The organism is Cardiobacterium sp. (assembly GCF_057314735.1).
On record NZ_DBHKZK010000055.1, the window covers coordinates 1 to 57,671 of the forward strand.

General features: G+C 60.9%; 50 protein-coding genes, 2 tRNA genes and 3 pseudogenes (1 of these 55 running past the window's edge). 31 read left to right on the forward strand and 24 right to left on the reverse strand.

Annotation, left to right across the window (positions count from 1 at the left end; translation table 11 throughout):
• Positions 1-400: 400 nt before the first annotated feature.
• From ACO54Z_RS07285 to ACO54Z_RS07385, 21 genes and pseudogenes are all read left to right on the forward strand, one after another.
• Positions 401-808 (forward strand): VOC family protein, encoded by a 408-nt coding sequence (locus tag ACO54Z_RS07285; RefSeq protein WP_485996425.1) that lies wholly within the window; start codon positions 401-403, stop codon positions 806-808.
• Positions 808-1,098, forward strand: a complete 291-nt coding sequence (locus ACO54Z_RS07290; RefSeq protein WP_485996426.1) for a helix-hairpin-helix domain-containing protein — start codon at positions 808-810, stop codon at positions 1,096-1,098. The genes ACO54Z_RS07285 and ACO54Z_RS07290 overlap by 1 nt, the downstream gene beginning before the upstream one ends.
• A gap of 839 nt (positions 1,099-1,937) precedes the next feature.
• Positions 1,938-2,717 (forward strand): twin-arginine translocase subunit TatC, encoded by a 780-nt coding sequence (gene tatC / locus ACO54Z_RS07295; RefSeq protein WP_485996028.1) that lies wholly within the window; start codon positions 1,938-1,940, stop codon positions 2,715-2,717.
• A gap of 452 nt (positions 2,718-3,169) precedes the next feature.
• Entirely contained in the window at positions 3,170-3,904 is a 735-nt protein-coding gene (locus tag ACO54Z_RS07300) for a glycosyltransferase (protein ID WP_366916290.1), read from the forward strand.
• 1 nt (position 3,905) lies between these two features.
• Positions 3,906-5,507, forward strand: coding sequence for a glycosyltransferase family 2 protein (locus tag ACO54Z_RS07305; protein ID WP_298080206.1), 1,602 nt, complete (start codon positions 3,906-3,908; stop codon positions 5,505-5,507).
• A complete protein-coding gene (locus ACO54Z_RS07310; RefSeq protein WP_485996427.1) occupies positions 5,504-6,724 on the forward strand; it encodes an O-antigen ligase family protein in 1,221 nt (406 codons plus the stop codon). Before ACO54Z_RS07305 ends, ACO54Z_RS07310 begins: the two co-directional genes overlap by 4 nt.
• A complete protein-coding gene (msbA, locus tag ACO54Z_RS07315; RefSeq protein WP_485996428.1) occupies positions 6,717-8,444 on the forward strand; it encodes a lipid A export permease/ATP-binding protein MsbA in 1,728 nt (575 codons plus the stop codon). The genes ACO54Z_RS07310 and msbA overlap by 8 nt, the downstream gene beginning before the upstream one ends.
• 18 nt (positions 8,445-8,462) lie before the next feature.
• Positions 8,463-8,921, forward strand: coding sequence for a low molecular weight protein-tyrosine-phosphatase (locus ACO54Z_RS07320; protein ID WP_485996429.1), 459 nt, complete (start codon positions 8,463-8,465; stop codon positions 8,919-8,921).
• Positions 8,911-10,239, forward strand: a complete 1,329-nt coding sequence (gene dnaA, locus ACO54Z_RS07325; protein ID WP_298079365.1) for a chromosomal replication initiator protein DnaA — start codon at positions 8,911-8,913, stop codon at positions 10,237-10,239. Before ACO54Z_RS07320 ends, dnaA begins: the two co-directional genes overlap by 11 nt.
• 231 nt (positions 10,240-10,470) lie before the next feature.
• Positions 10,471-11,580 carry a DNA polymerase III subunit beta gene (gene dnaN, locus ACO54Z_RS07330; protein WP_485996430.1) on the forward strand — a complete coding sequence of 370 codons (1,110 nt, stop codon included), beginning with the start codon at positions 10,471-10,473 and terminating at the stop codon, positions 11,578-11,580.
• A 175-nt stretch (positions 11,581-11,755) separates the two neighbouring features.
• Entirely contained in the window at positions 11,756-12,922 is a 1,167-nt protein-coding gene (locus tag ACO54Z_RS07335; protein WP_485996431.1) for a cytochrome P450, read from the forward strand.
• An 89-nt stretch (positions 12,923-13,011) separates the two neighbouring features.
• Positions 13,012-15,095, forward strand: a pseudogene (locus ACO54Z_RS07340) (TonB-dependent siderophore receptor).
• Between the two features lie 599 nt (positions 15,096-15,694).
• On the forward strand, positions 15,695-17,161 hold the full coding sequence (gene nhaC, locus ACO54Z_RS07345) for a Na+/H+ antiporter NhaC (protein ID WP_485996432.1): 1,467 nt from the start codon (positions 15,695-15,697) through the stop codon (positions 17,159-17,161).
• 11 nt (positions 17,162-17,172) lie between these two features.
• Positions 17,173-18,429 (forward strand): sarcosine oxidase subunit beta family protein, encoded by a 1,257-nt coding sequence (locus tag ACO54Z_RS07350; RefSeq protein ID WP_485996433.1) that lies wholly within the window; start codon positions 17,173-17,175, stop codon positions 18,427-18,429.
• Between the two features lie 9 nt (positions 18,430-18,438).
• On the forward strand, positions 18,439-18,732 hold the full coding sequence (locus ACO54Z_RS07355; protein WP_298079358.1) for a sarcosine oxidase subunit delta: 294 nt from the start codon (positions 18,439-18,441) through the stop codon (positions 18,730-18,732).
• Positions 18,729-21,728 carry a sarcosine oxidase subunit alpha family protein gene (locus tag ACO54Z_RS07360; protein ID WP_485996434.1) on the forward strand — a complete coding sequence of 1,000 codons (3,000 nt, stop codon included), beginning with the start codon at positions 18,729-18,731 and terminating at the stop codon, positions 21,726-21,728. Before ACO54Z_RS07355 ends, ACO54Z_RS07360 begins: the two co-directional genes overlap by 4 nt.
• Positions 21,721-22,308 carry a sarcosine oxidase subunit gamma gene (locus ACO54Z_RS07365; RefSeq protein WP_485996435.1) on the forward strand — a complete coding sequence of 196 codons (588 nt, stop codon included), beginning with the start codon at positions 21,721-21,723 and terminating at the stop codon, positions 22,306-22,308. The genes ACO54Z_RS07360 and ACO54Z_RS07365 overlap by 8 nt, the downstream gene beginning before the upstream one ends.
• A gap of 266 nt (positions 22,309-22,574) precedes the next feature.
• Positions 22,575-23,591, forward strand: a complete 1,017-nt coding sequence (locus tag ACO54Z_RS07370; RefSeq protein WP_170166209.1) for an Ldh family oxidoreductase — start codon at positions 22,575-22,577, stop codon at positions 23,589-23,591.
• Positions 23,592-23,623: 32 nt separating this feature from the next.
• Entirely contained in the window at positions 23,624-24,856 is a 1,233-nt protein-coding gene (locus tag ACO54Z_RS07375) for an NAD(P)/FAD-dependent oxidoreductase (protein ID WP_485996436.1), read from the forward strand.
• 42 nt (positions 24,857-24,898) lie between these two features.
• Positions 24,899-25,615 (forward strand): helix-turn-helix transcriptional regulator, encoded by a 717-nt coding sequence (locus ACO54Z_RS07380; RefSeq protein WP_485996437.1) that lies wholly within the window; start codon positions 24,899-24,901, stop codon positions 25,613-25,615.
• Positions 25,616-25,838: 223 nt separating this feature from the next.
• Positions 25,839-26,324, forward strand: a complete 486-nt coding sequence (locus ACO54Z_RS07385; protein ID WP_485996438.1) for a hypothetical protein — start codon at positions 25,839-25,841, stop codon at positions 26,322-26,324.
• A 59-nt stretch (positions 26,325-26,383) separates the two neighbouring features.
• Here ACO54Z_RS07385 and serS read toward each other — a convergent pair whose 3' ends face one another.
• From serS to greA, 3 genes are all read right to left on the reverse strand, one after another.
• On the reverse strand, positions 26,384-27,664 hold the full coding sequence (gene serS / locus ACO54Z_RS07390; RefSeq protein WP_485996439.1) for a serine--tRNA ligase: 1,281 nt from the start codon (positions 27,662-27,664) through the stop codon (positions 26,384-26,386).
• 12 nt (positions 27,665-27,676) lie between these two features.
• Positions 27,677-28,006 (reverse strand): outer membrane protein assembly factor BamE, encoded by a 330-nt coding sequence (locus ACO54Z_RS07395; RefSeq protein WP_485996440.1) that lies wholly within the window; start codon positions 28,004-28,006, stop codon positions 27,677-27,679.
• Positions 28,007-28,162: 156 nt separating this feature from the next.
• Complete coding sequence (greA, locus tag ACO54Z_RS07400; protein ID WP_485996441.1) at positions 28,163-28,645, reverse strand: transcription elongation factor GreA; 483 nt, start codon at positions 28,643-28,645, stop codon at positions 28,163-28,165.
• Between the two features lie 158 nt (positions 28,646-28,803).
• Here greA and ACO54Z_RS07405 point away from each other — a divergent pair, with 158 nt between their 5' ends.
• The gene (locus ACO54Z_RS07405; protein ID WP_485996442.1) at positions 28,804-29,682 is read left to right on the forward strand and encodes an NAD(+)/NADH kinase; all 879 of its coding nucleotides are present in this window, start codon (positions 28,804-28,806) and stop codon (positions 29,680-29,682) included.
• A gap of 3 nt (positions 29,683-29,685) precedes the next feature.
• Complete coding sequence (gene recN, locus ACO54Z_RS07410; RefSeq protein WP_485996443.1) at positions 29,686-31,386, forward strand: DNA repair protein RecN; 1,701 nt, start codon at positions 29,686-29,688, stop codon at positions 31,384-31,386.
• A 110-nt stretch (positions 31,387-31,496) separates the two neighbouring features.
• Here the strand turns inward: recN and ACO54Z_RS07415 are convergent, their stop codons facing one another.
• From ACO54Z_RS07415 to ACO54Z_RS07470, 12 genes are all read right to left on the reverse strand, one after another.
• Complete coding sequence (locus tag ACO54Z_RS07415; RefSeq protein ID WP_298079346.1) at positions 31,497-31,814, reverse strand: DUF1820 family protein; 318 nt, start codon at positions 31,812-31,814, stop codon at positions 31,497-31,499.
• Complete coding sequence (locus tag ACO54Z_RS07420) at positions 31,811-32,635, reverse strand: 3'-5' exonuclease (RefSeq protein ID WP_485996444.1); 825 nt, start codon at positions 32,633-32,635, stop codon at positions 31,811-31,813. Before ACO54Z_RS07420 ends, ACO54Z_RS07415 begins: the two co-directional genes overlap by 4 nt.
• A 270-nt stretch (positions 32,636-32,905) precedes the next feature.
• Entirely contained in the window at positions 32,906-33,529 is a 624-nt protein-coding gene (locus tag ACO54Z_RS07425; protein WP_485996445.1) for an FMN-dependent NADH-azoreductase, read from the reverse strand.
• 91 nt (positions 33,530-33,620) lie between these two features.
• Positions 33,621-34,247, reverse strand: a complete 627-nt coding sequence (locus ACO54Z_RS07430; protein ID WP_298081613.1) for a YdbL family probable chaperone protein — start codon at positions 34,245-34,247, stop codon at positions 33,621-33,623.
• 18 nt (positions 34,248-34,265) lie between these two features.
• Positions 34,266-34,835: an elongation factor P gene (gene efp, locus ACO54Z_RS07435; RefSeq protein ID WP_298081614.1), complete on the reverse strand. Its 570-nt coding sequence runs from the start codon at positions 34,833-34,835 to the stop codon at positions 34,266-34,268.
• Between the two features lie 39 nt (positions 34,836-34,874).
• Entirely contained in the window at positions 34,875-35,969 is a 1,095-nt protein-coding gene (gene ychF, locus ACO54Z_RS07440; protein WP_485996446.1) for a redox-regulated ATPase YchF, read from the reverse strand.
• A 38-nt stretch (positions 35,970-36,007) separates the two neighbouring features.
• Positions 36,008-36,580, reverse strand: a complete 573-nt coding sequence (gene pth / locus ACO54Z_RS07445; protein ID WP_485996447.1) for an aminoacyl-tRNA hydrolase — start codon at positions 36,578-36,580, stop codon at positions 36,008-36,010.
• A 6-nt stretch (positions 36,581-36,586) separates the two neighbouring features.
• Positions 36,587-37,225: a 50S ribosomal protein L25/general stress protein Ctc gene (locus ACO54Z_RS07450; RefSeq protein WP_485996448.1), complete on the reverse strand. Its 639-nt coding sequence runs from the start codon at positions 37,223-37,225 to the stop codon at positions 36,587-36,589.
• 68 nt (positions 37,226-37,293) lie between these two features.
• Positions 37,294-38,232 carry a ribose-phosphate pyrophosphokinase gene (locus ACO54Z_RS07455; protein WP_298081372.1) on the reverse strand — a complete coding sequence of 313 codons (939 nt, stop codon included), beginning with the start codon at positions 38,230-38,232 and terminating at the stop codon, positions 37,294-37,296.
• Positions 38,233-38,277: 45 nt separating this feature from the next.
• Positions 38,278-38,353 (reverse strand) — tRNA-Gln (locus ACO54Z_RS07460).
• A 113-nt stretch (positions 38,354-38,466) separates the two neighbouring features.
• Positions 38,467-39,009: a lipoprotein insertase outer membrane protein LolB gene (locus tag ACO54Z_RS07465; protein WP_485996449.1), complete on the reverse strand. Its 543-nt coding sequence runs from the start codon at positions 39,007-39,009 to the stop codon at positions 38,467-38,469.
• Positions 38,993-40,633 carry a tetratricopeptide repeat protein gene (locus ACO54Z_RS07470; RefSeq protein ID WP_485996450.1) on the reverse strand — a complete coding sequence of 547 codons (1,641 nt, stop codon included), beginning with the start codon at positions 40,631-40,633 and terminating at the stop codon, positions 38,993-38,995. Before ACO54Z_RS07470 ends, ACO54Z_RS07465 begins: the two co-directional genes overlap by 17 nt.
• Positions 40,634-40,775: 142 nt before the next feature.
• On the opposite strand from ACO54Z_RS07470, the gene hemA reads away from it, so the two are divergent.
• From hemA to ACO54Z_RS07490, 4 genes are all read left to right on the forward strand, one after another.
• A complete protein-coding gene (hemA, locus tag ACO54Z_RS07475; RefSeq protein WP_485996451.1) occupies positions 40,776-42,050 on the forward strand; it encodes a glutamyl-tRNA reductase in 1,275 nt (424 codons plus the stop codon).
• Positions 42,051-43,133, forward strand: coding sequence for a peptide chain release factor 1 (gene prfA / locus ACO54Z_RS07480; protein ID WP_485996452.1), 1,083 nt, complete (start codon positions 42,051-42,053; stop codon positions 43,131-43,133). It abuts the gene before it with no gap.
• Between the two features lie 89 nt (positions 43,134-43,222).
• Positions 43,223-44,647 carry an efflux transporter outer membrane subunit gene (locus ACO54Z_RS07485; RefSeq protein WP_485996453.1) on the forward strand — a complete coding sequence of 475 codons (1,425 nt, stop codon included), beginning with the start codon at positions 43,223-43,225 and terminating at the stop codon, positions 44,645-44,647.
• 72 nt (positions 44,648-44,719) lie between these two features.
• On the forward strand, positions 44,720-46,402 hold the full coding sequence (locus ACO54Z_RS07490; RefSeq protein ID WP_485996454.1) for a toxin-antitoxin system YwqK family antitoxin: 1,683 nt from the start codon (positions 44,720-44,722) through the stop codon (positions 46,400-46,402).
• 670 nt (positions 46,403-47,072) lie between these two features.
• Here ACO54Z_RS07490 and ACO54Z_RS07495 read toward each other — a convergent pair.
• Together ACO54Z_RS07495 and ACO54Z_RS07500 are read right to left on the reverse strand one after the other, a co-directional pair.
• Positions 47,073-47,345: a hypothetical protein gene (locus tag ACO54Z_RS07495; protein ID WP_485996455.1), complete on the reverse strand. Its 273-nt coding sequence runs from the start codon at positions 47,343-47,345 to the stop codon at positions 47,073-47,075.
• Positions 47,346-47,436: 91 nt separating this feature from the next.
• A complete protein-coding gene (locus tag ACO54Z_RS07500; RefSeq protein WP_485996456.1) occupies positions 47,437-48,072 on the reverse strand; it encodes a hypothetical protein in 636 nt (211 codons plus the stop codon).
• Positions 48,073-48,309: 237 nt separating this feature from the next.
• Here ACO54Z_RS07500 and ACO54Z_RS07505 point away from each other — a divergent pair, with 237 nt between their 5' ends.
• Positions 48,310-48,981, forward strand: coding sequence for a response regulator transcription factor (locus ACO54Z_RS07505; RefSeq protein ID WP_298080679.1), 672 nt, complete (start codon positions 48,310-48,312; stop codon positions 48,979-48,981).
• A 279-nt stretch (positions 48,982-49,260) separates the two neighbouring features.
• A pseudogene (locus ACO54Z_RS07510) lies at positions 49,261-49,734 on the forward strand (IS1 family transposase); the annotation flags it as partial.
• Between the two features lie 278 nt (positions 49,735-50,012).
• Here the strand turns inward: ACO54Z_RS07510 and ACO54Z_RS07515 are convergent.
• The 5 genes from ACO54Z_RS07515 to ACO54Z_RS07535 all read right to left on the reverse strand — a co-directional run bounded on the left by ACO54Z_RS07515 (position 50,013) and on the right by ACO54Z_RS07535 (position 54,763).
• Positions 50,013-50,468, reverse strand: a complete 456-nt coding sequence (locus tag ACO54Z_RS07515; RefSeq protein ID WP_298080681.1) for a DIP1984 family protein — start codon at positions 50,466-50,468, stop codon at positions 50,013-50,015.
• A gap of 19 nt (positions 50,469-50,487) precedes the next feature.
• Positions 50,488-51,147, reverse strand: coding sequence for a phosphoesterase (locus tag ACO54Z_RS07520; protein ID WP_485996457.1), 660 nt, complete (start codon positions 51,145-51,147; stop codon positions 50,488-50,490).
• 4 nt (positions 51,148-51,151) lie between these two features.
• On the reverse strand, positions 51,152-52,636 hold the full coding sequence (locus ACO54Z_RS07525; RefSeq protein WP_485996458.1) for an RNA ligase: 1,485 nt from the start codon (positions 52,634-52,636) through the stop codon (positions 51,152-51,154).
• Between the two features lie 112 nt (positions 52,637-52,748).
• Complete coding sequence (locus ACO54Z_RS07530; protein WP_485996459.1) at positions 52,749-54,299, reverse strand: vWA domain-containing protein; 1,551 nt, start codon at positions 54,297-54,299, stop codon at positions 52,749-52,751.
• Positions 54,300-54,641: 342 nt separating this feature from the next.
• Positions 54,642-54,763: transfer RNA gene (locus ACO54Z_RS07535), tRNA-OTHER, on the reverse strand.
• 653 nt (positions 54,764-55,416) lie between these two features.
• Between ACO54Z_RS07535 and ACO54Z_RS07540 the strand changes: the two genes are divergently transcribed.
• Complete coding sequence (locus ACO54Z_RS07540; protein ID WP_485996460.1) at positions 55,417-56,070, forward strand: DNA alkylation repair protein; 654 nt, start codon at positions 55,417-55,419, stop codon at positions 56,068-56,070.
• A 71-nt stretch (positions 56,071-56,141) separates the two neighbouring features.
• Here the strand turns inward: ACO54Z_RS07540 and ACO54Z_RS07545 are convergent.
• Together ACO54Z_RS07545 and ACO54Z_RS07550 are read right to left on the reverse strand one after the other, a co-directional pair.
• Positions 56,142-56,402 (reverse strand): annotated as a pseudogene (locus tag ACO54Z_RS07545) (type II toxin-antitoxin system YafQ family toxin).
• A complete protein-coding gene (locus ACO54Z_RS07550) occupies positions 56,399-56,668 on the reverse strand; it encodes a type II toxin-antitoxin system RelB/DinJ family antitoxin (protein WP_485996461.1) in 270 nt (89 codons plus the stop codon). The pseudogene ACO54Z_RS07545 and the gene ACO54Z_RS07550 overlap by 4 nt, the downstream one beginning before the upstream one ends.
• A gap of 73 nt (positions 56,669-56,741) precedes the next feature.
• Between ACO54Z_RS07550 and rtcR the strand changes: the two genes are divergently transcribed.
• A protein-coding gene (gene rtcR, locus ACO54Z_RS07555; RefSeq protein WP_485996462.1) for an RNA repair transcriptional activator RtcR crosses the window boundary here: on the forward strand, positions 56,742-57,671 show its 5' portion. The gene runs 684 nt beyond the window's last position; only the first 930 of its 1,614 coding nucleotides appear in the window; the start codon lies at positions 56,742-56,744; its stop codon lies off the right edge, out of view.

A 57,671-nucleotide genomic window follows, 5' to 3' on the forward strand; every position in this document is an offset into this window, starting at 1 on the left:
GCCTGCCACAGTCCTTGCACAGGTATTTTTGCTTGTTATTGCCGGATTTGCCGTTAGGACACCACCAAAAACTTACCCCTGCTTCAAAGGGATTGCGACTACGGGAGGGAATTATCTTGATTTCGTTCAAAATTAAAAACTTGTCCCTGCTGCAAAGGGATTTCCATTAAAAACGCCGACGGTTGTCGGCGTTTTTTCTGTAATAATTGCTATCGCGGAATCTGCAAACATGGAAACGGCAATCGCGGGGCGGGCTACCCGATATGGCAATACTCGCAAAACCCTGTACGGGATTGCCAAACCTGGCAAGACGGCCCGCATTGCCTGCGTGTCTCGCTGCACAAGCTATTCTCGTTGCGCCTTGCATCCCGCGCCGCCCGCCTCAACCTGGAATTTTGCAATGAACCAGCACCTCAACTACATCACCCTCGGCGTTGCCGACCTCGCCGCCTCGCGCCGCTTTTACCGTGAAATATTCGGCTGGCAGGAGCGCGGCGACAGCAACGATCACATCGCCTTCTTTCAGGCGGGTAGCGCGCTGATACTGGCGCTGTTTCCACGTGAAGCGCTGGCGGCCGATGCGAATGTCGCCGCCGACGGCAGCGGCTTCCCGCGCTTTACCCTCGCGCACAACGTCGCCTCACGGGAAGCGGTGGATGCGCTCTTTGCCGCCTTCGCCGCGCAAGGTATCGCTATCGTCAAACCGCCGCAGGCGGTGTTTTGGGGCGGCTACAGCGGTTACATCAGCGACCCGGATGGCTTCCTTTGGGAAATCGCCCACAATCCTTACCTGGAAAAACTGCGCTGATGCACCCGGCAAAAGTGCGACGTGAAGCGGTGCGCGAACTCACCGATCTGCCCAACGTCGGCAAGGCGACCGCCGCCGATTTGCACCGCCTCGGCATCCATCAGCCGCAGGATTTGGCGGGCTGCGACGCCTATGCGCTTTACCACGAACTCTGCCGTCTTGATGGCGTGCGCCACGACCCCTGCGTGCTGGACGTGCTGTTGTCGCTCGTGGATTTTATCCAGGGCGGCGCGGCGCAGCCGTGGTGGGCGTTTACTGCCGAACGCAAGGCGCGCTGGCCGGGGTTGTGAGCAGGCAAAATAACGCATACCCTGTTCGCCCCCGTTTTACCATTTATAGATAGCGATACTCACAAAGTTCCGTACAAGGCGCGCCGCCGAAGACAGTACGCTTTGTACGGCGAGGCGGCGCAACGCCATACAGGGCTTTGTGAGGATTGCCATACATACACCGCTCCCGCTATCGTGTATGTATAGCCATCCACCGAAAGCCTCATGTGGATGGCTCTAGGGGTTGTTTGCAATTCAAACCCGCCCCGTTGCGGGCTTCGCTCTGCGGTCGTCCACCAAACTACCCCCTCCCCCGTGGGGGAGGGTCGGGGGTGGGGGCAGCAAACAAGCCGCGTTAGCGACGGTATACAAAACGAATGGCAAACAGCCCCTAGGCGCTGTTTGCCATTCGGCGGATAAACCCCTCTCCCTCTGGGACTGGGACAGCTCGCACAGCGACAAGCATTGCTTGCGAAGCAAGAGAGAGGGCTGGGGTGAGGGCAGCAAAATCATTGAAGAACAGTAATTTCAGTTCATGAGCCATATCGCTCACCCCCACCCTGACCCTCCCCCCGGGCCCCACGCAAAATGCGGACGCATTTTGCGTGGGTACCCGCCCGCTGCGGGCTTCGCCCTGCAGGGGAGGGGAATTTCGCTTTTACCCGCAGACTCCAAACAGGCTCTAAAAACGCAGAGCGGGGCTTAACCCACCCAGACGGTTTGAACGGTGGGGCAAGCCCCACCCTACGACCGTTAAAATAACGGGATGCGCCCCGCGTAGCGCACAAATCATTTACATACACCTTACCCGCTATCGTGTATGTAAATGCCCCCTGAAACCCATCCATCCTGCAATCACCATGACCGACACCCCCAACATCCCGGAAAACGACGACCCGGAAATGCCCATCGTTGAGCACCTCATCGAGCTGCGCACCCGTCTGTTGCGCATCATCTACGCCCTCGGCGGCGTTTTCCTGCTGCTGCTGCCGTTCCGCAACCGCGTCTATGAGACTTTCGCCCTGCCGGTTTTGAACAATATGCTGCCCGGCCAGACCATGCTCGCCTACGACGGCATCGACATTTTCCTCACCCCAATCAAAGTCTGCCTCTTCCTCGCCTGCCTCTTCACCATCCCGTGGATTCTCTACCAGGTGTGGGCGTTCGTCGCGCCGGGGATGTACCGCCACGAAAAGCGGCTGGTGCGCCCCATCCTCATCTCCTCCACCGTCCTCTTTTATACCGGCGTGCTGTTCGCCTATTTCATCATCCTGCCGATATTGTTCAGCTTTTTGGCGGGCATTGAGCTCAAGGGGGTGGAATACAAGCCGGACATCACCCAGTACATGAACCTCAGCCTGACGATGTTTATCGCTTTTGGCGCGGCGTTTGAAGTGCCGGTGGCGACGGTCATCTTCATCATGCTCGGTCTCGTCCGCCCGGAAACGCTTGCGCAAAAGCGCCCGTACATCATCCTCGCCGCCTTCACCATCGGGATGCTGCTGACCCCGCCGGATGCGATTTCGCAAACGCTGCTGGCGGTGCCGATGCTCATCCTCTTTGAAGCGGGGCTGTACATCGGCAAACGCCTGCTCGCCAAACGCGAGGCGGAAGCGGGCAATGGCGACGCGGCGCCGTAGGGGCTGTTTACATTTCGTTTTGGATGCGGTCGCTACGCGATTTTTCACACCCCCACCCCGCCCCTCCCCCGCTTCGCAGGGGAGGGGGATTCAAATTGCAAACAGCGCCGTAGTGCTTCGCCCCGCAATTTTTTGATTTTTCTTGGTCGGCCATTGGCCGACGTTTTTTATGCGGATACACGCCCGCCGGTAGCAGGCGCAGTTCGTATAGCCATCCACCGAAAGCCTCATACTGTGTTGCGTCGCCTCGCCGTACAAAAGCGTACTGTCTTCGGCGACGCGCCTTGTCTGAAACTTTCGGTGGATGGCTATAACCGGCGCAGCTTCAGGACGGTGCGCCGAGACGCACCCTATGGCTACTGCAGACTGATGCGCTGCGGCGGGTTGTGCCTTTCCGCTATACTACCGCCTGCGCCCGCTTTTTCATCAATCTGTTTTTTCTCGTTATTTTTATGTCCGCCCGTTATGTTCTCTGCATGAAGTGGGGTACGAAGTATCCCGCCGAGTTTGTTAACCGTCTGTTTCGCATGGTGTCGCGGCAGTTATCGTTGCCGTTTACCATGATTTGTCTCACCGACGACCCCGCCGGGATTGACCCCGCCGTGGTGTGTCATCCGATTCCGCCGCTGGATTTGCCGGACGGTCTGCCGGAGCGCGGTTGGCGCAAATTGACGACGTTTGCGCCCGATCTCTACGGTCTCAGGGGCACGGCGCTGTTTTTGGATTTGGACGTGGTCATTCTGCGCAATATCGACCATTTCTTTACCCACGAGGCGGACGACCGCAACAGCGTCTTCATCATCCGCGACTGGAAGCGCCCGTGGCGCGGTGTCGGCAACAGTTCGGTCTATCGTTTTGAGCTGGGCGCGTTGCCGACGCTGCTCGATGTCTTCCGCGCCAATTTCCTCTCCATCCGCGCCCATTTCCGCAATGAGCAGGCGTGGTTGTCGGCGTTTTTGCGTGAGCGCGAGGCGCTGCGTTTTTGGCCGGATAGTTGGTGCAAGAGTTTCAAGTATCACGCGCTCTATCCGCTGCCGTTGTCGTTTTTCCTCGCACCGCGCCGCCCGGACTGCGATATTTTGGTTTTCCACGGTGAAATCAACCCGGACACCGCCATTGCCGGCGGTGGCGGCAAGTGGTATCGCCATGTGCGCCCGGCGCCGTGGCTGGCGGATTTTTGGGGGTGATATGGCGACGCTGAGTGTGGTGTTGATGGTGCGGAACGAGGCGGCGAATTTGCGCCGCTGTTTGCCACGGGTGGCGCGCGTCGCCGACGAGATTGTGATTCTGGATTCGGGCAGTACCGATGACAGCGAGGCGGTCGCCAACTGGTTCGGCGCGCGCTGGTTTGTGAACACCGACTGGCAGGGCTATGGCATCCAGCGGCAGCGGGCGCAGGCGCTCGCCACCGGCGACTGGATTTTTGCGCTGGACGCGGACGAGGTGCCGGACGACACGCTGCTCGCCGCCCTCGCCCGCATCAAGGACGAGACGCCGGGCAATACGGTGTATGGCGTGCGGCGGCTGGATTTGGTGTTTGGCCGCTTCATTGATCATCCGCGCTGGCGCGGCAAGCCGTATTGGCGCGTTTATCCGCGCCGTTTTCAGTTCAACAGCAATGCGGTGCATGAGTCGCTGCTGCTCGATGGTGCGCGGACGCGGGTGTTGCCCGGTTTTCTGGAGCATCATACGGCCGATACGCCGCTGTTCTGGCTGGAAAAGCGCTTTTCTTACGCTGACACCTGGGCGCGCGAGGCGCACGCGCGCGGCAAGCGCGTTTCGCCGTTTGGCGTGTGGCTGCGCAGTCTGTGGGCGTTTTGCAAGCAGTATCTCGCCGATGGCCGTTTTCTCCGGGGCAGTAGCGGCTGGGTGTATGCCTGGCTCTTTGCGCAATATACGTTCAACAAGTACGCGCTGCTCTGCGACCGCAATGCGCGGCCGCAGAGTTATGCCGATGATTTTCAGCCGCACGCGGTCAATGCGCGCGCGCTGCCGCTGGCGGTGCCGCCGCCGGGGCGGAATCCGCATCCGCTCAGTGTGGTGATGATTGTCAAGAATGAGGCGCGGCATTTGCCCGCCTGTCTCGCCGCGGTGCGCGATTTGGCGGACGAGATTGTGATTCTGGATTCGGGCAGTAGCGACAACAGCGCGACGATTGCCGCCCGCTTCGGCGTGCGCTGGTACGAGAACCGCGACTGGCGCGGTTTTGGCGTGCAGCGGCAGCGGGCGCAAGCGTTGGCGCAGGGTGATTTTGTGCTGATGCTGGATGCGGACGAGCAGCCGGATGCGACGCTGAAGGCGGCCATCCGTGCGGTGCTGCAATCGCCGCCGTCGCCGGATACGGTGTATGCCGTCTCGCGCAGCAATATTTTCTGCGGCACGGCGGTGAACGCGCGTTATCGCGATCATATTCCCCGCCTCTATGGCCGCGCCTTTTTTCAGTATCACCCGTATGAGGTGCATGAGTCGCTGGCGCGCGGCGCGGCGGCGGTGGTGCGTCTGCCCGGCGATTTGCTGCATTTCACCAGCGACAATCTCGCCCATTTCATCCGCAAGAATTTGCGCTACAGCCACGACTGGGCGCAGGAGAAGGCGGCAGGCGGGCGGAAACCGCCGTCGCTGTGGGCGTTGCCGCTGCGCGCTGCCGTCGCTTTCTGCCGCGAGTATTTTGTCCACCGCACGCTCTTTGCCGGGCGCTACGGCTTTTTTCTCGCCGCCAGCTCGGCTTTTTATAATTTCAACAAGTATTTGATGCTCGCCTGCCTCGCGCGGCGTGAGAGGAAGTCATGAAGGTTTGGCTGAAGCTATTGGTTAATGGCGCGACGTTTTTGTTTTTTGCCTTGAGCCTCGCCCTGAAAAGCGGCTACAGCTACGGCGCGGCGCTGCTGCTCGTGGCGGCGCTGACGACGCTGCCCGTGTGGTGGCGCGCCCGCCCGCGCGATGCGGGCTTGCGCTGGCTCGCCGGGGGGTTTGTCGCCGCCGGGCTGCTGGCGCTGTTTGATGTCATCCGCTCCGGCAGCGGTCTGCGCGGGCTAGATTTGCCGCTGAAGTTTTTGGCTACGCCGCTCGTGCTTTATTTTGTCGCCACCGTGCCGCCGAAGGGGCGCGCCATTTGGGCGGGGGCGGCCTGCGGCGCGTTGCTCGGTCTGGCGGTGGCGTGGGGGTATGCGACCTTTGCCCCGGAAGCGTTGCCCTATGGTCGCGCCGCCCGCTTTCTCCATCCGATTCAGCTCGGCAATCTGGCGATGCTGCTCGCCCTCATCACCGCGTGCAGTCTGCGCGCCCGCCCGCGCGGCTGGCAACTGCTGCTGACGCTCGCCGGTGCCGCCGCCGGGGTTTATACGGCCTTTCTGTCGCAGACGCGCGGCAGTTTTTTCGCCCTCGCCTGGGCGCTCGTCTTCCTCGGCCTGCTGTCGCTACGCCGCCGTCATTTCCGCGCGCGCAGCGTCGCCCTGTCGGCGGTAATTGTCGCCATCGCCGCGCCGCTGTTCTGGCTCGCCAATATTGAGGTGATTGAAGAGCGGCTGGCCGAGGCGCAACACGACATCGCCCTTTACCAGGAAGGCAAGGCGGATACGTCCATCGGCGCGCGTTTTGAGATGTGGCGTTTCGCCTGGCAGGAGGGCAGCCGCTATCCGCTCTTCGGCGCGGGTACGGCGCAGTTACAGGCGGACAAGGACAGCTGGCACGCCGCCGCCGACCTCGCCGCCTTCGGCCATCTGCACAACGAGTTTCTCGATGCCTTCGCCCGGCGCGGTCTGGTGGGGCTTGCGGTATTGCTGTTTTTGTTCGTCTGGCCGCTCGTGCTTTACCGCCGTGGTGAGGAGCGCGATTCGCCCGATGCCGCCGCGCTGCGTCTCGCCGGGCGGGCGCAGGTGCTGCTTTACAGCGGCTTCAGCCTGACCCAGGCGGCGCTGTTCAGCCACAACAGCGGCCTGCTCTTTTTTGTGTTGCCGCTTTGCCTGATTGTTGCCGCGCTGCGCGGCGAAGGACGCCCCGATGTTTAACCGCGACGACCGCGCCCGCTATCTGCGCCTGCTCGCCTACATCCGTCCGCATTGGAAGGTGGTGCTGCTCGCCGCCGGCGGCACGATTCTCTACGGCCTGACCGAGCCGCTGGTACCGTTCGTGCTGCAACCGCTGGTCGATGGCGGCTTTGCCGAGGGCGATATGCGCACCGTTTATGGCTTAACCGCCTTGCTGTTTTTCGGCTTCATGCTCAGGGGAGCTGCGAGCTATACCGCGACGTGCAGCATGAACTGGCTGGCGCAACAGGTGGTTTACACGCTGCGCGGGCGGATGTTCGCGCAGTTGCTGCGCCTGCCGATGCGCTATTTTGACGAGAACAGCGCCGGCAGCATCGTCTCGCGTTTCACCTATGACGCGCTGCAACTGATGGCGGCCAGCACCGACGCTGTCGCCATTCTCCTGCGCGAAACCGTCACCATCGCCGCCCTCACCGTCTTCCTCTTTTATCTGGACTGGAAGATGACACTGCTGCTGTTTGTTGTTGCGCCAGTGCTGGCCTATATCATCGTCCACGTCTCAAGGAAACTGCGGACGATGGCACGGGCGATGCAGGAAGACATGAGCGGCATGAACCATGTCGTCGATGAAAGCCTGCGCGGCCGGGCGATTGTCCGCATTTACAACGGCCAGGACTACGAATACGCGCGCTTTGCGCAGCAGGCGGAGGCGGTGCGCTTTCACGCGGTGAAATCGACCAAAATCGCCGCCAGCGCCTCGCCGGTGGTGGAGATGACCATCATCGCCGCGCTCTGCACCGTCATCATCCTGTTCGCGTGGAAGGCGCGCAGCGCCCCGGCGCAGATGACCACCGGCGTCTTCGTCTCCTTCCTCGGCACGATGGCGCTGCTCTTCCCGCCGATCAAGCGCATGGGCAAACTGAACGAGCCCATCCAGCGCGGGCTGGCGGCGGCGCAAAGCATCTTCGATTTTCTTGATGCGCCAACCGAGCCGCAACCCGCCCTGCCGCCGGTATCGCTTACCCGTGGCGAAATCGAATTCCGCGACGTCAGCTTCGCCTACCCGGAGCAGCCGGTGCTGGAACATTTCAGCCTGCACATCCGCGCCGGGGAAACCGTCGCCCTCATCGGCGAGTCCGGCAGCGGCAAATCAACCATCGCCGCGCTGCTCGCCGGCTTTTACCCGCCGACGGCGGGGGCGATTTACATTGACGGCCACGACCTCGCCGACGTCAGCCTTGCCGACCGCCGCCGCGCCATCGCCTTCGTCTCGCAGGACACGGTGCTGTTCTCGACCAGCATCGCCGCCAACATCGCCTATGCCGACCCGGCGCCGGACGCCGCCAAAGTGCGGCTCGCGGCAGAATCCGCCAACGCCGCCGATTTCATCGCCAAACTGCCGCACGGTTACGACGAAAACACCGGGCAACAGGGCGGGCGGCTCTCCGGCGGGCAGAAGCAGCGCATCGCCATCGCCCGCGCCCTCTACAAGGACGCGCCCATCCTGATACTGGACGAAGCGACCTCGGCGCTGGACAACCACAGCGAGGCGAAAGTGCAGGAAGCGATTGAGCGGCTGCGTGCCAACCGCACCGCCATCATCATCGCCCACCGCCTCTCCACCATCCGCAACGCCGACCGCATCGTTGTGCTGGAAAAAGGCAAAATCGTCGAAAGCGGCAGCCACGACGAACTGCTCGCCCGTGGCGGCAGCTATGCTAAACTGCTGCACCGCATCTAACCCAACACCTTGAAAAACATGAAAATACTGATGGTCTGCACCGGCAACATCTGCCGCTCGCCGATGGCGGAAGGCATCGCCCGTGCGCTACTCCGCGCGGCAAAACGCGACGACATCACCGTCGATTCCGCCGCCACCCACGACTACCACCCCGACAGTCCTCCCGACGCGCGCGCCCGCCGCGTCATGCGCGCGCACAACATGGCGATTGACGACCTGCGCGCGCGGGTCTTCCTCCCCGAAGACTTCTACCTCTTTGACGAAATCCTCGTCGCCGACCGCAGCCATTACCGCTACCTCAGCGCCATCGCCCCCGATGACGACGCCTGCGCCAAAATCGGCTTCATGCTCGATACCCTGCCGGACAACCCCGGCGCGGAGCTGCCCGACCCCTACTACGGCGAACTGGCCGATTTTGAACGCACCTTCACCCTGCTGGACGCCGCGCTGCGGGCAAGGTTTGCCCATGGCCGCTGAATCGCAATACTACGGCCAGGCGCTGCTGCTCTGGCAAAGCGTGCTCGACATGATGGCGCCGCTATGCTCCAAGGAAGACAACCTCGTCCTCGGCTCGCTCACCCTCAAGACCAAAAGCGAGAAAGAATGGATACTGCTGGCGCCAAACAAATTCGCCTGCGAGCAAATCCGCGCCTCGCTCTTTGACGCGCTGCAAATGTTCCTCGGCAACAAGGGCATCAAAAAAGTCAAAGTGGAAGTGGCAAGCACGCCCGACCTCTTCGTCAGCGACGCCTCCACCCCGGCGCCGTTTGAAAGCAACCTCATCAGCGACTACCAGTTTCACAACTTCGTCGAAGCTCCCTCCAACCACGAAGCCTTCGCCGCCGCCGAGCGCGTCTCCAGCGGTGCCTTCCTCGCCGACAGCAACCCGCTGCTCATCTACGGCGGCACCGGCCTCGGCAAATCGCACCTGATGCACGCCGCCGGCAACGCGCTGCGCCGCAATGGCCGCGCCGCAGTGATGTACATGAACGCCGAACAGTTTGTGAACGAGTTCGTCGCCGCCATTTCCGGCAAATCGCAGCGCGCCTTCTCCAAGCGGCTGCGCAGCGTCGATGCGCTCTTGATTGACGACGTGCAGTTTTTGGGCGGCAAGGAGCAGTCGCAGGCAGAATTTTTCCACACCTTCAACGAGCTGATTGACAAGAAGCGGCAGATTGTCATGACCTGCGACCGTTACCCGAAAGAAATCGAAGGCTTGCAGGCGCGGCTGAAATCGCGCTTCGGCGCGGGGCTGTCGGTATCCATCCGCACCCCCGAACCGGAAACACGCTTCGCCATCCTGAAAAGCAAGGCGAAAGAACAAAACTTCACCCTGCCGGACGAAGTCGCCTACTTCATCGCCGAGCACGTCGAATCCAACGTGCGCGACCTCGAAGGCGCGCTGAAAAAACTCATCTTCCAGTGCCGCGTCCTCAAAAACGACGCCCCGGCGACCCTCGCCGTCGCGCAAAGCGCGCTGGCCGACCTGTTGCAGGCGCAGAAAAAACAGACCAGCGTCGAAAACATCCTGCGGGTGGTGGCGCAGTACTACGCCATCAGCGCGGACGAGCTGCTCTCGCGCAGCCGCAAAAAAACCTTCGCCGAGCCGCGAATGCTGGCAATGGCGCTGACGCGCGAACTGACCGACCTCTCGCTCAAGGCCATCGCCCAGGCATACCAGCGCAAAGACCACAGCACGGTGATGCACGCCGTGGAAAACATGGAAAAACGGCGGCAAAGCGAGCCGCGTTTCCGCGAAGAGTATGACAACATCCGCACCATCATCACGGCGTAGCCGCTCACCCCAACGGGACGTGGACAAGTTGTGGATAATCTTGCGGACAAACGGGGGATAACTTTTGCCGCCTGCGCCCGCCGGATTTGTCCACACCCTGTCCACCGGGTTGTCCACCATTTTTCCCCATGTCATCCCCGCAATTTTCCTTTACACTACAGGCAGTCAGGTCGTTTGCCCACATATTCACAGACACGACTACGACGACGAATTTAAATAAAGAGGTTATCTATGAAATTCAGCATTGTGAAAGAGAAGTTCCTCGAACCGCTGGCAGACATCAGCAGCATCGTGGCACGGAAAACCACCAAGCCCATTCTCAGCCATGCGCTGTTGCAGACCAGCGGCGAACATTTGCTGCTCAAGGGCACCGACACCGAAGTCACGCTGCAAATACTGCTGAACGAGCTGGACATCAAAGAAGAAGGCGCCATCACCGTCCCCGCCGCCAAACTGCTGGACGTCGTCCGTCACCTGCCGGCACAGGCGACCGTCTATTGCTCGCTGGAAAAAGAACAACTGCTGGTCAAGGCCGCAGGCAGCGTCTTCCGCATTGCGACGCTTCCCGCCGAAGACTTCCCGGCGCTGGCCGAAGCCGACATGGATCGGCGCATCGAAAGCGACAGCCGCGCCCTGCACGACATCATGCAAAAAGTGCGCTTCTCGATGGCAAGCGAAGACGTGCGCTACTACCTGAACGGGATGTACCTCAACATCGTCGAAGACGGCAACGCCATCCACGCGGTCAGCACCGACGGCCACCGCCTCTCCTGCGCGCGCAGCTCCCTGCCGTCGCCCGCGCCGATGACCAACCTCATCGTGCCGAAAAAAGGCGTGAGCGAGCTGATCAAGCTCCTCGGTCGCGTCAGCCAGCCGGTGGTACTCAACCTCGGCGAACGCCAGCTCAGCCTGACCCTGGGCGGCTACCGCCTCACCAGCCAACTGATCGACGGCACCTTCCCCAACTACGAACAAGTGTTGCCGCCGGTACAGGAAACCCCGGTACTGGTCTCGCGCCAGGCCTTCCTCGAATCGCTGCAACGCGCCAAAGTACTGCTGCTTGACCGCCACGACGGCATCCGCCTCACCTTCTCCGACGCCAAACTGCAACTGGCGGCGCGCAACCTTGAAAACGAAACTGCCGACGAAGCGCTGGACATCATCAACCCGCAGGCGCTGCAACTGGAAGTGGCGCTGAACATCAACTACCTCATCGATGCCATCAGCACCATCAACGGCGACAACGTGCAACTGCACATCGCCGACAGCAGCAGCCCCTGCCTGATTACCAGCAGCGAAGACGAAGGCGTGCGTTACGTCATCATGCCGATGCGCCTCTAACCGCCGCGCTATCCGCGAAAAACCGCCCTATCTGGGCGGTTTTTTTATGGGTGTTCCGGCAGGACGGCTATAAAAGCGGGGACTGCCACAAATGGCGTGCTGTAATGCAGGTCAAGGACACGGTGCGGGCGGCGGCGTAAAGTAGCCGCCTTCACGCATCATCCAGGAAATCATCATGACCGCACCTGAAAAAAACGACTGGGATTCGCGCGATCCCGCCGTACAACGCGACCAGCTCGCCGCCTACGACGCGATGCGCGCGCGTTGTCCGGTGGCGCACGACGATTATCTCGGCTACACCCTCTTCCGTCACGAAGATGTGCGCTACGCGCTTGAGCATCCGGAGCTGTTCTCCAGCCGCGTTTCCACCCGCCACGTTGCCGTGCCGAGTGGCATGGACGCGCCGGAGCATACTGCCTTCCGCGCTATCAACGACAAGTACTACACGCCGCAGCGGATGGCGGCTTTTGCGCCCCGTTTCCGCGCCATCATCCGCGATTTGGTCGCCGCCCTGCCGCGCGGGCAGGCGGTGGACGTGATGGACGGCTTCGCCCAGCGCTACGCGATGCGCATCCAGAATGCCTTTATGGGCTGGCCGGATTCGCTGGAAGCGCCGCTGACGGCGTGGATTGAGAAGAACCGCCGTGCCACGCTGCGCGGCGACCGCGCGGAAATCTCCGCCGTTGCCCTCGAATTTGACCACTATATCCGCGCCCTGTTGCAGGAGCGGCGCGCGTCGGCAACGGATGACATCACCAGCGAACTGCTGCACGACGTGGTGCATCTGCCCGACGGCGACCGCCTCATGACGGAAGCCGAGCTGATTTCGCTCATCCGCAACTGGACGGTGGGCGAGCTTTCTACCGTCTCCGCCGCCGCGGGCATTATCGTGCGCTTCCTCGCCGCACATCCGGCGGAACAGGCGCGGTTGCGCGCGGACAGCGCCGCCATTCCCGCCGCCGTTGAGGAAATCATGCGCCTCGAAGACCCGCTGGTGAGCAACCGCCGCATCACCACCTGCCCGGTGACGGTGGGCGGTCGCACCCTGCCCGCGGGCAGCCGGGTGACGCTGAACTGGGCAAGCGTGAACCGCGACGAAGCCGCCTTCGCCGATGCGCTCGCCTACCGCCCCGAACGCGACCAGGGCGCCAACCTCGTTTACGGCGCGGGCATTCACGCCTGCCCCGGCGCGCCGCTCGCCCGTCTTGAATTGCGGCTGCTGATGGAGGAGCTGCTGTCCGGCACGGCAGACATCGCACTCGATGCCGCCGACCCTGAGCCCTGTGCCTTTGCGCAGTATCCGGTCGCGGGCTACCGCAAGGTGCGGGTGGTGGTGCGGTAGTGGACAAGGCGGGTGGCGGGAAGCCGCTTCATTAACCCCCGGCAATTCATTAAAATGCTACGGATTCTCATCAACCACAAGGAGCCTTCATGCACCCCCGCAACCTGCTCGCCGCCGCCATTGCTGCCGATGACAGCGAAACACTAGACACCATCTTCATCAAAACCCAGCGCGGCTACAGCGCCGACGCCACCGAAAACAGCCGCGATTACAGTGCCTTTGCCGCCACCGTCGGCACCAAAATCCCGGCGACGCCGCGCGAAATCCCGCAATCCATCAGCATCGTCACCAACCAGCAAATCAAGGACCGCAACGTCGAAACGCTGGACCAGCTCGCGCGCAAAACCCCCGGCCTGCGCGTGTTGTCCAACGACGATGGCCGCTCCTCCGTCTATGCGCGCGGCTACGAATACGACGAATACAACGTCGATGGCCTGCCCGTGCAGATGCAGAGCATCAACGGTACCCTGCCCAACCTCGCCGCCTTTGACCGCGTCGAAGTCATGCGCGGCCCCGGCGGCCTCTTTGATAGCAGCGGCGAAATGGGCGGCATTGTGAATTTGGTGCGCAAATGTCCCGGCGACAGCTTCGCCGCCAGCGCCAACGCGGGCTACGGCACCGACAAACAATACAAACTGGGCGGCGACGTCTCCGGCAAACTGAACCAGAGCGGCACCGTGCGCGGCCGCGTCCTCGCCGAGACCAGCAGGCAAATCGCCCAAACCGGCGAAGCAAAACAACCACCACGAAATCGCCTACGCCGCGCTGGACTGGGACATCGGTCCGGACACCACCGCAGGCGTCGGCTACCTCTACCAGCAGCGCCACATCACCCCGGACAACGGCCTGCCCGCCTACAAAAACGGCAAACTGCTGCCCCTGCCGCAAAAGAGCTTCACCGGGCCAACTGGAACCACTTTGAAATGCAGAGCCACGACGCCTTCGCCGACCTTGACCGCTACTTTGCCAACGGTGCCTACGGCAAAATCGGCCTGCGCTACAGCGACCGCGACGCCGAATCGAACTACGCCTTCGCCGGCAGCGCGCTCGATGACCAATACAGGTGACGCCGACCGGACTCGGCACCAACATCAAACAAAAAGCGCTCGCCTTTGACGCCAGCTACAGCCAGCCTTTCAACTGGGGCGCGATGCGCAACGAATACGTCGTTGGTGCCGACTACAACCACTTCAAAACCAGCAACGAACAAGGCCGGGCGCGCGCGCTCGGTGCCGCCCGCGACTACCGCACTCTCGGCGGCCTGTCCTACACCAACATCCTCGGCAACGCCCGCGCGGGCGCACGCGGCTATGCCCGCACCCTTGACGAAGAAACCCTCGACGAAGCAGGCGTTTACGGAAAACTCGTCGTCCGCCCGCTGGAAAACCTCTCGCTCATCGGCGGTGGCCGCATCGGCCATTACCAAATCCAGAGCGGCGATGGCACCGCCAAAGAAAAACGCAACGGCACGCCAATTACCGGCTACGCGGGCGTCGTCTGGGACTTCAGCAAAACCGACAGCCTCTACGCCAGCTACAGCTCGCTTTACCGCCCGCAAACCGCGATTGACCGCAATGGCCGCCTGCTCAAACCGCGCCGGGGCGACCAAATCGAAATCGGTCACAAAGGCAGCTACCTCGGCGACCGCCTCAACACCCGCGTCAGCCTCTACCGCCTGCAAGACAAAAACGCCGCCGCCAGCATCGCCGGCGACAACAACCACTACACCGCGCTCGGCAAGCGCGTCATGCAGGGGGTGGAGCTGGAAGCGAGCGGCGCGCTCACGGACCGCTGGAGCATCCATGCGGGCTACAGCTATTTGAGCCCGAAAATCAAACGGGCGGCGACCACGCGCGACGACGGCATCTTCCTCCTCATGCCGCGCCACAGCGCCAACCTGTGGACGACCTACGACATCACCGACGACATCACCGTTGGCGGCGGGGTGAACGCGATGAGCGGCATCCGTAGCTCGCAGGGCGTGCGCGGCGGCGGCTATGCGACGGTGGACGCGATGGCGGCGTACCGCATCACCCCGCAACTCAAACTGCAACTGAACGTGGACAACCTCTTCGACCGCAAGTACTACACCCGCGTCGGCAGCACCAACACCTTCAACATCCCCGGCGCGGAGCGCAGCGTGATGGCGACGGTGCGCTACGAGTTCAAATAAACCCGCCGCGACAACGCCCTCCCGCCGGAGGGCGTTGTTGTGAGGGTGTATGACAATCCACGCCAATCACCCGCAAAACGTAGGGGCGGTTAGGACGAAGTCCGTAACCGCCCGAACCATAGCCATCCACCGAAAGCCTCATACTGTGTTGCGCCGCCTGACCGGGCACCCTAAAAAATGGCGAAGCCATTTTTTAGGGAAACCCGCGCCGTACAACCGCGTACTGTCTTCGGCGACGCGCCTTGTCTGAAACTTTCGATGGATGGCTGTCCGGCATTTGGCTTGTTGGGTCTCTCCCGCTACGCGAGCGGTTCCAGTTGCTCGTACCGCGCTAATCCAACCTGAAAACTGTGATTTTTTGTATTTTTGAGTGGATTTACGCGTTTTTTTCTTTTCCACGGTTGATTGTAACGTCGAGTTAATGCATGATGCAGTTAAGGTCGCTTCAGCCTTTGCATGAAGTGACTGTGGGGGTGTCTTCTGCCATGCGGTTCTGACCCCGTCCGTTTCCCAGACCGCATCGCTTTCGGCATTCCCGCGCGGGGAATGCCGCCTGTTTGCCGCTTTCTCCGCTTCAATTTCTGTTTTCGGGAGGAAGTATGTTCAGTCAGTTCAAAAACCGCGACCATTATCCGTTTTGGTTTGAGCTTGCGCCGCTCTTGCTGACGGTCGCGCTGCTCATGGTGCAGTTCTTCGTTTTCAAGGATTACACGCCGCACGTGCCGCTGGTCATCGGCATTTGTATCACCGGCATGTTTATGGCGCTCAAGGGGCGCAAGTGGGCGGGCATGGAGCAGCATATGTACCGCGTGATGAAGGTCGCGCTGCCCACCACGGTGATTATTCTCTGCGTCGGCATGATGATTGCCGCTTCCATCGCCGCCGGCACGGTGCAGACGGTGCTGGTGTATGGGCTGTCGATTTTGAAGCCGACGGTGTTTTTGCCCGCCACTTGTATTTTGACGACGGTGGTCTCGCTCGCCACCGGGACTTCCTGGGGTACGGTCGGCACGGTCGGCCTTGCCATGGTCGGCATTGGCGAGGCGCTCGGCGTGCCGATGCACTGGACGGTCGGCGCGATTTGTTCGGGCTCGTTTTTCGGCGACAAGATGTCGCCGCTGTCGGATACGACGAATTTGTCGCCCGCGGTCGCCGGTACGGATATTTGGTCGCATATCAAGGCGATGCTGCCCAATACGATTCCCGCGTATGCGATTACTATCGTGGTGTACGCGCTGGTGAGTCTGCATTATGGCGGTGATGCGGGCGAGGGGTCGCTCGCCACGCGCGAGCTGTTCCGCCAGTTGATGATGGATCATTTCAGGATTGGCTGGATTACGCTGATTCCGGCGGCGGTGGTCATTTTCATGGGTTTCCGTAAGTATTCGGTGATGGGGACGCTTTGCACCGGGATTTTTCTCGCGGTGCTGCTCGCCGTGGTTTATCAGGGCGTGAAGTTGAGCGCGGTCTCGGATATTTTGATGAACGGCTTTAAGGCGCACACCGGGCAGGAGGCGATGGACAAGCTTCTGTCCAAGGGCGGGATTATGTCGATGACCTGGGTGATTACGATGATGATGCTGTCGCTCGCCTTTGTCGGCTGTCTGGAAGCCTACGGCACGTTCCGCGCGATTCTCGCCAAGCTCAATGTGCTGATTCGTTCGCGGTTTTCGCTGGTGGCGACTGCTGCCAGCGCGGTGCTGATTGTCGGGCTGGTCGCGGGCGAGATTTATACGTCGCTGGTGTTGCCCGGCCGCCTGATGAAGGGCAAGTTCGCCGAGATGGGCTACGACCGCGCCATTTTGTCGCGCACGCTGGAGGACTGGGGCACGCTGGTCTCGCCGCTCATTCCCTGGAACAACGGCGGCGCGTTCGTCACCGCCACTCTCGGCCTGAGTACGTTTATTTATGCGCCGTTCGCGCTGTTCTGCTGGCTGTCGCCGCTGATTGGCCTGATTTATGCGGCGTTTGGCTGGTTTACGCCGCTTGACCCGCGCGGCCCGCAAACCCTCGCCGATGAGGACATGGAAGAAATCGCCGACGAAGTTGATGATTACATGGTGTAAGTGGAGGTTATATGCACTTTGAACGCTACTCTTGGTGGAGTCTTTTCAAACACGGTCTGCGCCACAACCGCGACTGGCAGCCCGCCTATCGCCGCGCGACACTTGCCGACAGCTACGACGTCGTCATCATCGGCGGCGGCGGACATGGGCTTGCCACCGCCTACTATCTGGCGAAAGAACACCGCCCCGGCCGCATTGCCGTGCTGGAACGCGGCTGGCTCGGCGGCGGCAACACCGCGCGCAACACCACCATCGTCCGCTCTAATTATCTTTGGAGCGAGGCGGCGGCGCTGTTTGAGCATTCGCTGAAATTGTGGGAAGGGCTGACCGCCGACCTCAACTTCAACGTGCTGTTCAGCCAGCGCGGCGTCTATAACCTCGGCCACACCCTGCAAGACATGCGCGACATCGAACGCCGCGCCAACGCCAACATCCTGCAAGGGGTGGATGTGGAAGTAGTGGACGCAAAAACGCTCAAAGAACGCATCCCGCTGCTCGACTGCTCAAGCCGCGCCCGTTACCCGGTGATGGGTGCGAGCTTCCAGCCGCGCGGCGGCATCGCCCACCACGATGCGGTGGCGCGCGGCTTTGCCCGCGCCGCCAGCAACCTTGGCGTTGATTTAGTCGAAAACTGCGAAGTAACCGGGCTGGACATCGAAGGCGGGCGCATCCGTGGCGTACAAACCTCGCAAGGCTACGTCAAAGCCGACCGCGTCGGCTGCGTTGTCGCCGGCCATTCTGGCGTGTTGGCAGGCATGGCGGGCTTGCGCCTGCCGCTGGAAAGCCACCCGCTGCAAGCCTTCGTCTCCGAATCCATGACCCGCTCCATAGACAGCGTCATCATGTCCAACGCCGTGCATGGCTACATCAGCCAATCCGACAAAGGCGAATACGTCATCGGCGCCGGCATCGACAGCTACACTGGCTACGGCCAGCGCGGCAGCGAACACATCATTGAGCACACCGCCGCTGCCATCGTCGAAATGTTCCCCTCGCTTTCGCGCGTGCGCATGAACCGCCAATGGGGCGGCATCGTCGATACCACCCCGGATGCCAGCCCCATCATCGGCAAAACCCCGATACAAGGCTTCTACCTCAACTGCGGCTGGGGAACGGGCGGCTTCAAGGCAACCCCCGGCTCTGGCAACGTCTTCGCCCACACCATCGCCCACGACGAACCGCACCCGCTCGCCCGCCCCTTTGCGCTCGCGCGCTTCAACAGCGGCCACCTCATCGACGAACACGGCGCCGCCGCCGTTGCCCACTAGGAGAGAACCATGCTTGCCATCTACTGCCCGCACTGCGCGGACACCCGCAACGAAAGCGAATACCACCATGCCGGCGAAGCCTTCATCGTCCGCCCGGCAAACCCCGACAGCATCAGCGACGAAGCCTGGGGCGACTACCTCTTCCACCGCAAAAACCCCAAAGGCTGGGTCTGGGAACAATGGGTACACGGCGCCGGCTGCCGCAAAGTGCTGGTCGTCAAACGCCACAACGTCACCAACGCCATCGCTGCCAGTTACACCCTGAACGACGCCAAACGCGCCTGGCGTGAGGAGGAAGCATGAGCGCCCGCCGCATCCACAAACCCGGCATCCGCGTTGATGCCAGCCAACCCGTCAGCTTCAGCTGGAACGGCAAAACCTACCAAGGACTTGCCGGCGACACCCTCGCCGCCGCACTCATTGCCAACGGCGTGCGCGTCGTCGGCCAAAGCTACAAATACGGGCGACCGCGTGGCATCCTCGCCGCTGGTTGCGAAGAACCGAACGCCCTCGTCCAACTCGAAGACGGCGGCCATGCCACCCCCAACCAAAAAGCGACCCAAGTCGAACTCTACCCTGGCCTGCAAGCGCGCAGCAGCGCCATACGGCGCAGCAAAAGCCTCATCGGTCGCCTGGCACAGCGCTACATGCCGCCCGGCTTCTACAGCAAAACCTTCAAATGGCCGCAAAGCCTGTGGCCGCGCTACGAAAACGCCATCCGCGCCCTGGCCGGCTTTGGCGACGCGCCTCGTAGCGCCGACCAAGAATGGTACGACCACCTGCATCACCACGTGGATGTGCTGGTCGTTGGTGGCGGACTCTGCGGCCTGCTTGCCGCCGAAGCCAGCGCCCGTGCCGGCCTCAAAACCCTGCTCGTCGATGAACAAAACGAACCCGGCGGCTGGCTGTTGAGCGAAGGCCAAACCCGCTTCGACGACCAGCCCGCGCACGCCTACCTTGATGCGCTGCTCGCTCGCCTCAAAACCCTGCCCAACCTCGAAATCCTCTCGCGTTGCGCCGCCGTTGCCGTGCACGACCACAACTACGTCCAAGCGCTCGAACAAAAACAAGACCACCTGCCGCCTGCCGCCCGCGACCCCGACCAGCCGCGGCAGCGTCTGCACAAAATCCGCGCACGACAAATCCTGCTCGCCAGCGGCGGCATCGACCGCCCGCTTGTCTTCGGCAACAACGACCTGCCTGGCGTCATGACCCTCGCCGCCGGCCAAACCTACCTCAACCGCTACGGCATCCTGCCCGGCGAAACCGTCCTCATCTGCGGCAGCCACGACGGCATCTACCACACCGCTGCCGACTACGCCGCCGCAGGCGCAAGCGTAACCGTCGCCGACATCCGCGCCAATGCCAAAGCGCCTGCCGGACTCGCTGCCAACATCACCGTCCTGCCCGGCTACCACATCGCCGCAGTGCGCGGCCGCCAACACGTCGCAGGCGCGCGCCTCTACCACCCCGGCAGCGGCGAAGCGCGCGACATCGCCGTCGAAACCGTGATGAGCAGCGGCGGCATCAGCCCCAGCGTCCACCTCTACTGCCACGACACCCGCCGCCCCGACTGGAATGAAGCCGCGCACGCCTTCACCGTACCGGATGACTACCGCCAAAGCCGCGACGGCATCGCGGGCATCGGTAGTGTCACCGGCCACTACCGCTGGACAGACGCGCTGGCACAAACCGCTGCCACCACCCGCGCCGCCCTCGCAGCCCTCGGCACGAACGGCGAAATCACCCTGCCGCGCATAGATGAGGCCGCCGAAACCAACCCGCCCGCCTTCGCCGTGCGCCTACAAGACGGCAAGCCCGAAGGCACCGGCGCCAAAGCCTTCGTCGATTACCAAAACGACGTCACCGCCGCCGACATCGCCATCGCCGTCGCCGAAAACTACCAGCACATCGAACACGTCAAACGCTACACCGCCTTCGGCTTCGGCACCGACCAGGGCAAACTCACCAGCGTCAACAGCATCCACCTCACCGCTGCCGCGCTTGGCATCTCGCCCGCCGCCGTCAGCACCACCACCTACCGCCCGCCGTGGACACCCGTCACCTTCGGCGCGCTCGCCGGCTACCGCCAGGGCAACACCTTCGAGCCAGAGCGCACCACTGCCCTGCACCCCGCGCACGAAGCGCGCGCTGCGGCAATGGAAGCCGTCGGCCAATGGTGGCGGCCGTGGTACTTCCCGCAGGCGGGCGAAGACCTGCACGCCGCAGTCGCCCGCGAAACCGCCGCCGTGCGCAACCATGCCGGTGCCATCGACGCCAGCACCCTCGGCAAAATCCAAATCGACGGCAAAGACGCGCGCGAATTCCTGAACCGCGTGTACAGCAACGCCTGGAACAAACTGGAGCCCGGCAAATGCCGCTACGGCCTCATGCTCGACGAAAACGGCATGGTAATGGACGACGGCGTCACCGCCTGCATCCACGACAACCAGTTCTACATGACCACCACCACCGGCGGCGCGGCGCGCGTCCTCGACTGGCTCGAACGCTGGCACCAAATCGAATGGCCGGAACTTGACGTCTGGCTGACCTCCGTCACCGACCACTGGGCGACCATCGCCGTCGTCGGCCCCGAGTCGCGGCAAATCCTGCAAAGCCTTTGTGATGACATCGACTTCTCCCGCGACGCCTTCAAATTCATGGAATGGCGGGCGGGTACCGTTGCCGGCATCGCCGCGCGCGTCTTCCGCATCAGCTTCTCCGGCGAACTCGCCTACGAAATCAACGTTGCCGCCGGCTACGGCCGCCACATCTGGGAAGCGGTGATGACAGCGGGCGCGACCCCTTACGGCACCGAAACCATGCACGTCTTGCGCGCCGAAAAAGGCTTCATCATCGTCGGGCAAGACACCGATGCCACCCAAACCCCGTTCGACCTCGGCATGCCGTGGGCAGTGAACCTCAAAAAACCCTACAGCTTCCTCGGCCAGCGCTCCCTCGCCCGCAGCGACACCGCGCGCGCAGGACGCAAACAACTGGTAGGACTGCTCGCCGCCGACCCGCACACCATCCTGCCCGAAGGCGCGCAAATCATCGCCACAGCCGACCCCGCCGTGCCGCGCGCCGGCAGCGACGACCCGCCGGTGGCAAGCCTCGGCTACATCACCTCCAGCTACCACAGCGTCGCCCTCGGCCGCAGCATCGCCCTGGCCAACATCGAAAACGGCGCGGCACGCCAAGGCGAAACCGTCTATGCCTTCGCCCACGGCAAAACCTACGCCGCCACCATCAGTAGCACCAACTTCGTAGACCCTGCCGGAGAACGCCAAAATGCCTGAAATCACCTGGGAAACCCCGCTCGCGCGCCAACTCGCCGCCCACCCCGCGCCCGCGCGCGCGGCGGGCATCACCGCCAGCGAATGGCCACAAAGCGCCATCCACATCCTGCGCGGCAAACCGGAAGACAGCGCCTTTACCGCCGCCGCCGAAAACGCGCTTGGCGTTGCCCTGCCGACCGCACCAAGACAAAGCGCAGAAAAAGATGCGCTCACCATCCTGCGCCTCTCGCCGGACGAATGGCTGCTAAAAAGCCCGTGGCAGGACAAAACCGCACTTGCCACCCGCCTGCAACGCGCGCTCGCCAACCAGCACGCACAAATCGTCGATAACAGCGGCGGCTACACCGGACTGGAATTGCGCGGCGAAGCCGTCGCAACCGTACTGCGCCACCTCACCCCGTACCCGGTCGAGAACCTCGCCGCGGGCGAAGTCATCGGCACTGTGATGGAAGCCGCGCACATCACCCTGCACAAACACGGCGCCACGCACTACAGCCTCATCATCCGCCGCAGCTTCGCCGACTACGTCTGGAAACTGCTGGCAAAAGCGAGCCGCCCCTACGGACTCGCCGTCGCGTAAAAACGCCCACACCCTATCCAAACGCCCCCGTGGTCGGGTTCCCACACAAAATGCGACCGCATTTTGCGTGGGGTTCGGGGGAGGGCCGGGTAAAACGAAGCCCCTCTCCCTGTGGGACAAACATTGCTCGTCCGCAGGACGAGAGAGGGGTTGGGGTGAGGGCTGTAGCGATACAGGCAAAGAAAAGTACAAAGTGCGCCGATATACCCCCTCCCCGACCCGCCCCAAATTCCTGTCCCACCCATCTCCAACCCCCGGAGTCGCCCATGCCACACCTCACCTACCCCGAACTGCACGCCCTGCTCGCCGCCACCCTGCGCGCCGGAGGCTACAACGAAGCACACGCCGCAGCCATCGCGGAAGTCCTCGCCCGGGCAGAGCGCGACCAATGCCGCTCGCACGGCATCTACCGCCTGACCGGCATCCTCAAAAGCCGCCGCGCCGGACAGAACCACGGCGCGCGCGAACCCACCATCGACAACCCGCCCGAACGCGCCATCCTCAAAATCGACGCACACGGCGAATTCAGCCCGCTGGCATTCAGCCGTGGCGCGCCACTCCTGGCAGAAAAAGCGCGACGCCACGGCATCGCGGCGATGGCTATCAACCACTGCCTGCACCTCTCTGCCCTCTGGCCGGAAGTCGAAACCCTTGCCGGACTGGGCGTTGGCGCGCTTGCCATGTGCCCGAGCAGCGCTTACGTCGCCCCGTCCGGTGGCAACGCGCCCCTGCTGGGCACCAACCCGCTCGCCTTTGCCTGGCCCAACGGCGACGCACCGCCCTACATTTACGACTTCGCCACCTCCGTCGTCGCGCGCGGCGAAATCGAACTGCACCGCCTGGACGGCAAACCGCTGCCGGACGGCTGGGGCATTGACGCCGACGGCGCCCCAAGCCGCGACCCGGCGGCGGTGCTGGCGGGCGCACTCCTGCCCTTTGGCGGCCACAAAGGCTCGGCCATCTCCACCATGATCGAAATCCTCGCCGCCGTGTGGATTGGCGACCACCTGAGCAGCGAAAGCAGCGAAGCCGACGGCGGCCTCGCGCCCAACCACGGCACCCTGCACATCGCCCTCGATCCCGCCGCCTTTGCCGCCACAGACCGTCTCGCCCATGCCGAAAAACTGCTTGCCGCCATCCGCGCCCAGGGCGCGCGCCTGCCGTCCGAGCGCCGCTACGCCGCCCGCGCCGCTGCCGCCAAAGAGGGCATTGCCATCAGCCAAGAAAACCTCGACCGCCTGCAACGCATGCAACAGGGCGACCTCGACCTTGAGCTGCATTGAGCCAACGTTTCCTTCCAACCCCTGAAAAACCCATGAACACCCACATCATCGGCGGCGGCATCATCGGCCTCACCATTGCCCTCAACCTGTGCCAACGCGGCGAAACCGTTACCCTGCACGAGGCCGAAACACCATTTGGCGGCGCATCACTTGGCAACGCCGGGCACATCGCCACCGAATACAACTATCCCGTTGCCAGCCTCGCCACCTTGCGCAAACTCCCGGCGATGCTCATCAATCCGCTCGGCCCGCTACGCATCGACTGGCGTTACCTGCCGAAAATGCTGCCCTGGGGCTGGCAGATGTTCACCAACATGCTGCCCGCGCGCTACCAGCACAACCACCGCGCCCTGCTCGCGCTCAACCGGGAAAGCCTTGCCGCCTGGGAACGCCTCGCCGCGCGCTGGCAACTGGCGCCGCTTCTCCGCCACGATGGCATCCTGCACGTTGCGAGCCGCGCCAAAACCGCCGCCCGCCTGCCTGCATACGCCGCGCAACTGCAAGCGCTGGGCTTTCCCTGCCAGTATTTGCACGGCGACGAACTGCAAGAACTGGAACCGGCGCTCGCCCGCCAACACGGCGGCATCCACTACCAGCGCTCGGCGCATATCATCGACCTTGCCGCCCTCGGCGCGACCCTCGCCCAAGCCCTACGCGCGAGCGGTGGCAACATCCGCGAACACAGCCGCATCACCGCTGCCCGCCGCGAAAACAGCGGCTTCAGCCTCAAAGCGGAAAATGGCGACAGCCACCATGCCGACCGCCTCATCCTCTGCGCCGGTGCGCACAGCAAGGCGCTGGCCGACAGCCTCACCGGCCTGCGTGTACCGCTGGATACCGAACGTGGCTACCACCTTATGCTGCCACACGAAGCCGCGCGTCTGCGCCTGCCCGTCTCCAGCATCGACCACAGCTTCGTCATGACACCGATGCAGCATGGCCTGCGCCTCGCCGGTACGGTGGAATACGCGGGACTCGAAGCGCCGCCGAACATGGCGCGCGCCAACAACCTGCACCCGCTCGCGGAAAAACTGCTGCAAGCCCCGCTGGACGCCCGCGATGCCCAACCCTGGATGGGCTTCCGCCCGACCACCGCCGACAGCTTGCCGGTCATCGACCGCGATGGCGACCTGCTCCTCGCCTTCGGCCACCAGCACCTCGGCCTGACGCAAGCGGCGCTCACCGCGGAAATCCTGGCGGCGCTGTACTTCGACGAAACCCCGCCGCTGGATCTCACCCCCTACCGCCTGCACCGTTTCACCTGAAACCTGCACGGAACCGGGTGAGGATTACTATAAAATTGCCGCATGACCCGCACCCAACGCCTGCTCACCCTGCTGCAACACCTGCGCGACAGCCGCCGTGCCGTCAGCGCGTCCGCGCTCGCCGCTCGCCACGGCGTCAGCCTGCGCACCATCTACCGCGACATCGACACGCTGCGGCAACAGGGCGCGGACATCCGTGGCGCGGCGGGAACCGGTTTCATGTTGCACAAGACGGACTTCCTCCTGCCGCCGCTGATGTTCGACGAAGACGAAATCGAGGCGCTGGTCTTCGGCATCCGCGCCACCATCGTCCAGGGCGATGATGACATGACCGCCGCCGCGCGTCGCCTGCTCGGCAAAATCCACGATGTGCTGCCGGAAAAATGGACGGCACGCCTCGCCGCACAGGCCTTCTATCCGCTCAGTGGCAAAAAAACGGCCACCTGCGGCGCGGCAGAGCAACAGGCGCTGGCGCACATCCGCCGCGCGCTGCGCGGGCAGCGTACCCTCCGCTTCCGCTACACCGACGCCGCCGGACAGACGAGCGCGCGCACGGTGTGGCCCATCGCCCTCGGCTACTTTGAAGACGCGCGCCTGCTCGCCGCCTGGTGCGAATTGCGCCGGGACTTCCGCCATTTCCGCTGCGACCGCATCGCCGCCGCCGCCCCCGGCGCCCCTTGCCCGCAACCGCACGCGCTACTGCTCAAACGGTGGCAGGCGCAGGAAAAGCTGGACCTGCTGCGCCTGTACGGCTTTTGAGCGCCAAACGCGGGGTGCCATCGTGAGAATGCGATAACAGAGGCGGTTGACCATAAATTAACGGACGGCACGCGGTCTGTCGCCGATATAGCCATCCACCGAAAGCCTCATACGGTGTTGCGTCGCCTCGCCGTACAACCGCGTACTGTCTTCGGCGACGCGCCTTGTCTGAAACTTTCGGTGGATGGCTATAATGTTTGTCCCCATTAACCGGAGCCTCTCCATGACATCCCCCCGCCCGCTATTCGTAGCGCTTGCCCTGGCGCTTGTCAGCACGCACTTTCCCGCCCTGGCCGCTGCGCCCGCACCCCCCGTTACCGCTCCCGCCCCCGCGCGTGCCGACTGGCGCGTACTCGGCGAATTTGAATCGCGCGGCCTGCGCTATCTTTATGTACTGGTGCCGAAGCCGGAAAACCGCGCGCAGCTCGTCGCGCTGGCGGAGGCGATTCATCAGGCCGAGCCGGACGCCTGGCTGTGGCTGAGCGACAGCGACGAAAAAATCGCCGAAATCATCGCCGCCAACCAGGCGGGCGATACGGCGAAGCTGCTGCCGTTGCAGCCGTGGTTGCAGCAGCATATCGTCGCCAACAGCGTGCTACTGCTCAATCCCGACCGCAGCCGCAGTTGGGTGTTGTACGAAGGTGCGACGCGCGAGACACAGATTGCCACGCTGCCGTGTCTTGATGGCAAGGGGCGATGCAAGCCGTAAACCCTTTGACTGCCCATAAAAAACGCCACCGGAGGGTGGCGTTTTTGCTGGCGGCGGGATTATCGCAGCGGGCGGATTTCCGTGATGCCGCCCATGTACGGCAACAGCGCTTCCGGGATGGTGATGCTGCCGTCGGCGTTCTGGTAGTTTTCGAGGATGGCGACGAGGGTGCGGCCAACGGCGAGGCCGGAGCCGTTCAGGGTGTGGACGGGCTGCGGTTTTTTGCTGTCTTTCGGGCGGTAGCGCGCCTGCATCCGCCGTGCCTGGAAGTCGGTGCAGTTGCTGCATGAGCTGATTTCGCGGTATTTGCCCTGCCCCGGCAGCCACACTTCGAGGTCGTAGGTTTTGGCAGACGAAAAGCCCATGTCGCCGGTGCAGAGGAGGACGACGCGGTAGGGCAGATTCAGCTTTTGCAGGATGTTTTCGGCGTTGGCGGTGAGTTTTTCCAGCTCGTCGTAGCTGGTTTCCGGGGTGACGATTTTCACCATTTCTACTTTGTCGAACTGGTGCTGGCGGATCATGCCGCGCACGTCGCGCCCGTGTGAGCCCGCTTCGGAGCGGAAGCAGGGAGTGTGCGCGGTGTAGTAGAGCGGCAAGTCGGCTTCTTCGAGCACGGTGTCGGCGACGAGGTTGGTCAGGCTGACTTCGGAGGTGGGAATGAGGTAGAAGTGGCGCTCGCCGAGGGCGGTTTTGAAGAGGTCTTCTTCAAATTTGGGCAACTGCCCGGTGCCGAACAGTGCCTGCGCGTTGGCCACATACGGCACATACATTTCGGTGTAGCCGTCGTCGCGGGTGTGGACGTCGAGCATGAACTGGGCGATGGCGCGGTGCAGGCGGGCGAGGTCGCCGCGCAGTACGGTGAAGCGCGCGCCAGCGAGTTTGGCGCCGTTGTCGAAATCGAGGCCGATGGCTTCGAGGTCGGCGTGCTCTTTTGGCGGGAAGTCGAAGACGCGCGGCGTGCCCCAGCGGCGCACTTCGAGGTTGTCGTCTTCGTCCTTGCCGACGGGGACGCTTTCGTGCGGCGGATTGGGGACGGTGGCGAGCAGCGCGTCCAGCGCGGTCTGGATTTCCGCGTAGTGTTGTTCGCTTTGCTGTTGTTCGGCGTCGAGCGCGGCGACTTGTGCCATCAGCGCGTCGGTGTTCTCGCCTTTTTTCTTCGCCTGGCCGATTTGCGCGGAGAGGCTGTTGCGCTGTGCTTGCAGTTGTTCGGCCTTGACTTGCGCGGTTTTGCGCGCGTCTTCGAGGCGCTGGTATTCGTCCAGCGGGAAGGTATAGCCACGGCTTTGCAGGCGCGCGGCGATGGCGGCGGCGTCCTGACGCAGGAGTTTGCTGTCTATCATGATGTTTTCCTTTTATTTTGCGGTGATGTCTTGGTTTTCGACGTGGGCGACGGTGTTGTCAGCGCTGTAATAGATGACGAGGCGGCGGTGGTAGGTGTGTTTGCTGTCGCCGGCGAAGTAGGTGTAGAGGTAATTGGCGCGGTCTTTGTGGAAGGGGTCGGTCAGTTGCGGCGTGCCGAGCAGGCGTTCGACTTCGGCGCGGCTCATGCCGGGCTGGATGCGGGCGATATCGGCATCGGAGAAGATGTTGCCCTGGATGACGTCGGTTTTGTAGAGGAAGGGGGTGTAGTTGCCGCAGCCGCAGAGGGCGAGGGCAAGCAGACAGGGGAGGGCAATGCGCATGAGTTTTCCTGTGGAGAATCAAGGAGGGCATTATAACGCGCCATTTTGCCGCCGGGCAGGCATGAAAAATCCCGCCGGAGCGGGATTTTGATGACCGTAATGTCCCCATGAGCAGCGCATAAAAAACCCGCGTACAAGGCGGGTTTTGCAAATAAATTATTCCTCGTAACGCACCGCGAGGATTTCCAGCATTTTGCGGCCACCGGGAATGACCACTTCTACCGTCTCGCCTTCTTCTTTGCCCAAGAGAGCGCGCGCAATCGGGGAGGTATTGGAAATCAGCCCGGCTTTAATATCGGCTTCATCTTCGCCGACGATTTTATAAGTCATTTCTTCGCCGCTGTCGCTGTCTTCCAGCTCAACCGTGGTGCCGAAAACCACCTTGCCATTTTGCGCGAGATTCATCACGTCAATCACATTGGCGTGGCTCAATTTATGCTCCAGCTCGCGGATGCGGCCTTCGATAAAGCCCTGCTGTTCGCGCGCGGCGTGGTATTCGGCATTTTCCTTCAAATCGCCGTGTTCGCGCGCCTCGGCAATCGCCTCAATCACACGCGGGCGGTCTTCGCTTTTCAATTTTTCCAGTTCAGCGCGCAAAGCCTGCTCGCCTTTCTTGGTCATCGGGATTTTTACAGTCATGGATTACTCTCTGATGGGGATTTACATAAGAAAAAGCCTTGCCGCAGCAAGGCTTGTTTGAGGCGCGTATTCTACCGCTTTCGCCGCCGCTTTGCCTGGCGATTTTCAAGCCGCCAAGCCCCGCTATAATGCGCGCATTTCACCGCCCCCACACCATCATGCCCCAAACCTTCCGCCACATCGGCATCATCGGCAAACTCGGCGCCATCCGTGTGCAGGACGCCCTTACCCGCACCCTCGCCGTCCTCGAACAGCGCAACCTGCGCTACAGCCTCGACCCCGACACCGTTCCGCCCGAATACCAGGCCATCCCCGCCGCCCGCCCGGTCAGCGCCTGGGATGACGTGGATCTGTGCATCGTCATCGGTGGCGACGGCACCTTCCTCTACGCCAGCCGCGCGCTGATTGACCGGCAAATCCCGTTGATTGGCATCCACACCGGCCGCTTGGGCTTCCTCGCCGACCTCACTCTCGACGACCTTGCCGCCCAGCTCGACCGCATTCTCGCCGGACATTACCAGTGCGAACAGCGCCACACCCTGAAAGTCACCATCGACAGCCGCGACGGCAGCGCTGAGCATCTCGCCATCAACGACGCCGTCATCCGCAGCAGCAAGGCACAAATGATCGAGCTGGACGTGTACAGCCACGACCGCTACTTAAGCCACTACCGTGCCGACGGCCTCATCATCGCCACCCCGACCGGCTCCACCGCCTACGCCCTCGCCGCCGGTGGCCCCATCATCGAACCGAACCTGCCGGTCAGCCTCGTCGTCCCCATCTGCCCGCACACCCTGACCCAGCGCCCGGTAGTCATCGACGCGCGTAGCCCGATTACCATCACCCCCGGCGCCAAAACCGGCGGCGCGCAGCTCAGCATCGATGGCCAGCAACAACACCGCCTGCATCACAAAGACCGTATCACCATCCGCGCCGGTATCCCGCTGCCGGTGCTGCACCCGGAAAACTACCACTTCCAGGACCGCCTGCGCGCCAAACTCAACTGGGGCATCGCCCCCGAAGACAGCCACGGATAACCCATGCTCGAACAACTCACCATCGACCAAATCGCCATCATCGAACACAGCGAAATCCACTTCCGCCCCGGCTACAACGTCCTCACCGGCGAAACCGGCGCGGGCAAATCCATCCTCATCGACGCGCTCGGCCTCGTCCTCGGCGAACGCGCCGACGCCAGCAGCATCCGCCACGGCGAAAAACGCGCCACCGTCAGCGCCACCTTCCGCGACCTCAGCGCCGCGCACCAGCAGGCACTCGCCGACGACGGCCTCGACGACCCGGACAACCCCGGCCAGGTCGTCATTCGCCGCACCCTGCGCGACGGCGGCAGCAAAGCCTGGGTAAACGACCAAAACGTGACCGGCGGCAAACTCAAAACACTGGCCGCCGCGCTGGTGAACATCCACGGCCAGCACCACAACCAGGCGCTGCTCAAAAACGACGAACAGCGCCGCCGCCTCGACCGCTACGCCGGACACCGCGAACTGCTCGCCGCCTGCGCCGACGCCTACCGCCACTGGCAACAACTCGAAAAAGACCACGCCGCCTGGCAAACCGCGCGCACCAGCGACGAAGAACGCCTCGCCCTGCTCGCCTACCAGCTCGACGAAATCGAACAACTCGCGCCGCAAGAAGACGAATTTGACGAACTCGCCGCAAAACAAACCCTGCTCGCTAGCGCCGACCAAATCCTTGCCAGCGGCAGCCGTCTCGCCGAGCAACTGAGCGACGGCGAACACAACCTGCAAAGCGCCTTGCGCCACGCCCAGCGCGAAGCCGAACACCTCGCCGCCCTGCACGAATCCTACCGCGAAACCGCCGAACTGCTCGAACAAAGCGCGGTGTACCTGAGCGAGGCCAGCGACAGCCTCGCCAAACAACTGGGCAAAATCGAACACGACCCCGAAGCCCTTGCCGAGACCGAAGCGCGGATGAGCGCGCTGCACGCCCTTGCCCGCAAACACCACATCGTCCCCGGCCAACTACCCGCGCACTGGCAACAACTCGCCGCCGAACACGCCGCCCTCTCGCAAAAAAACCAGAGCGGCAGCGCGTTAGAGGCCGCCTGCCGCGCCGCCGAGGCCGACTACCACGCCAAAGCCGCTGCCTTGAGCGCCGCGCGACAAAAAGCCGCCCCGGCACTCGCGCGCGACGTCGAACAATGGATACACCAACTCGGCATGGAAAAAGCCACCTTCGCCATCGGCGTCCAGCCCGCCGCCCGCCCTGCCGCGCACGGCAACGACGACATCACCTACACCCTCTGCGCCAACCCCGGCCAGACCCTACAACCGCTCGCCAAAGTCGCCTCCGGCGGCGAACTCTCGCGCGTCAGCCTCGCCATCGAAGTCGCCTGCCTCGACGAAACCCCGACGCCGCCGCCGACCATCATCTTCGACGAAATCGACACCGGCATCGGCGGCGAAATCGCCGACACCGTTGGCCGCCTGCTGCACACCCTCGGCCAAAACCGGCAAGTACTGTGCATCACCCACCTGCCACAAGTCGCCGCCTACGCCGACGCGCACTACCGCATCGAAAAACACAGCGACAACCACGCCACCCAAACCCGCGTTACCGCGCTGGACGACGAAGCGCGCATCACCGAAATCGCGCGGATGCTCGGCAGCGCCGCGAGCGACACCAGCCGTGACCACGCCCGCACCATGCTGGCGCGCAAAGCCAGCGTAAACATCACCCCGCGCCGTCGCGCGGTCTGACACTATCTGTCTTCAGTGACGCGCCTTGTCTGAAACTTTCGGTGGATTGCTATAAACAGGTTCCAACAGCACCTGCGGCAAACAAAAAGAAGGCACAAGGCCTTCTTTTTTTACAACGCGGGCGGAAACGGTTTGATTTTGGGATTGCCGCTGCTGGCGCTGTGGATGCGGCTTTCGCCCTGGCGCTGCACCTTGTCGATGCGGATGATTTGGTGGTAGGGGACGAAGGCGGTGCTGACGTCGCCAAATTCGGCGGTGAGGCGCTCGACGCGCGGGTCAATCAGCACCTGCGTTTCTTCGTGGAAAAGGAAGCCTTCCAGGCAGATGAAGCCCGCCATGTCGGCGGGGAAGACGTGGCGGACGTAGAGGTCGTAGTAGTGCTGTTCGGTTTTGAACTGCACGCGGTAGATGGCGTCTTCCGCACTCATGCGCCGCGTTCCGCCCAGGCCTGCAAAAATTCCTGCCAGTGTTCGCTTTCCTGGTCTTGCAGGAAATTTTGCGCTTCTTCAAGGCTTTGCTGATATTCCGCAGCGGTGAGGTTGCCGCGCATCAGCTCGAAGCGCAGGTACACGAGGTAGGTGTTCAGCACGTCGGTTTCGCAGTAGTCGCGGATGCCCTTGATGTCGCCGCTCGTGTAGCGCTCCTGCACCGCGCTGCCGTCCATCGCCAGTTTGCCGGGGAAGCCGCAGAGTTTGGCGACATCGTCAAGGCTGGCAACGGTGCGCGCCTGGTAGCCGGAGAGGACGTCCATCAGGTCAATGTGGCGCCAGTGGTAGCGGTTTTGGTAGTTGTTGAAGCGGTAGGTGTTGTCGTGGTCGCCCACTTCAAAGTAGCGCTGCGCGGGGATGCCGTGAAAGAGGGCGCGGTAGTGCAGAACGGGCAGGTCAAAACCGCCGCCGTTCCAGCTCACCAGCGTCGGTGCGTATTTTTCGATGCCCTGAAAGAAACGCTGCACGATTTCGTATTCGCTGCTCGCCTCGTCGCCCAGTGACCAGATTTTCAGCCCCTGCGCGGTTTTCATTGCCACCGAGATGGCAACGATTTTGTGCAGGTGGTGGCGCATGAAGGTGCTGCCGGTCTCGGCAAGGCGCTCGCTGCTCATCATGCGGTAGATGGTGTCGTCGTCCAGCTCTTGCGGCGGGTGGTTGAGCAGGCGGTAAGCGGCAACGTCGGCGACGGTTTCGATGTCGAAGATGAGGACGTTATGAATCATGGTGGTGGTTTTGCTGGTGTTGGCAGGGTTATACATACACTTGAGCGCTCAAGGTGTATGTTAATCGGGTTGGCGGGATGCGGACGGGCGGTGTTTCTATTGTGGTGTGTTCCGCCTGCAATTTTGTTTAATTTGCGGTACTGCGCGATGGTGAAGCGTTTTGGCAAAAGGCATCGTGCGTGCCACCAGTAACCCCACCCCGCCCATCCCCCACAGGGGGAGGGAGCAGAGCGGCGGTATTTGGGTATTTGATTCCAGCCACAAGAGCAGGAGTGGTGCGCCAAGGCGCACCCTATTGTTGATGGTTTACCGGGTGAATGTGTCCATTTTTGCATCAATGTCGGCGCAGGCTTTGGCGACGGCAGCGTCCAGTCCAGTAGTTTTTGTAGTACCTTCGGCGCGCACCGCATCCACGCTGACGAAACCAAGGAGGCGCAGCACGTCTTGCAGATATGGCACGGTGTGCTCCATCGCGGCACGTCCGCCTTCGCTGAAGACACCGCCGCTGGCTTGCAAAATCAACGCCTTGTGTGTGGTCAGCAGGCCTTCGGGGTTGCCGTTCGCGTTGTAGCGAAAGGTTTCGTCGGGGACGACGATGCTGTCAATCCAGTCTTTGAGGCGCGCCGGGATGCCGAAGTTGTACATCGGATAGGCGATGACGAGGCGCGGTGCTGCTTTGAGTTGGGCAACATTCGCGTGGATACCGGCGAAGTATTGTGTTTCTTCGGCAGTCGGTTGTTCTCGGCGGAAGACGGTTTTGATGAAGATGTCCAGCACCGCCTTGTCGAGGCTCGGTTGTTTGCTTTCCGCGAGATTGACGACTTCTGCGCTGCCTGCGGGCAGTTTGGCGAGCAGGTGCGCCACCATGCGGTTGGTCGCGGAGCAGGCGGAGTGCGGGTCGGGATGGGCGTTGATAATCAGGGTTTTCATGTTGTGCTCCTTTTGTCGGGGCGATGCGTTATAGCCGCCATATCTGCTCTTGTTGTCAGGTTACGCGCTAACCCAACCTACGCTATTGCGGTTATTTTTGCTTCCAGCTGCCGCCGCTTTGGTACCACCAGCCGCTTTGTGCCTGGCTTATCCAGCGTTCGGCAAAGGTTTTCTGGATTTGTCCCGCCCAGCCGGGCTGGTTGTTGGCGTCCGCTATCGCCTGGTAGAGCGCCTTGCGGTCTTTGTTTTCGGCATTGACCAGTTGGTTCATTCGCGCGCGTTCGGCCATGCTGGCCGCATTGGCGTCATGCACGGCGACGAGGCCGTCGCCGGTGAGACCGACCGCACCGCTGTCAAGGAAGGGGCGCAGTTCACCGAAGCGGCTCGCCATGCGCGCCTTGATTTGTTCGATTTGCGGTGAGGAGGCGTTGAAGTCCACGTTTTGCGCGTGGGCTTCGCCGCTGATGGCGCTGAGTGCGGCGACGACGATGCGGCGCGGATCCAGCGCGCTGTGTTCGTTTTTCGCGCCGCTGTTTTTGGCAGCGGGCGGGGTTGTCGCCGCTTTTGTCGCCTCCGCTGCGCCGCCCTGCTGGTGCCAGACGTCAAGGATGATTTGGTCGGCGGCTTTTTCGGCGGCGGCCGCCGGGAAGTAGATGTTGACGGTGACGCAGGAGACGACGGCGATGGGGGCGAGCAGGGCGAGGCTGCGTTTGTACATGGGACTCCTCCCGGCGGGTTATTCTTTGGCGCGTCCGAGGTATTCGCCGCTGCGGGTATCAACGCGGATGACGTCGCCGATGTTCATGAACAGCGGTACGCGCACCACGGCGCCGGTTTCCAGTGTTGCCGGTTTGCCGCCACCGCCGGAGGTGTCGCCGCGCAGGCCGGGGTCGGTATCGACGACTTTGAGTTCGACGAAGTTCGGCGCGGTGACGCTGATGATGTTGCCGTTCCAGAGGACGACGGTACACAGCGCCTGTTCCAGCATCCATTTGTCGGCATCGGCAACGGCGGCCTGGTCGGCTTGCAGTTGTTCAAAGGTTTCCGGGTGCATGAAGTGCCAGCTGCTTTCGTCTTTGTAGAGGTACTGCATTTCGGTTTCGTGGACGTCGGCGGCTTCGACGCTGTCGCCGGATTTGAAGGTGCGTTCGATGACGCGGCCGGTTTTGAGGTTGCGCACTTTGACGCGGTTGAAGGCTTGTCCTTTGCCGGGTTTGACAAATTCGTTTTCGACGATGTTGTACGGGTCGCCGTCCAGCATGATTTTCAGGCCGGCCTTGAATTCGTTGGTTGAGTAGTTCGCCATGGGTTGCTCCTGTTGGAAATGGGTGGGGTGGGGATGGTATCAGACGTTGAAGCGGAAATGGATGACGTCGCCTTCTTGTACGCGGTAGTCCTTGCCTTCGAGGCGCCATTTACCCGCTTCTTTTGCGCCCGCTTCGCCGTGGTAGCGGATGAAGTCGTCGTAGGCGATGACTTCGGCGCGGATGAAGCCGCGTTCAAAGTCGGTGTGGATGACGCCGGCGGCCTGCGGCGCGGTGGCGTTTTCCGGCATGGTCCAGGCGCGCACTTCTTTGACGCCGGCGGTGAAGTAGGTGCCGAGGCCGAGCAGTTGGTAGCCGGCGCGGATGACGCGGTTCAGCCCCGGCTCGGTGAGGCCGTAGCTGGCGAGCAGTTCGCCCTGTTCTTCGGGGGCGAGTTGCGACAGTTCGGCTTCTATTGCGGCGCAGACGGTGACGACGACGGCGTCCGCCTGTGCCGCCTTGTCGCGCACCTGTTGGACGTAGGCGTTGTCGCCGTCGATATGGGTTTCATCAACGTTGGCGACGTACATCATCGGTTTCATCGTCAGGAGGAACAGTTCGCGCATCGCCTTGCGCTCTTCGTCGCTCATCGGCAGGGTGCGGGCGAGGTTGCCGTCTTCGAGGTGCGGGGTGAGGCGGGCGATGATGTCCAGTTTCAGTTTGGCATCTTTGTCGCCGCCCTTGGCAACGCGCACCAGGCGCTGTTGCGCTTTTTCCAGTGAGGCCATGTCGGCCAGGATCAGCTCGCTTTCAATGACCTGGATGTCGGCGAGCGGGTCGATTTTGCCGGCGACGTGGACGATGTCGTCGTCATCGAAACAGCGCACTACCTGTGCGATGGCATCGGTCTCGCGGATGTTGGCCAAAAACTGGTTGCCCAGTCCTTCGCCTTTGGAGGCACCGGCGACCAGTCCGGCAATATCGACAAATTCCATCGTCGTCGGCAGCACCCGCTCCGGTTTGACGATGGCAGCGAGCGCATCCAGCCGTGGATCGGGCATATAAACGATGCCGGTGTTCGGCTCGATGGTGCAAAAGGGGAAGTTTTTGGCGTCAATCCCCGCGTTGGTCAGGGCATTGAAGAGTGTCGATTTTCCGACGTTCGGCAGTCCAACGATGCCGCAGTTAAATCCCATTGTGTGTTTCTCTCTGGTTTCGCATGAAACGGCTGCGTTTAGCCGCCGCTATGCAGGCGGTGCATCGCTTTTTCCGCGCCGTCGCGCACGAGTAGCGGCAGGATGGCGAGGCCGCGCGCGATGGCGTCGTCTATTTTTTCCTGCTCTATCTTGCCGGGCGGATGCAGGACGTAATCCACGACCTGATTGCGGTCGCCCGGATGGTTGATGCCGAGGCGCAGGCGATAGAAATCTTTGCTGCCGAGTGCGGCGATGATGTCGCGCAGGCCGTTGTGGCCGCCGTGGCCGCCGCTGTATTTCAGTTTGACCGCGCCTTCCGGCAAGTCCAGTTCGTCATGGACAACGAGGATTTCTTCCGGCGCCAGATCGTAAAACTTGGCGAGCGCACTGACGGCGCGTCCGCTGGCATTCATGAAGGTGAGCGGTTTGAGCAGGTGCAGCGGCTGCTGCGCCAGCGTGATTTTGCCGTATTCACCCTGAAATTTTTTGTCTTCGGCGAGCCGTCCGCCTTCGCTGGCAGCGAGCTGATCCAATAGCCAAAAACCCGCGTTGTGGCGGGTTTTTTGGTAGCGGGCGCCGGGGTTGCCGAGGCCGACAATCAGTTTGATCATCCGCGATTACTCGGCAGCGCTTTCGCCCTCGTCTGCGGCAGCGGATTCTTCGCTTTCAGCGGCACCGCGTTGCGGGTGAACGATTTGCGCAACCACGGCTTCAGCGCGGTCATCGTCGTGCAGCAGGCGCACGCCTTGCGGCAGTTTCAGGTCACGCAGGTGGATGACATCGCCCAAGGCAACGTCGGTCATGTCAACTTCAACGTATTCTGGCAGGTTGCGCGGCAAGCAAACGATTTCCACGCTGTTGAGGTGGTGTTCGACCAGTCCGCCCGCCTTGACGCCGACACTGCCTTCTTCGTTGACAAAGTGCAGGCTGACGGTGGCTTGCAGTTCCTGGCCACGAACAACGCGCTGGAAGTCCATGTGCTGATAGAGCGGTTTGTAGAGGTGGCGTTGTACATCGCGTACGATGACTTCGATGTCGCCTTTGCCTTCGACTTGCAGATTGATGATTTGCGAATAGAAGCTGTCAAAACGACCAAATTTGACCAGATCGTCCTGTTTGACGGCAACTGCCAAGGCAGCTTCTTCGCCACCGTAAACGATGGCAGGCACCAGTCCTTGACGACGCAGGCGGCGGCTCGCACCTTTCCCGCTATCCTGGCGAACGATGGCGCTCAGGGTGTAGGCATATTCACTCATGGTTTTCTCCGTAGGATAAAAAAGAGCGCTTGCGACCAGCGCTCTTCAAGGTTGTTCGCGGTTCGTGTCTAGTTGACGAACAGCGAGGAAATGGATTCTTCGACGTGGATGCGGCGGATGCTTTCGGCAACCAGTCCGGCGATGGAAAGCACGCGGATTTTTTTGCAGGCTTTCGCTTCTTCACGCAGGGCAACGGAATCGGTCACAATCAGTTGATCCATGCCGGATTTTTCGATGTTGGCGATGGCGTTGCCGGACAGGATGGCGTGGGTACAGTAGGCCGTTACGGTACGCGCCTTGCGTTCTTTCAGCGCGGTCGCCGCATTGGACAGGGTGCCTGCGGTGTCAACCATGTCATCCACGATGATGCAGTCGCAGCCTTCAATACTGTCGCCGATGATGTTCATCACTTCTGATTCGTTCGGGCGCGGGCGACGCTTGTCGATAATTGCCAGTTTGGCGTCAATCTGTTTGGCGGTGGCGCGTGCACGCAAAACCCCGCCAATATCCGGCGATACTACCACTGGGTTTTTGAAATCTTGTGCCAGCAGGTCATTGAGGATGATCGGCGTGGCGTAAATGTTGTCCACCGGGAAATCAAAGAATCCCTGTATTTGGTCGGCGTGCAGATCCAAGGTCAGGACGCGGTCAATGCCAACGCCGACAATCATGTTGGCAACCACTTTGGCGGAAATCGGCACGCGCGCAGAACGCGGACGGCGGTCCTGGCGGGAATAGCCAAAGTAGGGAATGACGGCAGTAATGCGGTTGGCAGAAGCACGGCGCAGGGCATCGCTCAGGATGAGCAGTTCCATGATGCTGTCATTGGTGGGATGACTGGTCGGCTGAATAACAAAAACGTCCTTGCCACGGACGTTTTCTTGCAGTTCTACCCGGATTTCTCCGTCGGAAAATTTGTCAACGATAGCGTTGCCCAATGGCAAGCCGAGATGCTGGACAATCTGACGGGCAAGTTGCGGATTCGCGTTACCCGTGAATACGGTCATGCTGCCTCTGGACACGTTTTCACCTTGGATGTTGGGTAGAAGAGATGGCTGGGGTGGAAGGATTCGAACCTACGAATGCCGGGATCAAAACCCGGTGCCTTAACCACTTGGCGACACCCCAATTTTTGAACAACGGGTTATCCGCCCGTTCCCCGCCTCGGTCGGCGAGAGGCGCGCATTATAGCGATTTGTTCTGTGTGCGCAAGGCGGATACCGCAGTTTTTGTGCATCTGTTTATATTGTCGTCATTTTTTGCACGACCAGCTTCATCTGGTAGTCTTTTTGTTTCAGACGGATGCTGTGGTAATACGCGCCCTGCCAGTCGCGGACATCGACCTGCCAGCCGTCGGCGTTGAAACTTTCGTCGCTGCGTTGGGTAATCAGCCAGTTGGCGATGGATTCGAGCGGCACTGGCAGGCCGACTTCTTTTGCCAGTTCTTCTTTGCTCATCACTTCTTCGCGCGCCCCTTCGCGCACGTTGATGACACCACCGCGATAGTCAATGCGCATCCGTTCCTGGCCGAAGGGGTCGGTGATGACCAGCAGTTCGTCCTGGTTATGGTGGGTCCATGCCATGTTGGCGTTGACGCCTTTGTCTTCGCAGCCACGGCTGCGGTGGCATTCGGGGTAGCGCATCGCAATTTTGCCTTCGGCGCGCCAATGTTGCGGGTTGAGCGTGGTGGTGTAGCTCGCGTTTTCGTCTTCTGCGGGCGGCGTCGCGCAGCCGGCGAGGAGCAGGGCGAGGCCGAATGCCGCCAGTTTATTTTTTCTTGTCATGGTCGAGTCCCAGTTTTTTGCCAATGGATTTGAGGGCGAGATTGTCCGGCTGCCCCTGTTTTTCGTAGCGATAAACTTCGGCGGCGAGCGCCTTGTCGCCGGATGCGTCCAGCACTTCGATGTAATGCGCGGGTATTTCGTCGTTGCGATAAGCGGCGTAGGCGCGGCGCAGCCAGTTGAGCGCGTCTTCGGTTTTGCCCTGGCGGTAAAGCAGCCAGCCGTAGCTGTCCTGAATCGCCGGGGAATCCGGATAGAGTTTGATGGCCGCTTCTATCAGTTGCGCTGCTTTTTTTTCGTCGTCCGTTTGCGTCAGCAGCATATAGCCGTAGGCGTTGAGCGCGTCGATATTGGCCGGGTCGGCGGCGAGGATTTTGTTGAACTGCTCCTCGGCTTCCTTGAGATTGCCGCGCGCAGCGTTGAAATCGGCGAGGACGTAGAGCAAATCAACCTGATCGGGATAGCGCGCCAGCGCTTCTTTCAGCAATTTTTCCAGCCGCCGCCATTGCTGCGTCCGCCGCAGTTGCGCCGTTTCAACCAGATAGGTGTCCAGCACCTGCGCGTCATCGGGAAATTCCTGGCGCAAGGCGGCAAAACGCGCCTGTGCCTTGTCGTAATCGCCCCGGTTGAACGATAGCAGCGCCAACCGCTCTTGCGCCTGCAAATAACGCGGCGAATCGGCAGCAATCTCGCCGAGCAGGGTAGTGGCAACATCCGCTTGCCCGCTGCGCTCGGCGGCGTTGGCGACAAAAAACAGATAACTGTTCATGTCAATGCGATGGCTGTCCAGCAACTCGCGGAACGCCTGCAACGCTGCCGGATAATCGCCCGCCGACGCATACAACTGCGCCACCAGCTGCCGCACCGTTGCATCCTGCGGGCGTAACTCCTTCCAGCGCAGGGCGAGGGTAATCGCATCCTGCCACTGATAATGCGCAACCAGCATATCCACATAGGCCGAAAGCAGATTGATATCCTGCGGATAGCGGGTGGTGATGCGATCCATAATCTTGCGCGCCTCCTGCAACTTGCCGATGCTCGCCAGCACCTGCGCCTGCATCAGCTCCAGCTCGCGCCAGTTGCCGTCGAGGGCAATGGCATCGCTGAACGCCTGCACCGCCGTCGTCACCTTGCCCTGCTCCTTTGCCATCAGGCCAAGATAATAATAAAGATACGGATTCTTCGGGAACTGCGCGCTCAGCCGCTGTAACAACACCAGCCGGGTTGCGCTGTCCGGGAACTCCGCCAGCACGCGGAAAATCTGCGCCACCATCTGCGGCCCGCCGTCGGCATCAAGCAAGGCCGACATCTGCGCCAGCGCCTCATCGCCGCGACTGTCGGCAAGCAGCACGCGCAACAGCGCCAGCCGCGCGTCCAAATCCCTGGGAAACGCCTCCAGCCAGACACGGGCAATCTTCTCGGCGCGGGCAAAATCGCGCGTATCCCAGGCGAGGCCATACCCATACTCCAGCGCGTCATACTCGCCGCTCTCCACCGCCACATCCGCCATCGTATTGAGCGCGGCGCCGAACTTGCCCGCATGGTCCTCAAAACGCGCCGTCATCGCACCGTACAGCCACTGCGACGACTGCGACCATTGCGGTTGCGACTTGCGCTGCGCGGGCACGGCGAACCCCTGCCCAAGGAACATGGGCAGCGCACAGAACAACGCCAAAGACAAACGGTTACGACGTGGCAATCTGGACACCATCGGCTGAAAGAGAAAGCGCGATAGCTTAAAATACCTACATGAAACTTTTAATGACCATATGTTGAACCCCCACGACCCGCCCGGCAAAACCATCACCGCCTACGGCCTCAACCACCACACCGCCGACGCCGCGCAGCGCGAAAAATACAGCTTCACCCCCGACGAAACCCTCACCGCCCTCGCCGCCTGCCGCGAAGCCAGCGGCGCGAGCGAAATCGCGCTGCTCTCCACCTGCAACCGCAGCGAAATCTACACCGTCGGCGGCGACCCCGCCCGCCTTGCCCAATGGCTCGCGGCGGCCAAACACACCACGCCGGAAGCCCTCGCCGCCATCACCTTCCACTACCGCGACCGCGATGCCATCCGCCACATCTACCGCGTCGCCAGCGGGCTGGACTCGCTCATCCTCGGCGAACCGCAAATCCTCGGCCAACTCAAACAGGCCTACCACCTCGGCAAAAAAGCAGGCACCATCGGCGGCGTGCTGGAGCGCCTCTTTCAGCAGAGCTTCGCCGTCGCCAAACAAATCCGCCACAGCACCCAAATCGGCGCCAACAACGTCTCCGTCGCCGCCGCCGGCGTCAAACTCACCCACCGCTTCTACGACGACCACAACCGCCGCACCGCGCTCATCGTCGGCGCAGGCGACACCGCACGCCTCGTCGCCAAATACCTGAAAGACAACGACATCAAGCGCCTCATCATCGCCAACCGCACCCTCGCCCACGCACAAACACTGGCCGAAGAACACGGCGGCTTCGCCATCAGCCTCGAACAACTGCCGGCGCAACTGCACGAAGCCGACATCATCATCGGCGCGGCGCGTAGCGACCGCACCCTCATCAGCCGCGAACACATCAAAGAATCCCTCAACCGGCGGCGCAACAGCCTGCAAGTCCTCATCGACCTCGCCATCCCGCGCAACTTCGACCCCGCCATCGACACCCTGAACCAGGCCTTCCTCTACAGCGTTGATGACCTCGAACAAATCATCGACGACAACCTCAAAGCGCGACAAAGCGCGGCACGGCAGGCAGAAGCCATCATCAACCTCTACGGCGACGACCTCATCGGCTGGCTGCGCTCCAAGCCACAACAACAAATCGTGCGCAAAATGCGGGAAAACGCCAACACCATCCGCGAACAACTCCTACAAGAAAGCTACCGCCGCCTCGCCCACGGCGAAGACCCGGCACAACTGCTCGAACAACTCAGCCGCAAACTCACCAACAAACTGCTGCACAACCCCAGCGAACTCATCCACGCCATCCCGCCCGACCACAAAGACTGGCTCGCCATCATCGCCGACACCTTCAAAACCGAGACCCACTAAATGCACCCCGCCATCCGCGAAAAACTCGCCAGCCTGCGCGAGCGCCACGAAGAACTCAACGGCCTGCTCGCCCTGCCTGAAACCGCCGCCAACCCCGACCAACTGCGGCGCTACGCGCAAGAACACGCCCAACTCGCCCCCGTCATCGCCATATTGGACGCCACCGAAGCGCTCGAACACCAACTGACCGACCTCGCCGACCTCGAAAGCGACCCCGAAATGGCCGAACTCGCCGCCGCCGAACGCCCGGCACTCGAAGCACAAATCGCCGCCAACGAACACGCACTCGCACGGCACATGATCCCCAAAGACCCGCTGGACGGTGCCGACATCTACCTCGAAATCCGCGCGGGAACGGGCGGCGACGAAGCCGCCATCTTCGCCGGCGACCTCTACCGCATGTACGGCAAATACGCCGAACAAAAAAACTGGAAAATCGAAATCCTCAGCGAAAACCCCGGCGAACACGGCGGCTACAAAGAAATCATCAGCCAAATCAGCGGTAACAACGTCTATTCCACCCTCAAGTTTGAGTCCGGCGCGCACCGCGTGCAGCGCGTCCCCGAAACCGAATCCGGCGGGCGAATCCACACCTCCGCCGCCACCGTTGCCATCCTGCCCGTCGGCGACGACATCCAGCCGGTAGAAATCAACCCCGCCGACCTCAAAGTCGATACCTACCGCGCCTCCGGCGCCGGCGGCCAGCACGTCAACAAAACCGACAGCGCCATCCGCATCACCCATCTGCCAAGCGGCATCGTCGTCGAATGCCAAGAAGAACGCTCACAACACAAAAACCGCGCCAAAGCCATGCGCCTGCTCGCCGCGCGCCTCCTGGACGCCGAGCGCACCAAAGCACAAAACGAACAAGCCGCCGAGCGCAAAAGCCTGGTCGGCAGCGGCGACAGAAGCGAACGCATCCGCACCTACAACTACCCGCAAAGCCGCGTCACCGACCACCGCATCAACCTCACCCTCTACAGCCTCGCTGACATCCTCGAAGGCGGGCTGGACGCCATCATCACCCCGCTCCAACAAGAACAAGAAGCCAACGCCCTGCTCGACCTACAAAACAGCCTGTAACCCGCCCCGCCCTAACTAAAAAACCTGTAAAACCGCCTGCGGGCAACATGGCGTAACCTTGCGCAATCGATGCTTCACAAGGAACACCCATGAATGCCAAACCCCTCCTCCTCGCCGCCCTGCTTGCAGGCTGCGCCAGCACCGCCCCGCACAACCTGCAACAAGAGCTCGCACAAAGCGCCATCCCCGCCGCGTGGATGTTTGAGAGCAGCGATCGCGCCGTGAACCAGCACACAGAATGGTGGCGCGACTACGGCAGCGCCGGGCTTGACCAGCTCGTCGCGCGCGGCCTTGCCCACAACCAGAACCTTGCCGCCGCCGGCTTTGCCTGGCAAAAAAGCCGCATCGCACTCGAAAACAGCCAAGCCAACCGCGCCCCCGACTACAGCGGCAGCATCGGCGCGGGCGTGAACCGCAACCTCAGCCACGGCGGCCGCACCAGCCAGAACTACAGCACCAGCCTCGGCGTCAGTTACCAGACCGATCTCTGGGGCAAACTGCGCCTCGCCGAGAGCAATGCCCAATGGGAAAGCGAAGCCAGCGCCGAAGACCTGCTCGCCACCCGCCTCTCCCTCATCGGCGACATCGTCAGCGCCTACCTGCAAATCGCCAACCTCAACGACCAACTGGCGCTGAACGCCGCCTACCGGCAAAACGCCGCACAAACGCTGGAACTCACCCGCACCAAAGAACGCGCGGGCAGCGCCAGCCAGCTTGACCTGCGCCAGGCGGAACAAAACCGCACCAGCCTCGACGCCAGCCGCGACCAATTGCAAAACCAGCGGCAACAGGCTGAAACCACCCTCGCCAGCCTGCTCGGCGCGCCCGTCAGCCGCGTCATCAGCGGCGAGCCGAGCCTGAAAGCCCTCACCGTCCCCGCCATTGACAGCGGCATCCCGGCGCACCTGCTCGCGCAGCGCCCCGACCTGCGCGCCGCGCAATACCGCCTGCAACAAAACATCGGCAACATCGCCATCGCCGAACGCGACTACTACCCCGACCTCAGCCTCGGCGCGAGCCTTGGCACCGGCGCCGACCGCCTGCTGCAACTGCTGCACAACCCCGTCGGCGCACTCACCGCCAACATCACCCTGCCCTTCCTCAACGCCCACAAAAAGGCGCTCGCCGCCAAAGAAGCCGAAACCGGCTACCAGCAAAGCCTCGCCAGCTACCGCCAGACGCTTTACCGCGCCCTCGGCGAAACGCAAAACGCCATCCTCAACCTCCAGCAAAGCCGTGACGAAGCCGCCAGCCTGCAAACCCGCCTTGCCCAGGCAAAAGACATCGAAAACCTCACCCGCATCCGCTACCAGGCGGGCGCGGCGAGCCTGCAAGACGTGCTGGAAAAAGAAAACGCCACCCGCAGCGTCGAAGAATCGCAGCTTGCCAACCGCTATGAGCAGCTCGCGCGCAGCCTGACCCTGCACCTCGCCTTGGGCGGCAACCTGCAAGACAACGAAAGCGCGCGCCCGCAGCCGTCGCCCGCCAACGCGCCCGTAACACCCCGTCGTTGACCATTTGAACCGCAGCAATTACCCGGCGAACCCCCGCTATAATGCCCGCTCCCACAATCCCACGGAGACCCCATGATTCAACTCCCCGCCATCCTCATCACCCTTGGCCTCGCCGCCGCGCTGGTCAACCCCGAAGCCCCGCGCCGCGCCGAACCCGACAGCCCGCCCGCCGTCGCCATCAACCAGCTGGCAGCTCCGGCGCACATGACGGCCACCTGGCCGGAAGACATCCTCGACGCTACCCGCGCCGCCAAAACCGACATCGCCTACACCCCCGGCGACGAACAAACCTGGTACTTCAACGCGGGCGGCAGCCCCGTTGACCAGGCGACCGCAGGCGGTTACTACCGCAAGGCGCTGGGCAAAACCGCCGATGGCCGTCTCGTCGTCCAGGACTACTACCAGGACAGCGGCAAACCGCAAACCGCGCCCTTCATCCTCAAAAAAAACAGCGACCCGCACGACTTTGACAGCGACAACAGCGACAGCAAAACCGTCTGGTACCGCGAAGACGGCAGCGTACAAAGCATCCAGGACTACCGCGACGGCAAAGAAAGCGGCCGCCACAACTTCTACCAGAATGGCCGCCTCGCCGTACAACTGCCAAAAGCGGATGGTGACGACGACCCGGCGGACGACCCCTACAACCGCGACCTCGGCGAAATCGGCAGCGGCCTGCGCCTCTACTATCCCAGCGGCAAACTGATGGCCATCCTGCAAAGCGACGACGACGGCGCGCAGATCCTCTACCGCGAAGACGGCAGCCCGCTCATCGCCGTGCATAACAGCGCCGATGACAAACCGAAAGAAGTCAGCAGTTGGGACAAAGACGGCAACCTCCTCGACAACGGCCCCGCGCCCGAAGAGCTCGCCCCCATCCGCGCGCGCGGGAAAGAACTGCTTGACCTCGTCAAAGCTGAGCTCTTCCCCGCGAACAACGCCCCCGACCCGTTGCCCGAACCCGTCGCCCTGCCCGGTCTGCTCCCGGAAAACATCCTCGATGCACGACAGGCGGGCGCCGCCACCCTCGACTACACCCCGCAGAAAGACGGCCAAACCTGGTACTTCGACGCCAACAATGCCCCCGTCGCCAGCGCCAGCCCCGGCGGTTACTACCGCAAGGCGCTGGGCAAAACCGCCGATGACCGCCTCGTCGCCCAAGACTACTACCAGGACAGCCACAGCCCGCAGACGGCGCCCTTTATCCTCGTCAAAGACGCCGACCCGCACGACTTCGACACCACCACCGCGGACAGCAAAGTCGTCTGGTACCGCAAAGACGGCAGCATCTCCAGCGTGCAGACCTTCGCCGGCGGCAAGGCACAAAGCCGGATGAACATCTACCTCGATGGCCGCCTCGCCGCACAAATGCCGCGCCCGGAGCACCTTGACGAGCCGGACGACCCCTACCGCGCAGCGGGCGAGCTCGCCGACGGCATCCGCTACTACCACGACAACGGCCACCTGCTCTACCTCTACCGGCGCTACGCCAACGAAAGCAGCGAAATCCTCTACGACCGCGACGGCAAGCCGCTTGCTGCCTGGCGCGAACGCGCCGACGCCCCGTCCGCCGCCTGGAATATAACCGACGAGCATAGCGAAAAACGCGGCGCACTCGACGAAGCCATCAGACGCCGCGACCACATCCAACAAATGCTCGAAGACGAAGACGACGCCAGCCCGGACGGGCGCGCACAAACCGGTGCGGAAGAAGAAAAACCCGCCGCCGCATCGCCCGCACCCTCGCAGCCATAGCCTTTGCGCCGACACAAGCGCGGCAATCCGCCAATACGATAGCGCGTAAACCGGCTCGTAGGGCGTGTGCCGCAGGCACGCACGCGTTCCCCATTTTTCCCGCGTGCGTGTCGGCTGCGCCGCCACACCCTACGCCCAGAATCCGCCATAGGGCGCACCATCCGGGTGATGCGACGATTTTGCGACGGTGGCAAGAAACCGTCAGCTCGTAGGTTGGGTTAGGCGCTTGCGCCGTAATCCAACGTAGAAATTGTTGGGTCTCTCGCTACGCGAGCTGTTCCAGTCGCTCGTTCCTCGCTAACCCAACCTACGAACGAAATCATTGTGTTACGCCCAATTGCAAACAGCCTCTAAACCGGCTCGTAGGGTGTGTGCCGCAGGCACGCACGCGTTTTCCCCATTTTTACCGCGTGCGTATCGGCTGCGCCGAATATCCCCCCTCCCCCGCAGGGCGAAGCCCGCAGCGGGGGAGGGCCGGGGAGGGGGTGAGCGATATGGCTTGTGAAGTGGAGTTTCGGTTTTCCAATGGATTACCGCCCTCACCCCAACCCCTCTCCCGGAGGGAGAGGGGCTTATCCGCCAAATAGTAAACAACGCCCAGAATCCGCCATAGTGCGGCGGCGGTGGGGCAAGCCCCACCCTACGGCGCGTTTATAGCTATCCCAACGCCTCAATATCGCCGGCGGGCGCTCGCCTGCCCGTCGCACAAGCTGCGGGTGACGAAGTTAAAAAGCAGATACAGGCACAGCACGGCCTTGGCCATGCCGGGCGTTATCGGTGCGATGTCGCCGTGGCGTGCCAACGCGGTCAGAATGAGCCAGAGCGCGGCGCAGGCGATATTTACGGCGAGGACAACCCAGGCAAAGGGGCGGATGCGCAGCGGCGTCAGCAGGGTTTGCGGTTGGCAGGGTTCGCCGTTGCGGGCGCGCCGGGCGCAGCACACGATGTCAGCCGCCGTGTCGTCGTCGCCGAGGGTGGCGTTACCGATTTTGCGGGGTCTGCCGTCGCTGCCGGTGAGAATGAAGTGGCTGTCGTTAGAACCTGTTCAAGATTCCGGGACGAGGTGGGAGCGATGCGGGTTGGGATGGGATGCAAGGCGCAAAACGCAGGCAATGTGGGCTACCTTGCCAAGTTTTGCAACGCCGCAGCCCGCCCAATCCTGCGCACATCCCGACCGTCACGGGATTTTGAACAGGTTCTAGCCACTGATAGAGGCCGGGCGACCGGGTGCGGCTGCTGATGTCGCGCAGGGTTTGCCACGGGATATGGCAGTTGATGTCGCCGTTGGCGAGGTAGGCGCCGCTGAGGAAATGGCCGCGCACGGGCAGGCGGGCAAGATTGCGCTGGCCGGGGTCAGCAAGGGCGAGATGCAGGCCGTCGGGAGCGATGCGTACCAGCGGACGCGCGGTGTGGCGAAAGGTTCGGTTCACCAGCTGGCCGAGGCCGAGGAGGAAGGGCGCGCCGGGAATGAGCAGGAGGAGAATGCCTGGCAGGCTGGCCGTTTGGTCGCTGGCAGGGATGGCCAGGCTGGCGAGACTGGTGCAGAGGACGAGGGTGAGGCTGATGCTGAAGTTGCCTTTGGCGATGACGTGCGGGTGTTTGTACCACTGGCAATGGCGGGCGTCAGATGTTGCGGGCGCAATGTTATAGCCATCCCCCGAAAGCCACATACGGTGTTGCGTCGCCTGACCGGGCACCCTAAAAAATGGCGGAGCCATTTTTTAGGGAAACCCGCGCCGTACAACCGCGTACTGTCTTCGGCGACGCGCCTTGTCTGAAACTTTCGGTGGATGGCTATAAATCATTGCAGACACAAGTAGGGGCGGTTGGCGCAGCGCGTCACCGCCCGTTTGATTTCTACGGGCGGTGATGGCTTTGCCTGATCGCCCCGCACACCAAGAACCCCGATGCGCATCCTCCTTGCCGAAGACGACCGCATGATTGGCGAAGCCGTCCATGCCGGCCTCAAAGACGCCGCCTACGCCGTGGACTGGGTCAAAGACGGCGCGATGGTGCTGCGCGCCGCCGAAAGCGAAAACTACGACCTCATCCTGCTCGACCTCGGCCTGCCGAAAAAAGACGGACTGGACGTGCTTGCCGAACTGCGGCAAAACGCCGCCACCCCGGTACTCATCCTCACCGCGCGCGACGACCTCGACAGCCGCCTGCGCGGCCTCGACGGCGGCGCGGACGACTACCTCGTCAAACCCTTTGAATTGGCAGAACTGCTGGCGCGGATGCGTGCCGTGCTGCGCCGCCACAGTCAGCACAGCGCCAACAACGAACTCGACAACGGCATCATCACCCTGAACCCCGCCACCCGCGAAGCGCGCCGCCACGACGACGGCGAAACGCGCCAGCTCACCGCGCGCGAATACACCATCCTGCACGCGCTGATGCAGCGTCCTGGCCACATCCTCTCGCGCGCCGAGCTGGAAGACAAAACCTACGGCTGGGGCGAAGAAGTGGAAAGCAACGCCATCGACTACCTCATCCACGCGCTGCGTAAAAAACTGGGTGCGGATAGCATCCGCAACGTACGCGGCGTCGGCTGGTGCGTCGCCCGCAACGGCAGGTAGAGGCGATTAGCGCAGCGACAAGTTATTGCTCGCGCAGCGAGAGACCGCCCGCTCGCAACCCGTCCATTCATGACCGCCCTGCAAAACCTGCTGAAACCGCAGAACAGGACTTGCCGCGCCGACACGAACGGTTACGGAAACAAATACGCATCACACCGCCTCCCCGCCCCCCCCCCCCCCCCCGTAGGGGAGGGGCGGGGAGGGATTTATCGTGGCACGCACGCAGACCGCTCATTCATGAGCTCCGGGGACAAAGACATCGGGCATGGAAGCCCGACCTACAGCCGCGGCAAGGTTCAGGCGGCGTTGAAGCGCAGTACCCATCAAATCAGCCCTCAACGCACGCATTACCAGACATTGCAAGTGGATGAATTTTGGACGTTTGTCGGCAAAAAGCGCAACAAAGTCTGGTTGATTTATGCCTATGACCAGGCGGGCGGGGAAATCGTTGCCTATGAATGGGGCAAGCGGGATTTGGCGACGGTTATGCAGCTAAAACAGCGATTAAAAGCATTGGGCGTTACTTATGACCGGATTGCTACGGACAACTGGGCGGCTTTTCTGAAAGCCTTTCAAGATGAGGGGCACCAAGTGGGTAAACAATATACCGTCGGCATTGAGGGGAACAACTGCCGTTTACGCCAACGGATACGCCGTGCGGTGCGTAAAACCTGCTGTTTTTCCAAGAAGATGTTCTATCACGTTAAGGCATTTGCCATCGGTTTTTTCTATATCAATTACGGGCGCGTTTGAGGCAGCATACTTTTTAGGACACCACCAAAATTAATACAGCAAAGCAAAGAACCGCCTTTTCGGCGGTTTTTTCATTTTAACGCTGTCAAACCCCGAACCCACCCTCACTGGCACAGACCAACACATGGTAGTCATCAATACGCAATACACCTTACACCATGACATGTACGGGGCAATCACAGTAATGGGGGACTTCCCCTTAGGCTGCCCTTCGCCATGCGATGATATTTTTCTTGGTTTTGTGTTCGCTTCTTTGCCAGTTACCAAACAGCTTTAATTCAATTTAATTCATTCGACCAATTCGCCTGCTGCACTAAAATATCCAATTGGCGGCAGCTTTGCGCCAATTTGTCCGCTTCTTTACGAAGCTCTGCAATATTTACCGCGGACACATAGCGCAATTCGCTGCGGCTATAGCGGGAATTATCCGGCATTGCCGCTTCGCACAAAGCAATTAGCATCGAACATTCCCGTATCAAGCCATCGCGGCGGGCAAGTGCTTCTAGCATCGGTGTACCATCTGCCAAGACAATTTGCTGATTGCTGCGGTTAATAGCAACGACTAATGTTTCCAGCCGTTCGGCACAGCGGCGATATTCTTTCAGCAATTCCGCGACGGATTCCGCCGGCGTTTCGCCTTCCTGATAAAGGGCATTTTGTTTCATCCGCTCACGAATTTGCACCAATCTGCGCTGCAAATCGGCGCGTTCCATTAAGGCTTCAGCCAATTTCATGAATTTCTCCTGTATTTATTTAGTGATAATTCAGCCGCAATAATTCTGCCCAAATTTCTTCTTTGGCATCTTTCAGGTCTTTGCTTTTTACGGTAATTGCCGCTTCGTCATGATGCGCCACTTTGGGCAAACGCGCCAAAAATTCTTCAATATCCTGCGGTATGAGAAAACGGCCATGCAAATCATAGCCGACATTAAGCAAGCGCCCCGGAACTTTCGCCATGCGGTCATGCAAATGACCATAGAGGTGATACCAACCTTTATGGCAGCCGTCCCATTCCTGTATCGGGTAATGAAAAAGAATAAGCGGCTCGCTCATCATTTCCAGATGCAGTTTCAAATAATGCTGCACCGATGCCAATATGGGCTGGCCATCATTTTTAAGCGTCGTCAGGAAATATTTGTTGTTCTTCATAATCACGTTGTCGTGATTGCCGTATATCAAATGATGCTGCCCATTCAAGCGGCGCAATACTTTCGCAATGGCGGTAATATCGCGCGCAAAGGAGAGGTCGCCGAGGTTATAGACAATATCTTCCGGTTGTACGGTTTCATTCCAGTAGCGAATCAGCGCCTCATTCATTTCGTCCACATCACCATATTGGCGGAATTGCGGGCAGAATTTGGCAATATTTTGATGCGAGAAATGCAGGTCGGAGGTGAAATAGATGTTGCACATGGGGTTACTCAATCATGTTTTCCAGATAGCGCTGGATAAAGGCGATTTTTTCCTGCTCACCCAGCGTGTTGAAGGTGTCGCGTTGTTCGCACAGGTAATCCACCAGCGGATAGTATTCTTCATCGACGTGCTTTTTGTCCAGTTTGCGTCCCAAGCTGTTTTCATTGCTGCGGCCAAAGAATTTGGAAACGAGGTAATACGGCGATTTCAGTTTGAACAGCGTTTCTTTCGTTTCGGCATCAAAGACCATAAAGCCTTCGTGTTTGACGGTTTTCAGCAGCGCTTTCAGTTCGCCAAAGGTGATATTTTCCAGCATCGGCGGGCGCTGCAAGCCGTATGCAGCAGCGATTTTATTGACTTCGTCTTCGCGGAAATGGCGGCCAGTCGCCACATCTATCACGCCAATCAGCGTTTCGCCCAATCTTTCCTGAATGATATGCACGTCTTTGGCGTCGGTGATTTCAAAAAGGAAGGTATGGTTTGGATATGCCTTAAATAATGCTTCATATTGATGGCAATGGCTTTCTACCATTTTGGCAAAATCGCTATCGAGTGAGCCGGTGGTGGAATAAATCACTTGATGATTGAATGCCGCCGCATGGCTTGGGTGTTCCGGCGGCAATGCCACATAAGTACAGCAGCCGAGGAAGCCGTTGATTTTGACGACGGCATCGACGCGCTGCGCGTCGTCAAGATGCAGCGGGTATTTGCTGTTTTTTGCGATGCGTTCGGAGTAGTTAAATTGTTTTTTGAACGGGCGAACAATGATGCGGTTATGGTTATCTATTACCAGGCCGCGCATTTCCCGCAATGCTTCGTCAAAGCGGTTATCGTAAAACACATTGCGCTTGTATTTCAGCACGGAGAGTTCCGGGTAACGCTTGGTTATTTTTGCGACGAAATCGCGCCGTCCCAGGCGCAGGTATTTTTCCGTCACCCAGGTGTGTTGGTTTTCGTCGTAATCGAGTTCACGTTGGCTGAATTGTTGCATTTCTTCTATCAGGGCAGCGGTTTCAGCATTCATCGGTTGCATTGCCTTGACGTGGATTTCTTCGCGCAGGCGGTTGTTGTTTAATTTGATATAGGCGGCGAGGACATCCGCTTCTTTCACGCCGTGGTGATTTGGGTAAAAGTTATGCAGACGATAGACTTCGACCAGCAATCCATGTTTGCGCGCCTGCTGCATCAGGTGAATGCAGGCGGAGCCTTTTTGGTTGGTGTTGGAATTGATGATGAGCATGGGCTGCTGCGGGTTTTGTTGCGCCCGTTTGCAGGCGTTTAACATCATTGCCTGTCCCTTGCGTTGTGCCTGTTCGATGCCATCCACAGTAAAGCGGTAATTGCCGTTTTCGTCGGTCATTAACAAATCGTTTTCGATGTGGATGATTTCCGCATCCGGGTATTGTTTTTGGAAGACGTTGATTTGTTCTTGCGCGAAGGTGCTTTTGCCTGAGCCTTGGTGACCGCGCAGGAGGATGAATTTTTGCATGGGTTCTTTTTTAGTATTGGTTAAAACGTAGGGGCGGTTAGCGTAGCGTAACCGCCCGCAGCCATAAATTGGGCGGTTACGGCTTCGCCTAACCGCCCCTACCATTTGGGCATCAAGCCGCTTTTTCCGCAATCCGGATTTTCTCGATCATTTCTACCCAAAAATCCGCGCTGTTGTTTTGTGCGGCGAAGGCGCCGAGCAAATGAAATACTTGATCGGAGAAGCCGCCAATATTCAATATGTCATGCCGGTTGCGTGCCTGCACGGTCGCATAGGGCTGGATGTCAAGGCAGACCAGTTTTGCCTGCGGGCAGCGTTCCTTGATTTTGTCCCATTCTGCCAGCATCGCGCTGTTTTTGCCGCGTGCCACATCCGCCCACGATTCGTTGTCGGAAATCATCAGCAGCAAATCGACCGGCGCTTTTTCGCGGTTCAGCCATGCCAGCGGTGCGCTGCACGATGTGCCACCGCCGCAGAGTTGTGCCAGTTTTTCCGCGTTGGTCATGATGCTGTCGCGCGGATTGAGCTGGATTTTGGCGACACGGGTGTCAAACGGCAGTACGCGCGCCTGCGGGTTGTGGCGCAGCATGGCGGCGGAGACCAGCGCGGCGACATCGACGCAGCGGGTCGCGCTGGTCGCGCCTTGGCGGTAACCCGTTACCGAGCTGTTCATCGAGCCGGAGACGTCCGGGCAGACGACGATGTTGCCAGCAAGGCGCGGCACGTTCTGCACCGCGATTTCCATCGCGTCTTGCAGCGCCTCGCGGATGGCGGGCGGCAGCGCGCTGTCCGCCGCCTGATAGGCGGTCAGCAATTGGTAGGGCATGACACGCGCTTTGGCAATCGCGCTGGCGTCGGTGAGCTTTGCTACCACTTCCCACACGATACTGTCATCACGGAACACGCCGTGGCGGGCGAAGGTGTTGAGGCTTTGCCGTACCTGCTGCCATGAGCCATTGTGCGCGATTTGCGCCCAGGCGGCGGTGTCCAGCTCCAGCGCGGTCAGCAGTTGGAACGGCACGTCCGGCAATTTGCCGCTGCGCTGGGCTTTGTAGTCTTCAAAGGCGCGGGTCAGCGGCGGCAGTGCGGCGCGTTCGTAGGGTTTGCCAATCAGCCAGGCGAACCAGGCGGCGCGCCAGGCTTCGCGCGGCTTCGGATGCACCATTTTCACCACATCGGCGAGTGAAGGATTATTGCCAATCGCCGCCTGCAATAATTGTTTTTCATTGGCGGCAAGCAGCCATTGTTGAATCAGTTTTTTCGGGCGGCTGCCGAATGATTTGCGCCCGGTTACACCACTGCGCACCATTTGTGCGAAATTACGCAGCATTTTGCCGTTATCAATGACGCGGTCGAATATTTGCGCGCACAAGGCAACATCGCGTTCGGCAAGCATTGCCAATAATAATGCGGGCATATCTTTCATATAGCCGCGTTCGCGCGCATAGATTGCCGTTTTCGCAATAAAAAGCAGTTCTACTTTTTGCGCAATATTTAATATTTGTTCTAGTTGGGTTTCGGCGGAGGCATAGAAAGTATCATTAAAGCAGCCGGTCGCGGCGAGTTGCGCCAGTTGCTGTTTCGGAGAAAGCGTATAGGCGCGGACACCGGCTTCGTTACGGGTATCGGTTTTTTTGGATGAAAAGATATGGAAATTGGCCATGATTTATTCTCCTGGTAATAAAAGTGGCGACCAGTAATGGCAAGACAAATAACGTGGGAAGTTGTAGTCCTGCCGGCATTCGCCAGGCGGGCGACAACAGGGACAAGATTTGCAGGAATCGAACCTGCGATAACCAATGTAATCCTGTCGGCATTCGCCCAAAACGAATGACAAGTTAAAGGCAAGATTGGTGCAATCTCCAAAAGATGTAATCCTGCCCGCATTCATTCGCAAACGGTTGCGGCGCGGCGGTAAAAACCACCGCACCAGAAATTCAAAAACCCGACAACGAGGGTTTGAAGAAATAAACAGTCATCGTCTTGCCCGTTAGACTATCCTGCAAGGCAGGAGCAGGACTCGAACCTGCATTTACGACCCCCATGTAATTCCTTCCGCATTTGCCGGGGTGCGGGCAACCAGGGTTGGAGAAACGTTTTCGTGCTCTACCGCTGAGCTACCCTGCCATTGAAGTGGCAGGGGCGGGACTCGAACCCGCGACCACGAGCTTAAGAGGCTGACCTCGCTGCCCGTTTGTATCCCATGCAAGCGATTTCATTTTTCCGCAGAAGGAAGGGTTTTCTTCTGCGGGTTGTTGCATGGAACACAAACGGGGCCCGCTGCGTTCCTCCGGCATTTGCCCACAAGCGGCGCAGACGCCAACGAGGGTGCAGGAAATGCTCACATACTCTACCTGGCTGAGTTACCTGCCGGCGAACCGGCAGGGCGGGACTCGAACCCGCGACCCTGTCATTGTAATTTCCTGCGCATCTGGCGCTGCGGTTATCCGCTACAAGCTGCAAGCAACTTGCACTAACCCTATTGCCCGAAACGTGCCAGCGCCGCTGGCGTGCAAAAATACTTTCACAACACGCTAAAAACAAAGGAGAAAAAACCATGCCAACCGTCCTCGCTCGCCGCCCTACCCTACCCTAAAACGCGAAAAATATAGAAAATAATCCTATGAAATAGAAAAATAGCTATAACATAGTGCCATGCAACTCGTCCTCTTCTATCGCCACCCACAAATCGCTCGAACCGCCGAACCTCGCCGAAGGCTTTAACGCGATTTACTGCGTCTGCCCTGAGCCGTTGCATAGCTATCTTACGGAGAAATTTGATGAAATATGACGATTTCGTCCGCCTGCTCACGCCGCTCGCCAACCCGTTGCGTGCCGCGCAAATGCAGGCGTACATGAAAAACCGCTTTCCTTTCCTCGGTATCCCCAAACCGCAGCTTAAAGCGACGCTTAAGCCACATCTCAAGGCCGCCGCGCGCGAAGGCGTGGATTGGCAGACGATTGATGCCTGCTGGCAGGCGGAAGCGCGCGAATACCAGTATGCCGCGCTGGAACTGTTGCGCGCCGTGCAGAAGCAGCTCACCCCGGCTGACTTGCCGTGCCTGCACCGCCTCATCACGACGAAATCGTGGTGGGACACCATCGACTTTCTCGACCGCATTGTCGGTGGCATTGCCCTGCGTTATCCCGAAATCCATGCGGTGATTCTCGACTGGAGCCGTGATGAAAATATCTGGTTGCGCCGCATCGCCATTGGCCACCAATTACTGCGCAAAGAAAAAACCGATACCGAACTACTGGCACAGATTCTTGATAACAACCTCGGACAAAGCGAATTTTTCATTAACAAGGCAATTGGCTGGGCATTGCGTGATTACAGCAAAACCAATCCCGCATGGGTGCGGGAATATATAGAAAGCCGCCGCGAAAAAATGGCGGCGTTGAGTATAAAAGAGGCGGGCAAGTATCTATAAAAAAGCAGGGCGGTTAGACGCTTGCGTCGTAACCGCCCGGAAAAACAATGGATGATGCGCCGCGGCGAACTTTATAAATCCAGTTCACTATGACTACCCAAACGCACCAGTTCCAGCACATTATCGTATTTGCGATAAATCAACACCAAATCCGGCTTAACATGACAATCATGAAAATCTTGTCAATTGCCACTCAAGGAATGATCAACGCAGCGTGGTGGCAATGCCTCATCATTCAGCAACTTGTAAAGAATCTCTATCCATCCCGCCGACAATTCGCCGCAACGTTTATAGTCGCGGCGGAATTGCTTGGTCATTGCCAGCGTCCTCATTCTTCATCCGCAGTATCAAGCGCCTTGAATAATTCCTCCGGCGTTGCAAAATGCTCAACCTCGCCACGCCGCGCGGCTTCCATTGCCGCAACCGTCGTTTCATTTGGTGTACTTACCGGAAAAGGAATGGACTGGGTAACACTCACTTGCCGCAAAAATAACCGGATTGCTTGCGCAGGTTTAATACCCAGGCGCTCAAACACCGCAAAAGCACGCGCCTTTTCCTCCGCATCAATGCGGAACTGATACATGGTGGACTGATTCATAAAAATAACTCCGTAGTGAAAATGTCCTGCCAGTGTAATGACAAAACCCACTCGTATCTACCCACCCACAACCATGGCCCCAAAAAACCGCGTCGTTATCAGTTTCCTCGGCACCCAACTGGACGCTGGCGGCGGTGAAGGCCGCTGGCACAAATGGCGGCCGAACGTCGCCATGAACCAGCGCAATGACCTCATCCTCGACCGCATCGAACTCTTCTACGCCGACAAATACCGCCCGCTGGCCGACCTCGTCCGCGCCGACATCCGCGACCGCGCGCCGCACACCGCCGTCAATCTGGTGCAGATGGAGCTCACCAACCCTTGGGATTTCAGCGAAGTCTATACCCGCCTGCACGACTGGGCAGCGGACTATCCCTTTGATACCGAAAAAGAAGAATACTGGGTGCATATCACCACCGGCACCCACGTCGCGCAAATCTGCCTGTTCCTCCTCGTCGAATCACGGCAGATTCCCGGACTCTTGCTGCAAACCGCGCCGCCGAAAAACCAGAAACGGCAAATGGCGCGCGGCGACGTCGGCACCTACGAACTGATTGACCTTGACCTCGCCCGCTACGACGCGCTTGCCGCCCGCCTTGCCGCCGTGCGCGACGACGCCGTGCGCTATCTGAAAAGCGGCATCGCCACCCGCAACCCGGCGTTCAACCGCATGATTGCCGAAATTGAGCAGGTCGCGCTCAACTCGCCCTCGCCCATCCTCCTCACCGGCCCGACCGGCGCGGGCAAATCGATGCTGGCGCGGCGGATTTTTGAACTGAAAAAGGCGCGACACCAGGTGCGCGGCGTCTTCGTTGATGTGAACTGCGCCACCCTGCGCGGCGACGGCGCGGCCTCTGCCTTGTTCGGCCACAAGAAAGGCGCGTACACCGGAGCGGTGGAAAAGCGCGATGGTTATTTGAAAAGCGCCGACGGCGGCGTACTGTTTTTGGACGAAATCGGTGAGCTGGGGCTGGACGAGCAGGCGATGCTGTTGAAAGCGCTG

Excerpts from the sequence above, each read along its gene's own strand:
- ACO54Z_RS07285 (WP_485996425.1), top strand. The coding sequence starts at position 401 with ATGAACCAGCACCTCAACTACATCACCCTCGGCGTTGCCGACCTCGCC.
- ACO54Z_RS07290 (WP_485996426.1), top strand. The coding sequence starts at position 808 with ATGCACCCGGCAAAAGTGCGACGTGAAGCGGTGCGCGAACTCACCGAT.
- tatC (WP_485996028.1), top strand. The coding sequence starts at position 1,938 with ATGACCGACACCCCCAACATCCCGGAAAACGACGACCCGGAAATGCCC.
- ACO54Z_RS07300 (WP_366916290.1), top strand. The coding sequence starts at position 3,170 with ATGTCCGCCCGTTATGTTCTCTGCATGAAGTGGGGTACGAAGTATCCC.
- ACO54Z_RS07305 (WP_298080206.1), top strand. The coding sequence starts at position 3,906 with ATGGCGACGCTGAGTGTGGTGTTGATGGTGCGGAACGAGGCGGCGAAT.
- ACO54Z_RS07310 (WP_485996427.1), top strand. The coding sequence starts at position 5,504 with ATGAAGGTTTGGCTGAAGCTATTGGTTAATGGCGCGACGTTTTTGTTT.
- msbA (WP_485996428.1), top strand. The coding sequence starts at position 6,717 with ATGTTTAACCGCGACGACCGCGCCCGCTATCTGCGCCTGCTCGCCTAC.
- ACO54Z_RS07320 (WP_485996429.1), top strand. The coding sequence starts at position 8,463 with ATGAAAATACTGATGGTCTGCACCGGCAACATCTGCCGCTCGCCGATG.
- dnaA (WP_298079365.1), top strand. The coding sequence starts at position 8,911 with ATGGCCGCTGAATCGCAATACTACGGCCAGGCGCTGCTGCTCTGGCAA.
- dnaN (WP_485996430.1), top strand. The coding sequence starts at position 10,471 with ATGAAATTCAGCATTGTGAAAGAGAAGTTCCTCGAACCGCTGGCAGAC.
- ACO54Z_RS07335 (WP_485996431.1), top strand. The coding sequence starts at position 11,756 with ATGACCGCACCTGAAAAAAACGACTGGGATTCGCGCGATCCCGCCGTA.
- nhaC (WP_485996432.1), top strand. The coding sequence starts at position 15,695 with ATGTTCAGTCAGTTCAAAAACCGCGACCATTATCCGTTTTGGTTTGAG.
- ACO54Z_RS07350 (WP_485996433.1), top strand. The coding sequence starts at position 17,173 with ATGCACTTTGAACGCTACTCTTGGTGGAGTCTTTTCAAACACGGTCTG.
- ACO54Z_RS07355 (WP_298079358.1), top strand. The coding sequence starts at position 18,439 with ATGCTTGCCATCTACTGCCCGCACTGCGCGGACACCCGCAACGAAAGC.
- ACO54Z_RS07360 (WP_485996434.1), top strand. The coding sequence starts at position 18,729 with ATGAGCGCCCGCCGCATCCACAAACCCGGCATCCGCGTTGATGCCAGC.
- ACO54Z_RS07365 (WP_485996435.1), top strand. The coding sequence starts at position 21,721 with ATGCCTGAAATCACCTGGGAAACCCCGCTCGCGCGCCAACTCGCCGCC.
- ACO54Z_RS07370 (WP_170166209.1), top strand. The coding sequence starts at position 22,575 with ATGCCACACCTCACCTACCCCGAACTGCACGCCCTGCTCGCCGCCACC.
- ACO54Z_RS07375 (WP_485996436.1), top strand. The coding sequence starts at position 23,624 with ATGAACACCCACATCATCGGCGGCGGCATCATCGGCCTCACCATTGCC.
- ACO54Z_RS07380 (WP_485996437.1), top strand. The coding sequence starts at position 24,899 with ATGACCCGCACCCAACGCCTGCTCACCCTGCTGCAACACCTGCGCGAC.
- ACO54Z_RS07385 (WP_485996438.1), top strand. The coding sequence starts at position 25,839 with ATGACATCCCCCCGCCCGCTATTCGTAGCGCTTGCCCTGGCGCTTGTC.
- serS (WP_485996439.1), bottom strand. The coding sequence starts at position 27,664 with ATGATAGACAGCAAACTCCTGCGTCAGGACGCCGCCGCCATCGCCGCG.
- ACO54Z_RS07395 (WP_485996440.1), bottom strand. The coding sequence starts at position 28,006 with ATGCGCATTGCCCTCCCCTGTCTGCTTGCCCTCGCCCTCTGCGGCTGC.
- greA (WP_485996441.1), bottom strand. The coding sequence starts at position 28,645 with ATGACTGTAAAAATCCCGATGACCAAGAAAGGCGAGCAGGCTTTGCGC.
- ACO54Z_RS07405 (WP_485996442.1), top strand. The coding sequence starts at position 28,804 with ATGCCCCAAACCTTCCGCCACATCGGCATCATCGGCAAACTCGGCGCC.
- recN (WP_485996443.1), top strand. The coding sequence starts at position 29,686 with ATGCTCGAACAACTCACCATCGACCAAATCGCCATCATCGAACACAGC.
- ACO54Z_RS07415 (WP_298079346.1), bottom strand. The coding sequence starts at position 31,814 with ATGAGTGCGGAAGACGCCATCTACCGCGTGCAGTTCAAAACCGAACAG.
- ACO54Z_RS07420 (WP_485996444.1), bottom strand. The coding sequence starts at position 32,635 with ATGTATAACCCTGCCAACACCAGCAAAACCACCACCATGATTCATAAC.
- ACO54Z_RS07425 (WP_485996445.1), bottom strand. The coding sequence starts at position 33,529 with ATGAAAACCCTGATTATCAACGCCCATCCCGACCCGCACTCCGCCTGC.
- ACO54Z_RS07430 (WP_298081613.1), bottom strand. The coding sequence starts at position 34,247 with ATGTACAAACGCAGCCTCGCCCTGCTCGCCCCCATCGCCGTCGTCTCC.
- efp (WP_298081614.1), bottom strand. The coding sequence starts at position 34,835 with ATGGCGAACTACTCAACCAACGAATTCAAGGCCGGCCTGAAAATCATG.
- ychF (WP_485996446.1), bottom strand. The coding sequence starts at position 35,969 with ATGGGATTTAACTGCGGCATCGTTGGACTGCCGAACGTCGGAAAATCG.
- pth (WP_485996447.1), bottom strand. The coding sequence starts at position 36,580 with ATGATCAAACTGATTGTCGGCCTCGGCAACCCCGGCGCCCGCTACCAA.
- ACO54Z_RS07450 (WP_485996448.1), bottom strand. The coding sequence starts at position 37,225 with ATGAGTGAATATGCCTACACCCTGAGCGCCATCGTTCGCCAGGATAGC.
- ACO54Z_RS07455 (WP_298081372.1), bottom strand. The coding sequence starts at position 38,232 with ATGACCGTATTCACGGGTAACGCGAATCCGCAACTTGCCCGTCAGATT.
- ACO54Z_RS07465 (WP_485996449.1), bottom strand. The coding sequence starts at position 39,009 with ATGACAAGAAAAAATAAACTGGCGGCATTCGGCCTCGCCCTGCTCCTC.
- hemA (WP_485996451.1), top strand. The coding sequence starts at position 40,776 with ATGTTGAACCCCCACGACCCGCCCGGCAAAACCATCACCGCCTACGGC.
- prfA (WP_485996452.1), top strand. The coding sequence starts at position 42,051 with ATGCACCCCGCCATCCGCGAAAAACTCGCCAGCCTGCGCGAGCGCCAC.
- ACO54Z_RS07485 (WP_485996453.1), top strand. The coding sequence starts at position 43,223 with ATGAATGCCAAACCCCTCCTCCTCGCCGCCCTGCTTGCAGGCTGCGCC.
- ACO54Z_RS07490 (WP_485996454.1), top strand. The coding sequence starts at position 44,720 with ATGATTCAACTCCCCGCCATCCTCATCACCCTTGGCCTCGCCGCCGCG.
- ACO54Z_RS07500 (WP_485996456.1), bottom strand. The coding sequence starts at position 48,072 with ATGTGGCTTTCGGGGGATGGCTATAACATTGCGCCCGCAACATCTGAC.
- ACO54Z_RS07505 (WP_298080679.1), top strand. The coding sequence starts at position 48,310 with ATGCGCATCCTCCTTGCCGAAGACGACCGCATGATTGGCGAAGCCGTC.
- ACO54Z_RS07515 (WP_298080681.1), bottom strand. The coding sequence starts at position 50,468 with ATGAAATTGGCTGAAGCCTTAATGGAACGCGCCGATTTGCAGCGCAGA.
- ACO54Z_RS07520 (WP_485996457.1), bottom strand. The coding sequence starts at position 51,147 with ATGTGCAACATCTATTTCACCTCCGACCTGCATTTCTCGCATCAAAAT.
- ACO54Z_RS07525 (WP_485996458.1), bottom strand. The coding sequence starts at position 52,636 with ATGCAAAAATTCATCCTCCTGCGCGGTCACCAAGGCTCAGGCAAAAGC.
- ACO54Z_RS07530 (WP_485996459.1), bottom strand. The coding sequence starts at position 54,299 with ATGGCCAATTTCCATATCTTTTCATCCAAAAAAACCGATACCCGTAAC.
- ACO54Z_RS07540 (WP_485996460.1), top strand. The coding sequence starts at position 55,417 with ATGAAATATGACGATTTCGTCCGCCTGCTCACGCCGCTCGCCAACCCG.
- ACO54Z_RS07550 (WP_485996461.1), bottom strand. The coding sequence starts at position 56,668 with ATGAATCAGTCCACCATGTATCAGTTCCGCATTGATGCGGAGGAAAAG.